This window comes from Mycobacterium sp. 1164966.3, from assembly GCF_001665395.1.
GTDB lineage: Bacteria > Actinomycetota > Actinomycetes > Mycobacteriales > Mycobacteriaceae > Mycobacterium.
In genome coordinates this window covers 1-57,671 of sequence record NZ_LZSG01000001.1, presented here as the reverse complement: position 1 = coordinate 57,671, position 57,671 = coordinate 1, and the positions used below count along the sequence as shown (strand labels likewise).

Here is a 57,671-nt window from a genome sequence, read left to right as displayed (position 1 = left end):
ACCTGAGCGGAGTTGCGGGGTGGGCCGGCGATCGGCCCGTACAACAACTGTTTGAGCAGATCGGAGTTGATCAGCAGCTGTGGGTTTCCGTACACCACGGGGTTGGCACCGATATCGGTAATCAGTTGCGGCGGATGCGTGTTGAACGGCAATCTCGGCAGCCCCAGGCATCGCGGGCCGCCCGTCGCGGCGACCTTGGGCAGGTTCGTCGGATACCGATAACGCTCGCCGCCCCACGTGAGACTCGCCGATATGTTGATGCTGGGCTCCGACAACGGCGGACCATGCGCGATCTCTACGAGACCGGCGAAACCGCAGGTGAAGACCTCATGGTAAACGTTGGTCAGATCGGTGGTCGGCACCAGCAAATGCAGCACATTCGTAAGCGCTTGACGGTTCGTCGACAAGACGTCGTTGCCGATGTCCGCCAAGCCAATTGCGCTGATCAGCAACGCATCCAGGTTGTGTTGCTCATCGACAATCGTCTGGCTGACCCGGGTCGCGTTGGCCGCTGTCCGCACCAGGTCCGGCGCCGCGTCGGCATAGGCGTTGGAGACCGCCGGTAAGACCGCGAGGTCATGCTTCAATGCGGGAAGGCTTGGCTCCAGCTCGGCCAGAAAGGAATCCAGGTCGCTCAGCGATTGGCCAAGTTGTGCGCCCCGGCCACTGAACGCCTTCGCCAGTGCGCCCAGTGTCTCGTTCAGCTTCGGCGGGTCGATCTGGGCCAGCACCGAAACCAGTTGCTGGAAAACCGTATTGATCTCGACCATGACGTGCTGGCCCTCTAGCGTCTGGCCCGCGTGCAGGCGCTGAGCTGAGGGTTCCGCAGGTGGCACCAGCTCAACGAACTTGGCACCGAACACCGTCGACGACGTGATCTCCGCAAGCACGTTGGCGGGAATGAATTTCAACTGTGACGGGTCCATCGCCAGGTGCAGAGCGGCCTGGCCGTTCGGCAGCGATTCAATCGAGTCGACCTTGCCCACTTGCACGCCGCGCATCTTCACCTTGGCGTCCGGGTTCATGACCAGACCGGCGCGCGGCGACATCAGGGTCACCGGCACGGAGGGGGTGAAGCTGCCTTGGAACAGACCTATCGAAAACGCGAAGATCGCGACGACCACCGCCACGGTCGCCAGGCCCGCCAGCGGGCGGACATACGATCGCGCGCCGAAGTGACGCCCCGGCGAGGCCGCGATCGGCCCTGCCGTGCTGGTGGTTTCGGACCGGTGAATGGGACCCGGCCCGAGATTTCCCGTCACTCTTCCGTTCCCATCTCTCCTATCCCGACAGATTGAAGTTGCCGTTGCTGCCGTAAATCGACAGCGAAACCAGCAGCGTTACGGACACCACGACGATGAGCGAAGTGCGCACGGCGTTTCCGGTCGCGTTGCCGACACCAGATGGCCCACCGGTAGCGAAATAGCCGTAGTAGGTGTGGATCAGCAAGATGGTGAGCGCCATGAGGACGGCTTGCAGGAACGACCACAACAAGTCGATCGGGTTCAGGAATGTATTGAAGTAATGGTCGTACAAACCGCTCGATTGGCCGAACAAGACCGTCGTGGTGAATTGGCTGGCGACGAACGACAGGATCACGGCGATGCTGTACAACGGCGTGATCGCGAGCATTCCGGCCAAGATCCTGGTGCTTACCAGATACGAGATCGGGCGAATCGCCATGCTTTCCAGTGCGTCGATCTCTTCGTTGATCCGCATGGCACCCAGCTGAGCGGTCACCCCGGCGCCGAAGGTTGCCGCCAGACCGATCCCGGCGACGACCGGTGCCGCGATACGCACGTTGATGAACGCGGCCAGAAAGCCGGTCAGCGCCTCGATGCCGATATTGCCCAGCGAGCTGTAGCCCTGAACGGCGAGCGTGCCGCCCGCCGCCAGCGTCAGGAAGCCGACAATCACGACGGTGCCGCCGATCATCGCCAAAGTGCCTGCGCCCATGCTGATCTCAGCGACCAACCGAATGACTTCGCGCCGGTAGTGCACCGCCGAGAACGGGATGCCGGCAAGCGACTTTCCGTAGAAAATCGTGTGATCGCCGATGCGACCGAAGACGCCGGCCGGCCGGTCGAGCTGGCGGAAAAGCCTGGGATACGCGGCTCGTAGCGTCATTGCGTCTTCCCCGTCACTTGGCCGTCATCTTGATGCCGACCGCGGTGACGACCACGTTGACGACAAATAGCGACATGAAGGCGTAGACCACGGTTTCGTTCACGGCGTTGCCGACGGCCTTCGCTCCCCCGCCGCTGATGATCAGGCCGCGATAGCAGGCGACCAATCCGGCGATGAGGCCGAAAAGCAGTGCCTTGACGCAGGAAATGATCACCTCGGGCACTCCGGTGAGCAAGGTGATACCCGCGGCGAACGCTCCGGGATTGACGTCTTGGACAAATACCGAGAAGCTGTAGCCGCCCAGGATGCCGATGATGACGACGAGGCTGTTGAGCAACAGGGCCACCAACCCGGAGGCCAGCATGCGGGGCGTGACCAAGCGCTGCACCGGATTGATGCCCAGGACCTCCATCGCGTCGATTTCCTCGCGGATGGTTCGCGACCCGAGGTCCGCGCACATCGCCGTCGCACCTGCGCCCGCCACGATCAGAACCGTCACTAGCGGACCGACTTGGGTGACCGCGCCGAACGCAGCGCCCGCACCGGACAGGTCCGCCGCGCCCAGTTCGCGCAGCAGGATGTTGAGCGTGAAGCTGACCAGGACGGTAAACGGGATGGCTACCAACAATGTGGGGGCAAGCGAGACTCGCGCGACAAACCATGATTGTTCCAAGAACTCGCGCATTTGGAACGGCCGCCGGAACGCGAACTTCACCGCGTCCGCTGACATCGCGAACAATCCCCCGACCGCCTGCATGGGACCCGAGAAGTCCCATTTCAATTTCAGCGACGGCAGTCCCGCCGACCAGCGATCGGCTCCCTTAGTCGCCACCGGCTCGAGATCCTTCCGGGATCTGGGCGGGCGAGGGTCCGTAATTCAACGCGCGCACACCAACTCCGTTGTGCGCCAAACCGGCTCCCATCCTCACGCCGGTCCTCCGTTCTCTTGCGTGAGTCGGCGCTCCGAGGCGATGCAGGCCGGCCACGCCCCCACGTCTTGCAGCGTGCGGCGATTATTACTCATGGCGAGTGCAGCCCGTGCCGAAACCGCATAACCGTTATCGCCACGGTGCACAGCCCTCCCACCCGGGTCCTGCCCCACAGAACGGACATTCGACTTGCGCATCTCAACCAGCTCCGGTCCTAGGTGACGGCGCCTGCCGTCTTGAGTTCGATAATGCGATCCCAGTCGAGCCCGAGTTCCATGAGTATGTCGTCGGTTTGCTCCGCGAATCCGGGTGCCGGACCGGTCTGCGGAGCCGCGACATCGAACTGGACCGGATTGGCGACCAACTCGAGTTCGCCTGCGCGCACCAAATATTCATTCGCCCGAATCTGCGTGTCGTCTGCCACTTGCAGGGTGTCCTGCACTGGCGCCCAGGGACCCGCGAGCGTCGCAAAGCGTTCGCTCCACTCGGCAAGCGTGCGGGTAGCAATGACTTTGGTCAAGATCTCCACGGCATCTGCGGTATTGGCGGCGATCTTGTCGACGGTTGCGAAACGGGGATCGTCGGCCAGGTCCGGCCGGTCGATGTGCCGGCACACGTCGGCCCAGAACTTGGTGGGCTGCATCATGACCAGGGAGATGTAGCGGCCATCGGACGTCGCGTACACGCCCACCAACGGATTAATAGGTGACCCATGGATACCGGGCGGCGGTGCCTCCAGTCGCTGACCCAAATGCTGCGTCAGCGCCACCGTGTGGCCCAGCGACCAGAGGCCGCTGCCCAGTAGCGACACATCGACAACAGACGGTTCGCCGGTGCGCTCCCGCTTGAGCAAAGCCGCCGCGATGCCACCCGCGAGATTGGTGCCGGAAATGGTGTCGCCATATGCGGGTCCCGGCGGCGCGATCATGCCCGGCATGCCGGCCGGCGTGATGGTGGCCGCGGTCCCGGCCCGGCACCAGAAAGCGGTCATGTCATAGCCGCCCTTGACGGATTCTGCGCCCCGGGGACCAAGCGCGCTGCCGCGCGCGTAGATAATCGTCGGGTTGATCGCCCGAATGTCGTCGACGTCGATGCCGAACTTTTCCCGGGCGTCGGGCAGGAAACTGGTCAGAAACACATCCGAGCGGCGAGCCAGCTCGTAGAGAACCTCCTTGCCCTGGGGCACCGACATGTCCAGTCCGATGCTGCGCTTGCCGCGGTTCGCGTGCTCGATGTTGGGATTGGGATCGCCTTCGACGCGCAGCATGCCGGTCTGGCGAAGCCCGCGCTGCGGATCGCCGGTCACCGCGTGCTCGACCTTCACCACGTCGGCGCCCCATTCGGCCAGCACGGCGCCCGCCGACGGGACGAACCCGTACATGGCGACTTCCAGTACCCGGATGCCCTCGAGCGGGTTCATGAGCGACCACCGGAAGCCGGCCCAGTCGGAACCGCAAATGTCTTGCGCTCCAGGAATTCTTCGAGGCCGGCTACCCCCATCTCGCGGCCGACGCCGGACTGCTTGAACCCGCCGAACGGGCTGTCCGCCCCGAAGTAATTGCCGCCGTTGATGGAAAACGAGCCCGTCCGGATCCGGCGTGCAACCGCGAGCGCCCGGTCCTGGTCACGGCTGAAGACCGCGCCCGCCAGCCCGTAGATCGAGTCGTTGGCGATGCGCACGGCGTCGGCGTCGTCTTCGAACGCGATGACCACGAGCACCGGTCCGAACACTTCGTCCTGCGCGATCTCACTGTCGGGATCGACGCCGGTGAGCAGGGTGGGCGCATAAAAGTAGCCGGGGTCCAGCCGCTTGCCACCGGTGACCAGGGTTGCCCCCGCGGCGACGGCCCGCTGGACCATGCCGTCCACCTTGTCCCGCTGGCGCTCGTTGATCAGCGGTCCCATGAACGTCTTCGGATCGCCCGGGTCGCCATGGCGCACCTTGGCGAAGTTCCGCGCAATCAGCTCGACGATTTCGTCGTGGTGCTGCCTGGGCACCAGCAGGCGCGAGGTGAGTGCGCATCCCTGGCCGGCGTGGGTGACCATGCTGAAGGCCGCGAACATGCTCGCCGCCGCGAAGTCGGCGTCGTCGAGCATGATCACCGCCGACTTGCCGCCCAGCTCCAGAAAGACCCGCTTGACGGTGTGGCTGGCGTCGGCCATGATCCGGCGCCCGACGGCCGTCGAGCCGGTGAACGTGATGACGTCGACGTCCGGGCTCGTGGTCAGGGCGGCTCCGACGGCCGGATCCGACGAACTCAAGACGTTGACGACGCCGTCCGGGATGTCGGTGTGGTTGGCGATCAGCTCGCCCAGCGCCAGCGTGACGAGCGGCGTGTCCGGGGCCCCCTTGAGCACCACGGTGCATCCGGCGGCCAGCGCCGGTGCCAGCTTGGCCAGCGCGAGCTGGTTCGGATAGTTGTAGGCGATGATGGCCCCCACCACCCCGGCGGCTTCCTTCTCCACCCAGCGGCGATGCCGCATACCGCGCGATTCCGTCTCGCCCAGGTCCTCGGAGAATTGATAGCGGCCCAACAGATCGGCGTAGAACCGCACAATGCCGATCGGCTCGTCGAGCTGCGCGCCGTGGGTCAGCGTGCGAGTGGCACCGACTTCGGCGATGGTCAGCTCACGCAACTCGTCGGCGTGAGCGAGCAGTGCCCGATGCAACTGATCGAGACAGCGGATGCGCAACCCGACATCGGTTGACCAGCTGGTCGTATCGAAAGCGTGCCGGGCCGCCGCAATCGCCTGTGCGGCCTCCTGCATGCCGGCGTCCGGCGCGTATCCCAAGACCTCGCCGGTAGCGGGATTGGTCGACGGGAACGTGCTGTCGGTGGCGACGAGCCGGCCGTCGATCAACAGCCGGCGGGCGGGCGAGCCGTCGGAGGAAGAAGCGGCCGCATCTGCTGCCGGCGGGTCCACAATGGTCGGACCCGCGTCCTGCGATGCCATTCAACCCCCCGCCGCGGTCACGATAATTTCATTCTCCTCATCGGCGAATCTTACATTCGACTCTCGAGAATTCAAGAAACTCTCAGGAAGGCGATAGGTCCCTTGACCTGCGCCGCAATCTGACAGCTGTCGAGTTAAAGGCACTTTCGCTGCAGGCTGCAGGCGGTTTCACGGTCGCCTTGCGAGGCCGTTCGGCGTGAGAGTAAGGTTCTCATAATTGTAAGGGCGGTTCTTTCCAGCGGAGACGCCGCCGGTCGCCGTAGGGGTTTGGGTGTTGCAGACGTGAAGACCAGCATGAAACCAGCATGAAGACCGCACTAGTCACCGGAGGCGGATCCGGCATCGGTCAGGCCGTGGCGCGGCGGCTGCGCGCCGACGGTCTCGACGTGGCCACCGTCGATCTCAGACCTTCCGACGACGACCTGGCTTTCACCGCCGACGTCACCGAACGCGCCCAGGTAGACGCCGCACTGTCGGCCATTCACGACCGGTTGGGGCCGGTCACGGTGCTGGTCAACGCCGCCGGCCTGGATGGGTTCAAGCGCTTCAACCACATCACCTTCGAGGACTGGCGACGGGTAATCGACGTCAACCTCAACGGCGTCTTCCACATGATCCAGGCGGTGCTGCCCGACATGGTGGAGGCCGGCTGGGGACGCATCGTCAATATCTCGTCGTCGAGTACGCATTCCGGTGTGCCATACATGGCCCACTACGTGGCGGCCAAGTCCGCGGTCAACGGCCTCACCAAATCGCTGGCACTCGAGTACGGGCCCAGCGGTATCACCGTCAACGCCGTGCCACCGGGATTCATCGACACCCCGATGCTGCGCAACGCGGAGTCACAAGGGTTTCTCGGCGACGTCGAGCAGAACATCGCCCGGACGCCCGTCCGCAGGATGGGCAAGCCGGAAGACATCGCCGCGGCCTGTGCATTTCTGGTGTCCGAGGAAGCCGGCTACATCACCGGTCAGATCTTGGGTGTTAACGGCGGGCGCAATACATAAGGCGATCTAGAAACGTAGACCGTTCTAGAACGGCGAGACCATCTTTCGCAGGAGACACCATGAAGGTCTGGGTTGATCCAGAACGTTGCCAGGGCCACACCTTGTGCTCGATGATCGCTCCGGATTCCTTCCAGCTCAGCGACATTGACGGCAGTTCGTCGGCCGTCGACGAAGAAGTGCCGCCAGAGCAACAGGACCAGGTTCGGGAAGCCGCGCACTCCTGCCCCGAGCAGGCCATCCTCATCACTGACGAAACATAAAGGGAGACAACACGTTGAGTGTCGACGATATCGTCAGCGACAGCGATCGGAAGAAGCATCGCTACCACTTCGACAGGCACACCGCGGAATACCGATCGCAGTTCAAGGCGATCACCGAGGAAATGCATGCCAAGTGCCCGATGGCCTGGACCGACACCTACGGCGGGCACTGGGTCGCGGCCGGCAGCCATGAGGTATTCGAGCTGGCCCGGTGTCCGGCAGTGTCCAACGACCATGACATCCACGGCGAACGTCGTGGCTACAAAGGCATTTCGATCCCAACGGCCAGCCGTGTCAACGTCGTCCGGGGCGGCATCCTGGAAATGGATGATCCAGAACACCGCACCTACCGCACGGTGCTGAACCCGTATTTGTCCCCCGCCGCGGTCAAGCGCTGGGAGCCGTTCATCGACGACATCACGCGTGCCTGCCTCGACGAGAAGATCGAGGACGGCCGCATCGACTTCGTCGACGATCTGGCCAACATCGTTCCCGCTGTGCTGACTCTGGCGATGCTCGGCATCCCGCTGAAGAAGTGGAATATGTACAGCGAGCCGGTCCATGCCGCGGTGTACACACCCGAGCACTCTCCGGACATCGAGCGCGTCACCGAGATGCACCGGCAGATGGGGCTCGACATGGTCAACAACATGATCGAGATCCGTCAGAACCCGCGACCCGGCGTGGTGAATGCTCTGCTGCAGATGCGGATCGACGGCGAGCCCGCTCCCGATCTGGAAATTCTGGGGAATCTCGGGCTGGTCATCGGCGGTGGCTTCGACACCACAACCGCGCTGACAGCCCACTCGCTGGAATGGCTTTCGGAAAACCCCGATGAGCGCGAGCGCCTGCGGCGAAACCGCGACTCCCTGCTCGACCCCGCGACCGAGGAGTTCCTGCGTTACTTCACGCCGGCGCCCGGGGACGGCAGAACCTTCTCCGACGACGTGGAACTTGACGGCGTTCAGTTCAAAGAGGGTGAGCGGCTGTGGATCTCATGGGCCATGGCCAACCGCGATCCGATGGTCTTCCCGGATCCCGACAGGGTCGTCCTCGACCGTAAGGGCAACCGGCACTTCAGCTTCGGTATCGGCGTGCATCGCTGTATCGGATCCAACGTGGCGCGCACGGTATTCAAGTCCATGCTGAACGCGGTACTCGACCGCATGCCGGATTACCATTGCGACCCCGCCGGCGTAGTGCACTACGAGACCATCGGCGTCATCCAGGGCATGCGCAAGCTGCCGGCCACGTTCCCGCCCGGCCCGCGGGTAGGCGCCGGTCTCGACGAGACACTCGACAAGCTGCAGCGCATCTGCGACGAGCAGGAACTCGCCCGGCCCGTCACCGAACGTAAAGAGGCCGCGGTCATCGACTAGGTAAAGCGTGAGCCCGCTGACGGCCCGGATTTTTTTGAGTAGGCCTGGTCAACGCCACCGCCCCCTATATTTGGAACAGTGCGGAGATGGGAGATGCGTCGGTGAAGACATTCGCATTCAGCGTGGCGTTGGCCATGACCGCGTTGACCCTTACGCCCACAGCCAACGCGGAAATGCAGGTGGGCGACTACAGGGTGGACACCAACCGCGATCCCGGGCACAGCTGGCTTTTTTTGATTCGAGCGTGCGTTTCTCACACACCGGACTGCGTACGCGTCCAAGCGATACCCCAACCCAATGGGCAGGCGGCGTGGTGGGCCGAAGATGCTCATCTGTCCAACGGCACCTACACCCTGACCGTCGACGTGCCTGATGGTGTGCGCTGCGTGGTCCAGTTCTTTCCCTCGCACGATGTCTACACGTGGGACGCGGTCTCACTGGCCGGTCAGGTGGTCTCCACATACGACACTGGGTGCGGCGGCGGACCGGGGGGCAGCGACACCTACCCCTTCTCGCTCGTGCGATGGTAGCCGCGAAACGAGCTGAGTGGACGACGAAGTTGACGGGCGGTAAGCGCGATGGCTGAGGCGGAAAAGCCGCCGGAAGATTCGGTCAGGTCCAAAGCCGAGGCGATGGCGTTGCTCGAAGAAGCCGAGGCCGAAGCAGCCGAGGCCGAAGCACTCGCCGCCGCGGCGCGGGCCCGCGCCCGGGCAGCCAAGCTACGGCGCGAAGTGCTGGCCGAGTCCGAGACCGAGGCAAACGCGGAGACCGCCGAGACTGAAGCCGCCGAGACCGCTGAGGCCGAAGCTGAGACCGCAGAGGCCGCGGAGGCCACCCAGGCTGTTGACACGGTTGAGGCTGCCGAGGTTACCCAGGCCAGCGATGAGGACGCCGATGAGGAAGCCGAGGAGGAGAGCGCCGGCGAGACCGTCGAAGCCGTCGAACCGGAATCCAAGCCGGCCGGATGGCGGCGCCGGATGCCGGCAATCTTGAAAGTAGCGGCCATCGTCCTCATCTGCGCCTTTACCGGTCTCAGCGGATACCTGGCGTGGCAAGACCATGAGGCCACCGAGCGCGAGCAGCGCGCAGCGAATTTCGTTGCGGGCGCCAGGCAGGGCATCGTCAACATGACCTCGTTGGATTTCAAGCGAGCCAAGGAAGACGTTCAGCGCCTGCTCGACAGCTCTACCGGTCAGTTCAGAGACGACTTCCAGCAGCGGGCAAAGGATTTCACGTCGGTAGTCGAGCAGTCCAAAGTGGTCGCCCAGGGAACGGTCACCGCGGCGGCCTTGGAGTCCATGGGCGAGAATTCCGCATCCGTCCTGGTCTTGACGACATCGCGGATCTCCAATGCCGCGGGCGCCCAGGACGAACCACGCGTATGGCGGTTCCGGGTAACCGTGACCGAAGAAGGCGGGCAGTACAAGATGTCGAAGGTGGACTTCGTACCGTGACCGATGACACCCGCGACGTCGAAACCACGGAGATCGAGGAAGCGGACGAGGACGTTACCGGCGTCGCCGAAACCCAGGACGACGCCTCGGAGACCGAGACGCTCGCCGAAGTCGATAGCTCTCCCGAGCTAAGGCGTGGTCACCGCGACTGGTCACGTCGGCTGCACACGGTGAAAATCGTTCCCGTGCTTCTTGTTCTGCTGTTGCTGCTATCCGGCGGCGCGGCGGCGTGGCTGTACTTCGAGCAGTATCGGCCGAAGCAACAGACCGATCCCGGCGTCGCGCGGGAGGTGGCCAAGGCGGCTTCCGACGGAACGGTTGCGTTGCTGTCCTACTCCCCCGAGTCGCTCGACAAAGACTTCGCCAACGCCAAGTCGTATCTTTCCGGGGATTTCCTGTCCGAGTACACCAAGCGCATCGAGCAGACGGTGGCTCCGGCGGCCAAACAGAAGTCGTTGACAACGACCGCCCACGTAGTGGGGGCCGCCGTGTCGGAGTTGCATCGGAATTCGGCCGTGGTTCTCGTGTTCGTCGACCAGAGCACCACAAGCAAAGACAGGCCCGATCCCTCCATGTGGGCCAGCAGCGTGCTGGTGAGCATGACTCGGATCAACGGCAAGTGGCTGATCACCAAGTTCGACCCGGTCTAGCCTGCTGGCGAGCAGACGGTGGAACTCAGCCGCGCGGCAAGCCAAGCACGCGCTGGGCGATGATGTTGCGCTGGATCTCGGAAGTCCCGCCGGCGATGGTGCCGGAAAAGCTGCGCGCGTAGCGCTCGAACCAGCTGGCGAAATAGTGGTCGAGGTTCATTGGCGCGTACGGGCCACTCAACGCGGGGTGGAGGAGCCCGTCGGGTCCGGCAGCCGCCAGAGCATGTTCGTATGCGGTGCGCTCGGCTTCAGAGCCGAGCAGCTTGAGCACCGACAATTGGGCGACATCGTCTTCGCCGCGGGCGGTGCGCGCCAGCGCCACCGAACCCAACAGCCGCAAAGCATGTTTGTCCATAATCGCGGTCGCATAGTGGTCGCGGTCGAGCGCAGTGGCCGGCCGGAAGTCGGCGATCATATTGTCCAGCCGATCGGCGAAGCCCAGCCACATCATCGTGCGCTCGTGTCCCAGGGATCCGTTGGCCACCGCCCATCCCTGGTTGAGCCCACCGACCAGGTTCTCGGCCGGAACCCTCACATCGGTGAAGAACACCTCGTTGAAATCCAGGTCATCGGCCGAGCAGATGGACGGGAACGGACGGCACACCAGCCCGGGGCTGTCGGTCGGGATCACTAATGCGCTGATGCCCTTGTGTTTTGGCGCATCGGGGTCGGTGCGCACGAACGTCAGCAAGACGTCGGCATCGTGAGCGCCGGAGGTCCACACCTTCTGCCCGTTGACCACGAAGTAGTCGCCGTCAAGCACCGCACTGGTACGCAACGACGCCAGATCGGATCCGGCGCTGGGCTCACTCATGCCCAGTGAAGCGGTGATCTCGGCCCGCAGGATCGGCACCGCCCAGCGACGCTTCTGCTCATCGCTTCCGAACGACAACAATGACGCCGCAACGATATTCACGCCCTGCGGATTGAGGCTGTGGTAGATCCGCCGGCGGCACAGCTCCTCCAGATAGACGAACTGCTGTAGCACCGTGGCGTTTCGCCCACCGAATTCGGGTGGCTGACTTGGCAGCAGCCAGCCGTTGTCGAACAGCAGCCGTTGCCATCTGCGCGCCCAGGCCGGCATATGCGACACGGACCGGGGCCGCTCCTGGGTTTCGCTTGCGGGCGGAAGGTTTTCGTCGAGGAATGCCGAGAACTCCGCCCGAAACGCTTCGACGTCGGGATCAAAAGTCAGCTGCACGGTATTCCTCCGCGATCCGCGCCCGGTGCTCCGCCGCGCCGCCGAGCATCAATTCCCCGGCCTTCGCGCGCTTCAGGGCGAACTGCAAATCGTTCTCCCACGTGAATCCCATCGCACCGTGCAGCTGGAGGCCGTGCCGAAACACCAGCGACTGGCACTCACCTGCGGCCGCCTTGGCCATTGCGGCAGCCAGCCGGCGCCGTGGATCGTCGGCGGCAATCGTCAGCGCGGCGAAGTAGGCCAATGCCCGGGCGCGTTCCACCGCGACGTGCATATCGGCGGCCTTGTGCTGCACCGCCTGGAACGATCCGATCGGCACGCCGAATTGGTGACGGCTGCGGACGTGTTCGAGGACCAGATCGAGGATGCGTTGGCAGGCACCGACCATGGTGATCGCCATGCCCGTCAGCGCAACGTGATTCGCGCGCTCACGATCGACGGCCACCCGGGCACTGTCGGGCACCCGAACTTCGTCAAAGGACAGGTCGCCGACGTGCAACACCGGGTCGAAGACCGCTGAGCGACGAGCCGAAACCTGGTCGGCGCCGATGACGAACACACCCGCGTCGGTCACCACCGCCAACCGGTCGGCGCGGTCGCCGTCCAGGACATGGCGCGCGGTACCGTGCAACACCCAGCCGTCGGGGTCCCGGTGCGCCGACACCCCGCTGTAGACGGCGGTCCCCGATTCGTGGGGGTCGAACCGATCCGCCGCCAGCGGCGCGAACTGGCTCATGGTCGCCAGAAACGGGGTGGGATCGGTTGCGTGCCCGAGCTCTTCGAACACGATCGCCAACTCCACCGCGCTGACCGGATCGTTGAGCTCGGTCCAGCCGAGGTCGAGGTAAACCTTCCACAGCGGGCCGGGGTCGACACCGTCCTCGGCAACGCTGCGCACCAGCGGGGGCGGGCATTGCTTGGCGAGGACGTCGCGCACAGTCTGTTGCCAAAGTCGCTGGTCAGCGTCGAACTCCAACAGCATGCCGGCCGCCTCCTGTCCTCACCGCTCACGCGAGAATAGCATTCTCGGTTGCGGAAGTAATAATCTCGGAAAGCGGCTACGGGATAGGCGGCAAGGCGGCCAGCAAGTCGTCGGCCGGCTCGTCCCAGTGGTCGAGGTTCAGCGCCTCGGCGAGTGGGCGCCGACGAACGCGCCCGTGTCGGCCTTTCGGCCACCCGACCACGACGTGGCCGGCAACTATCCACTCCGCGGGAACGCCGACGGCGTCCCGCAGCAACTGCTCACCGCCGTAGGATGCCCAGCTGGTAAGACACGCACCGAGACCTTGGGCGCGGGCGGCCAGCAGGAAGTTCTGCATCGCCGGAAAAATCGATCCGCCCAACAGCAGTTCGGACGCCGTCGGAAAGTGCTTCTGCGCGAACAAGACCGACGTGAACTCGCCGGCGCGATCGTGTAATTCGTAGGTCGCGCGGTAGGTGCGAGCGCGACGGCTGTTATCGTCATCGGCGGGCCGAGTCATTCCATAGACCGGCTCGATCACCGTCAATGCCCGCGACGCAGCCTCGGCCACGATGGCTCGCTGCTCGGGTGAGCGCAGCACCACGAAGCGCCAGCTCTGCGCGTTGGCACCGGAAGGCGCCCAGGTCGCCGCTTGCAGGCACCGCGTTAGGGTGGCGTCGTCGACGGGCTCGTCGGTGAAGCGCCGGATGGTGCGGGCGCTGGACATCACCTCCCAGACGTCGCTGCTGGCACCCGCCATGACCCGCCCCTTTCTGGTCTGCTCGCCCCAAGTCGTCCAACGGAACCTATCGTGCGATATCGACAATCAATGCCCAAGACGAGATGAACTGTGTGTACTCCGATTTCGGTTCACGATGCGTTCCCGTGCAATGCTTCATCGCAAACAACACCGCGAAGCGCCAGCATTCAAGCCAAGGAGCTAGCTGTAAAGGAGCAGACCTGTGGACCGTGAGACGTACGACAAGGGACTCGAAATCCGGTCCGCCGTACTGGGCGAGGCATACGTCAACAAGGCGCTGACCGATGCCGACGACTTCACCAAACCCCTGCAGGAGCTGATCACCGAATACTGCTGGGGAGCGGTGTGGGGCCGCCAGGAGCTGCCTCTGAAGACGCGCAGCATGCTCAACCTGGCCATGATTCCGATCCTCAACCGGCCCAACGAATTACGGACCCACATCAAGGCCGCGTTGACCAACGGTGTCACCCGCGACGAGATCCGTGAGATCTTTTTGCAGGTGGCCATTTACGCCGGCGTGCCCGCCGCGGTCGCCAGCTTTCGCATCGCGCAAGAGACCTTCGCCGAGCTGGACGAGGGCTAGCGCCGCCATGGACATCGGCTTCATCGGCTTGGGAAACATGGGCTTTCCCATCGCGCGACGGCTCATCGAAATGAACCACGACGTCGTCGCCTTCGACACGCGTGACAAGGCGTTGCAACGCATCGTCGCCCTTGGGGCATGCCCCGCGTCGTCGCCGCGAGAGGTGGCGGACCGCGTCGAGACCGTCATGGCGAGTCTGCCGTCGCCGACGGCTTCGCTAGAGGTGGCAACCGGCGCAACAGGAGTGATCAAGGGCTCGCGCGTCAAGCGTTACGTCGACCTATCGACCGTCGGCAGCCGAACGGCGGCACGGATCCACGAGCTGCTGGCGGTACGGAACATCGTCACCATCGACTGCCCGGTCAGCGGCGGAGTCGGCGGGGCCGAAAGGGGCGTGTTGGCCATCATGGTGTCCGGCCCGCGGGACCAATTCGACGTCATACGAACCGTACTCGAGGCGATCGGCAGGCCGTTCTACATCGGAGACAAGCCCGGCTCGGCGCAGACGATGAAACTCGCCAACAACATGCTGGCGGCCAATGTCTTGGTCGCAACGGCGGAGGCCGTCGTCATGGGCGTCAAGGCGGGACTGGAGCCCGGAGTCATGATCGAGGTGCTTAATGCCGGCTCGGGCGCGACGAGCGCAAGCCGCGACAAGTTTCCCCGCGCGATCCTGCCCCGCACTTTCGACTACGGCTTCGCCACCGGGTTGATGGTCAAGGACGTTCGGCTCTATCTCGACGAAGCCAAGGCGCTTGGCGTGCCGGTCGAGATCGCCGAAGCGATCTCCCGGCTATGGGAGTCCGCGGCGCGCGACCAAGGCCCCGATTCGGACTTCACGGAAGTGATCAAGCCGTTGGAGAAGGCCGCCGGCGTCACGGTTGGATACCCAACCGACGAATCTGAGAATGGTATTATACCCATCGAAGAATGACACTTACCACCAGCCCTGCAAAATGCGCGTCTACCAGCACAGATGATTAACCGAAATGCTTACCGGAAGTCCATTGATCGACGGCACAGAAGAATGTTAGATTGGCTATCATCTGCCCGTGAAGGGCTTGCTTTGGCCAGCGAAGCCGGAGGACTGCCTCGGTGATCGAACACGCTGACGGAACACGCACGCCGGTGATCGACGCCAGCGTGCATATCTTCTTTCCGTCCAACAAGGATCTGCGCTCCTTCTTGCGCGAGCCGTTCAAAAGCCGCGGCTTCCCCGACTACGAGATGGACTGGTACGGAGCGCCCGGCAGCGAGTACGCGCCGAACACCGAGGGTCCCAACCGCCGTTATCCCGGATCGGATCCGGAACTCGTTGCGAATGAACTGTTTTCGAACCGCGGCGTCGACGTGGCTGTCCTGCATCCGATGGGTCGCGGCATCATGCCGGACCGTCATCTGGGCAGCGCGCTACACGCCGCTCACAACGAGATGATGGTGTCGCGCTGGCTGGAGCACGACGAGTTGGGCGAGAAGTTTCGCGGCACCATCCGAGTGAACCCCGACGACGTCGCCGGCGCGGTGCGCGAGATCGAGAAATGGCGTGCGCACCCGCGCGTCGTCCAGATCGGCGTCCCACTGCAGTCCCGCGAGCTTTATGGCAAGCCGCAATTCTGGCCGCTCTGGGAAGCCGCAGCCGATGCGAACCTTCCGGTGGCGGTGCACATCGAGTCTGGCGAAGGCATCGGCTTTCCGCCCACCCCGTCCGGCCACACCCGAACCTACGAGCAATACGTCAGCTTCATGGCGCTGAACTACATCTACCACCTGATGAACATGATCGCCGAGGGCGTGTTCGAGCGCTTCCCCAAGCTGAAGTTCGTCTGGGCTGACGGTGCCGCCGACTTCTTGACGCCGTTCATCTGGCGGATGGACACCTTCGGCCGGCCACACCTCGAACAGACGCCATGGGCCCCCCGGATCCCCAGCGACTACCTGCCCGGCCACGTCTATTTCGTGCAGGGCAGCCTCGACGGTCCCGGCGACACCGAGTTCGCCGGTGAGTGGTTCGGCTTCACCGGCAAGGACGACATGGTGATGTTCGGGTCCAGCTATCCGCACTGGCAATGCGGCGATATCCGCAAGCTGCCTAAAGCGCTGTCCGTCGAACAGCGCGAGAAAGTTTGCTGGCGCAACGCGGCAAACCTGTACGGGATCGACATTTCGGTCGACCTGGCAACCGGGTAGTCGCAGAATGGACAGAAAGCAAGGGAGATCACGATGACCCTGACTCAAACCCAGGAGCGGATACCTGCCGCGGAGCGTATTGCCGTTAGGTGTGTCGATTCCGACGTCCACCCGGTGCCCAAACGCGGAGAGATCACGCAGTACATCCCGGAGCCGTGGCGCAGCAAGTTCTTCTTGGACCACAAGGTCGGCGAGCTCATCTACTACGACGCTCCGGATTACGCGCACAGCTTTGCGATGCGAGTCGACACCTTTCCGCCTGACGGCGAGTTTCCCGGCAGTGACCCGGATATGGCGTTTCGCCAGTTGATCATGGAGGCCGGCTCCGACATCGCGATCCTGGAGCCCGGCGGCCGCACACCGCGCCTGCCCGAAGCCCACCAGGCCTACTCGACCGCACTCAACCACTGGCAGGCCAACCATTGGCTCGACAGCCACAACAACTGGCACCAGCGTTGGCGCGGGTCTATCTGCGCGGCCGTCGAAGATCCCGAAGGCGCCGCCCGCGAGATCGAGGAATGGGCCGGGCACCCCTACATGGCGCAGATCCTGATCAAAGCCGAGCCGCGGCCGTCATGGGGTCACCCCATGTACAACCCGATCTGGGCGGCGGCTACCAAACACGACATCACCGTGAGTTGTCACCTATCGCGCAGCAACTACGAGATGCTGCCGACACCGCCGGTCGGCTATCCCAGCTACAACCACGACTTCATGGTCACCTACTCGTTGCTGGCCGCCAATCAGGTGATGAGCCTGATATTCGACGGTGTCTTCGACCGCTTCCCGACGCTGCGAATCGTGTTCGTGGAGCACGCTTTTACGTGGATCCTGCCGCTGATGTGGCGCATGGACGCGATCTACGAAGCGCGCAAGTCACGGCTGGAAATCAAGCGCAAGCCGTCGGAGTACGTCAAGGACCACATCAAGTTCACCACCCAGCCGCTGGACTACCCGGAAGACAAGACCGAGCTGACCCGTGCGCTGGAATGGATGGAGTGCGACAAGATCCTGCTGTACTCATCGGACTACCCGCACTGGACTTTTGACGATCCGCGCTGGTTGGTGAAACACCTCCCGAAGGGCGCCCGGGACGCGATCATGTACAAGAACGGCATCGCGACCTATCACCTGCCGGAGACCGTTCCGGTCCTCGAGGGCCAGACCCGGGTGCTCTGAGTTGAGCGAAGAAGCGACCAGGCGGCCCCAGCCCCGCCTCGCTCAGGGCCGCGAACACGTAGTGGCGACGGTGGACGAGATCCCGCCTGGCACTCACAAACTCGTCCCGATCGGACGGCACGGAGTGGGCGTCTACAACGTCAACGGCAGCTTCTACGCGATCGCGAACTACTGCCCACACCAGGGCGGCCCGCTGTGCTCGGGACGGGCCCGCGGCCGCACCATCGTGGACGAGACCGCCGCCGGGGATGCCGTCATGGTGCGCGACCTGGAGTACATCTACTGCCCTTGGCACCAATGGGGTTTCGAGCTGGCAACCGGCACGACAGCGGTCAAACCGGAGTGGAGTATCCGGACATATCCGGTACGAGTTGTCGGCAACGACGTCTTGGTGATGGCCTGACAGGAGTATTGGGTGTCTTCTCTCGAGGTGAACGGCGGCAACGTCGTCTACGAAATCCTCGGTGACTCAGGCGAACTCATTGCTCTGACGCCAGGTGGCCGGTTCAGCAAGGAAATTCCCGGTTTGCGCCCGCTGGCTGAGGCGCTGGTCGGCGGCGGCTATCGTGTGCTGCTGTGGGACCGGCCCAACTGCGGCGCCTCCGACGTCCAGTTCTACGGGCAGAGCGAATCGCACATGCGCGCCGAAACTCTGCACAAGCTGGTGACAGGCTTGGGTTTCGAGCGGTGCATCCTGGCCGGGGGTTCCGGCGGCGCACGGGATTCCATGCTGACCACCATGCTCTACCCCGACATGGTCACCAAGCTGGTGGTGTGGAACATTGTCGGCGGCATCTACGGCACGTTCGTACTGGGCTCTTTTTACATCGTGCCAAGCATTCTCGCGGCCCGCGGCACCGGGATGGACGGTGTGGTGAAGGTGTCGGAGTGGCGCGAGCGCATCGAGGAGAATCCCGCCAACAAGCAGCGGTTCCTCGACTTCGACAAGAATGAATTCCTCAAGGTGATGCTGCGCTGGCTCAACGCGTTCGTGTCCAAGCCGGGACAGACCATCCCCGGTGTCGACGACGAGATGTTCGACCGCATCAAGGTGCCCACGCTGATCATCCGGGGCGGCGAGAACGACTGGGACCATCCCAAACGCACGTCGCTGGAAGTCAGCTGCCTGATCAAAGGATCGAAGCTGATCGACCCGCCGTGGCCGGAGGATGCCTGGGAGCGCGCCTCAGAAGACCGTGCGGCCGGCAGGGTGAAGCACTTCAACATGTTTGACACGTGGGTGCTGGCGGCGCCCCCGATCCTGGAGTTTCTGGACTCGTGATGCGGTCACCGGGTGCGAATGTGGACCTCGCAGTTCAACGTTGCCTCCAGCGCCGTGTGGATCCGGCTCTCCGGGATGCGTTCGAGGTCCTCTTCCTGCAAAGTGACATAGATGATGTCGAAGCCTTCATCCCCCGGGTGGCGGACGATCTCACCGGTGAGGCCGAAAGCCGACAGCACTCCGCGGGCGTCGTCGTCGGTTCCCCTGCTGACGAAGGTGACCGCGCCGGCCGTCGGGTCAGTTCCAAATGCCCTAACGCACAACCCGATTGCGGCCTCCTTGGTCGCGTCGACGTCGTCGCTTTCGATCAGCAGCTCGACCTCGCGGCGGCTGTCCGCCATCGCCGCGAGATCGTTTTCCACCACATCAGCGCCCAACTCGGCCGCAAGCCCGAGGAGCACTGCCATGCCTTTGCGTAACTGCTCCGGCGTGAGCACACTGCCCGGATCGACGTTGACCCGTACCACCGCCGTCCGCATGCGGGCTAGCCTAACCGGAGTGACGGCGGGCTGAATCATGAAGACACAAGCAACCACTCGAGCACCGGTCGTGACAGCTTCCTGGCCCGGTTGTCCGCCCCGGCTGCTGGTGTCCGGTGTCGAACCCTACGCGACATATCAAGAACAGGGTGGCTACCAGCCGCTGACTGATGCAGACGCATTACTCGCCGAAGTAGAAGCCGGCGGCCTGCTCGGCCGCGGGGGCGCCGCCTTTCCGCTTGCGGTCAAACTGCGTTCGGTACGTGAGAACGGACGCCTGGCGGGCAACACAGTCGTCGTCGCGAACGGCGAAGAGGGAGAACCGGCTTCGATCAAGGATCGATGGTTGTTGCGCAACCGGCCACATCTGGTTCTCGACGGGCTCCGGCTGGCCGCGGCGGTCGTGGCCGCCGACCGCGCCTACGTCTACGTGTCCGACCAGGAATCTGCGCTCAGCGTCGAAACCGCGCTGAGCGAAATCGACACGGACATCCTCGGCGCCGTCACGGTAGATCTCTGGACGGTGACGCCCGGGTACGTCGCCGGAGAGGAAACCGCGGCGGTACGCGCCATCAACGGCGGCCCGGCCAAGCCGACGGACAAGCCGCCGCGCCCCTACGAAGAGGGTGTCGGGGACCGGCCCACTCTGGTGAGCAATGTCGAGACCCTGGCCAATCTGCCGTTCCTGCAACGCCACGGCTCGGCGGCGTTCCGCTCGCAGGGCACGTCTGGCTCGCCGGGCACGTTTCTGGCGACCATCACCGGAGCCGCGCGCCCGCCGGTTCTCTACGAACTCCCGCACGGCTTGCCATTCGCAGAATTGGTTGCGTTGCATGGAGTTTCGGCAGACCAGGTGCGGGGTGCGCTGATGGGCGGTTATTTCGCCGGCCTGCTCAATCGCATGTTGCTGGACACCACTATGGACCATGAGACGATGCGCGGCATCGGCAGCGGTCTGGGTTGCGGTGCCATCTCACTCATCACCGACGACTGCCCCGTTGCCGTCGCAGCCTCGGTCCTGGCCTACTTCGACCGCGAAAACGCCGGTCAGTGCGGATCATGTTTCAACGGGACGGCTGCAATGGCCGCTGTCGGCGGCGCACTGCGCGACGGCGTCGCCACCACTGAGGATGTCGACCGATTGCGCCGCTGGTCGGTGGTGTTGCGCGGCCGCGGCGCCTGCGCCACGCTCGACGCGGCTTGTAACGTGGCGGCGAGCTTGCTGGACCAGTTCCCCCGAGAGGTGGCTCACCATCTCGACGGCGATTGTCCGGATTGCCGCAACACGCCGTTCCGCGCCGACCGTCCCTACCAGGCGGAGGCTTGGAGGCAACCATGAAAATCCGTTTGGACCGCACCATTTGCGACGGCTTCGGGCTGTGCGCCAAGCATGCGCCCGATTACTTCTCGCTGGACGACTGGGGATACGCGTCGCTGATCGGAGACGGTGCCGTGCCCGACGAAGACCACGACGCTGTGATGCGGGCGCTGCTGGACTGCCCGGTACACGCCATCACCGAGCTCGGTGAGCGCAGGCCCAGCGTCCCGCACCCGGAACTGCATGACGAGGACGATCCCGCGGCCCACGTGCATACCGAGGCGAACGAAGCCCAGTGGGGATTCACCCGCTGACTCGTGTCCTCGTCGCTCAAGCGCAACTGCTCGATTGACGATCATCACCGCGAACGACCAGTTTTCTGCCTACGATGTCGCGGTCATCGCCGCTTGAATAGTGGCGGCCGCGACGTATTGGACTGCCCGATCAGGAAGCGAGCCCATGAGCACCGTCGACGCCAACGTGGGCGGCTATGTTCCGCGGCGGCGGATCGCCGTCGCCTCGATGGTGGGCACCACGGTCGAGTTCTTCGACTTCTACATCTATGCCACGGCCGCGGTTTCTGTCTTTCCGCACCTCTTCTACCCCAAAGGCAATCACACCACCGCGCTGCTGGCCTCCCTCGCGACGTTCGGTCTGGCATTCGTGGCGCGTCCGGTGGGTTCAGTGCTGTTCGGGTACTTCGGCGATCGGGCGGGCCGAAAAGCCACCCTTGTCGGCTCGCTATTGACCATGGGGATCGCCACTTTCGTCATCGGACTGCTGCCGACCTATCAGCAGATTGGCGTCGCCGCGCCGGTGCTGCTGGCGCTGATGCGGTTCAGCCAGGGCCTCGCGTTGGGCGGGGAGTGGAGCGGAGCGGCGCTGCTGGTCACCGAAAACGCCGAACCCGACAAGCGAGCGCGCGCGGCGATGTGGCCACAGTTGGGCGCGCCGTTCGGTTTCCTGCTGGCGAACGGGCTGTTCCTCGTGCTGATCAGCTGGCTGGGCCACAGCAACCTCGAACCCGACGCGGCGGGCCCGTTCCTGACTTGGGGATGGCGGATCCCGTTCCTCTTGAGTGTGGTCTTGGTGGCCGTCGGGCTTTATGTACGGCTGCGACTGACCGAGACGCCCGTATTCGCAAGGGCACTCGCGCGCGGCGAGCGAGTCCGGAACCCGCTGACCGTCGTGTTTCACACCAGTTGGCAAGAACTGATCATCGGCACATTCGTCATGCTCGCGACTTACACCCTCTTCTACACCGTCACCACGTGGGCACTGAGCTACGGCACCTCCAGGCGCCCGCCGCGTGGGCGGGGCCTGGGCTTCGGTTATGTGGACTTCTTGCACATTCAGCTGATCGCAGTGTTGTTCTTCGCGGCGACGGTGCCGATAGCCGGCGCGCTCGCCGACCGCTTTGGCCGACGCCGCACGTTGCTGGTCGTTACGGTGGCGATCATCGGGTACGGTGCGTCATTCGGTCTCATGCTGACGCCCGGCAGCGCGACGAAGGCTTCCGCGGCGCTGTTCCTGATCATCGGAATGACGTTGATGGGCTTGTCTTTTGGCCCGATGAGCGCGGTGCTGCCTGAACTGTTCCCGACCAATGTGCGTTATACCGGCTCTGGGATCTCCTACAACATGTCGGGCATTCTGGGCGCCGCGATTGCGCCGTTCGTCGCTACGTGGCTGGCCACCAGACACGGCGTGGTCTGGGTCGGCGTGTACCTGATCGTGGTGGCGATTCTGACCATCCTCGCGTTGTTGCTCATGCGGGAAACCAAGAACATTTCGCTGGAGAAGCCGGTCGGCGACGATGTCGACGACATAGCCCTGGCGGGTTGACGCTTATCAATCGTGGCGGGCGGCTTCCTGCACGAGTTGGACGCGCGACGACAAGCCGAGCTTGGTGTAGACGTGAGTGAGGTGCGATTGCACAGTCCGGTGCGAGATGAAAAGCCGGTGGGCGATGTCTTTGTTGCCCAACCCTTCACAGGCCAGTCTCACCACATCACGCTCGGTCGGCGTGAGCGATTCCCAGCCACTGGTGGGTCGTTTGCGCTCACCGCGACCTCGTAGCGCATACGCGATCGCTTCTTCGGTCGACAAGTTGGCTCCTTCGGCCCAGGCGGCGTCAAAATCGCCCTCCGCCAAGGCATTACGCAATTCAACAAGGCAGGACTCGTAGCCAGGCTCATGGATCTTGAATCGGACGATGCCGTTGCGCCGCCGCATGGCGTAGGCGGCACCGAGTAGGCGGGCGGCTTCGCGGTGACTATCGGCTTGGGTGGCCAATATCCCCAAGGACTCCAGCAAGTCCGGCGTCAGGAGGTGTGCGTGCATATCGACGGCCATTGCCAACGCGTCAAAGGCGTGACGCTCAGCCTGCAGTGGCTCGCCCTCTGCCATCGCCACGCGGACGCGTTCCGCGAGGGAATTAATCAAGTGCCAGTAACGCGTCTTCGACACCGCGGCGTCGGACCAACGGCGCGCCTCGGCGAGGTCACTGCATGCCGCCGCGGCCTCGGCAAGTGGCGCGACGCTGATGACAAGGGGTTCTCGCTGTGGCACCGGCATTCTGTTCTGCCAGGCCTTTTCACTGGCGTCTCGGGCGGCCGATACGTCGCCCGCGGCAAGTCCGGCCACTCCCAGCACTGCATATGCGAGGTCCAAATAGAACCCCCCGAGCATCTCTCCAACTTCGACACCCTGCTCCGCAGTGGCTCGCGCCGCGCCAAGCTCACCTTTATACGCGAGTCCGTAGGCGTAGCAGATTGAGCACAGCGCCACGATCACCGACTCGTGAGCTGCCTCGGCCTCGGCGAGGACTCCACGCATCTCCGTGCAGCCGTCGACCACCTGCCCCAGGCATACCTGTGCCAAGCCGCGCCACATCCGGAAAATCCGCCCGTGGAAGTGATCGCCGATCGCTTTTGCGTGCAGGCAGCCTTCCTCGGCCGCCATGAGCGGGCGTTGCAGTTCGCCGGACGCGTTCCCACCGAAGGCACGCCAGCCGAGCAGCTGACTCAACCTCCACCCGTCGCCCAGTTCCCGCGCCAGGGCAATGCCTTCATCTAGATACTGATTGGCAATTTCAGTTAAAAAGATCGCCGTGCCTCCGCATGCGGTCAAAGCCCGAACAGTCAGCGTGGGGTCGCCAATGTCCCGGGCGATCGCCAATGCCTGTTCGGCTAGCTCAAGGCTGTCCGGTCTCTCCAACCCGGCATAGGTGTCGAGTGCCGCCCGGTCCGCGATTGCGCGTGCCCATATCGCTGGTGTCAGTTCGTGATTTGTGTCGGAGAGGGCTTCGTCGAACCAGCTCATCCCCTCCTGGATGCGGCCGCTGACGATCCACAGCGGGTGCAGAGCCGAGCACAGCGCCAGTGCCGCCTCGGCATCCGAGGATTCGCGGCTCCACGTGAACGCGCCTCGCAGATTGTCGATCTCCGTTTCGGCCCACGCAACACGTCGGTCCAGCTCGGTCGCGGCCGCGTCGACCAGCGCCGCCAGTGCTGTGTAGTGGTCACGATGACGGCTGCGGACTTCAAGGGCCTCGCCGGATTCGCCGAGCTTTTCCAGAGCGTATTGGCGCACTGTCTCGAGCAGACGGTATCGCGTTGGGCCAGTGGCGGATTCGGCGACAACAAGAGACTTGTCGACAAGCAGCGTCAATAGGTCCAGCACCTGGTGGCGTTCTAACTCGCCTCCACTTGCGACGGCTTCGGCAGCGCCGAGGTCAAACCCGCCCATGAATACGGCCAGGCGGCGAAAGAGCAGGCGTTCGGGCTCGGTGAGCAACGCATGCGACCAGTCCACCGACGCGCGCAGTGTCTGCTGACGCCGAACAGCGGCGCGTGCGCCGCCGGCCAATAAGCGGAATCGGTCGTGCAGACCATCCAGGATCTCGTCCAGTGACAATGAACGGACGCGGGCGGCAGCCAGCTCGATCGCCAAAGGCACACCGTCGAGGCGATGACAGATTTCGGCAACCACGCTCGCCTTCTCGTCATCGACTTGCAGGTCCGGCCGCACCCGGCGAGCACGCTCGACGAAGAGTTCGACGGCCTCATCGCCCAGCGACAACGATGGGACTCGCCAGCTCACTTCGCCGGCCATTGCGATCGGTTCTCGGCTCGTGGCCAACACGGCCAACCGCGGACAGACCGCCAAGAGCGCGGTGATCAACTCGGCGCTGGCGTCCAAGACATGCTCGCAGTTGTCCAGCACCATGAGCAGATGCCGGTCACTGATGAACCGGGTCAGCGTATCGACGGTGGCTTGACCCGGCTCGTCGCGCAAGCCCATCGCGCGAGCCGCCGCTACTGGCACTAAAGCGGGATCCGCGACGGGTGCCAGATCGACGAACCACGCGCCATCGTCGAATTGAGATGCCGTCTGCTTGGCAAGGTGCATTGCAAGGCGCGTCTTGCCGACGCCGCCGGCACCGGTCAATGTGACCAGCCGGTTGTCAGTGAGCGTTGCAGTCAGCTGATCCATTTCTTCCCTGCGCCCGACGAAGGCCGTCAGCTGCGGCGGAAAGTTGTGAACCGCAGCGGCTTTCGCGGTGCGTAGGGGTGGGAAGTCGTTCGGTAAGTCGGGATGGCACAACTGAACCACCCGTTCCGGCCGGGGTAGGTCACGTAACTGGTGAATGCCTAGATCGGTCAGCCATGACCCGTCGGGAAGCCGTTCGATTACCAAGTCACTCGTCGTGCTGGAGAGCACCGTTTGTCCGCCGTGTGCGAGTTCTCGCAATCGCGCTGTGCGGTTGATTGCCGGACCGATGTAGTTGGCGTCATCGCGTAGCTGCACCTCGCCGGTGTGCACCCCGATGCGCAGCCGGATCGGCGCGAGCGGTGCACGCTGCAGGTCGAGGGCACAGGCGATGGCGTCGCTGGCCCGCCCGAACGCGATGACGAAGCTGTCGCCCTCACCTTGCTCCAACGGCCGGACGCCGCCATGTGCGGCCACAACCTCGGCCAGCGCGCGGTCCAGCCGTGCGACGGCACCGGTCATGTCCTCAGGTTGCGATTCCCACAGCCGCGTGGACCCTTCGACGTCGGCAAGCAGCAACGTCACCGTTCCGGTCGGCAGCAACTCGCTCACGCCCAGATCGCTCCAGTTCAACGGCGGCATCTCCGCGTGTTGGCTCATAGTAGCCAGGGTGAGCCGTCGTCACGCCGCGAACATCAGCGCAAACGCGGAGATCCGCGCGTCAGCACGCGGAGATGCGACCGGGTCAGGCCTTCAGCCGCGCCTCGGCCTCGGCCATATAGTCGCGCGTGATCGGCAATGCGCGGCGGTCGCGGACGTATTGGGCCTGGTAGTTAACCATCGCGCGGTTAAAGAAACCGACCATCGCGCCCGCGAGGTAGAACTCCCACATGCGATAGAAGCGGTCGTCATACATGTCGACGATCTCGGCCTTGTGCGCCTGCGTCCGTCGCAGCCAATGTTCGAGCGTGTAGCCATAATGGAGCCGCCACGTCTCTACGTCGCTCGTGCACATCCAGGCAGACTCGGCAGCCTCGGACATTTCCGACAGAGTGGGGATATAGCCGCCGGGAAAGATATATTTCGTGGTCCACCTGTCGGTCGCACGTCGGGTGCCGATGCGGCCGATCGTGTGAAGCAACATCACCCCGTCCTCGGCCAGCAGTGAGCGGCATTTCCCCATAAAGGTACGGAAATAAGCCGGGCCGACATGCTCGAACATGCCGACCGACACGATCCGATCGTATTTGCCGGTGACCTTGCGGTAATCGATCAGCTCGAATTTCACCTTGTCGGCGACGCCGGCTTCCTCGGCCCGCTCGCGCGCGATCTTGAGCTGCTCTTCCGAGAGCGTGATGCCGAGCACCTCGACCCCCGTCTTCTCGTGGAGATACAGCGCCATCCCGCCCCAGCCGCAGCCGATATCGAGCACCTTCAGACCGGACTTGAGGTAAAGCTTGGCGGCGATGTGCGCCTTCTTGTCGAGCTGCGCCTGCTCGAGCGGATTGTCGCGATCGGTGAAGTAGGCGCAGCTATATTGCCGGTCGGAGTCGAGAAAGAGATCGTAGAGCCGCGCCGACAGGTCATAGTGGTGCGCGACGTTGCGCTTCGAGCGCCGCACCTGGTTGTAGGTGCGCAGCCAGCCGAGCGGATCGCCGGGGAGGCGAGACCTGGCTTCGACATTGCGCAAATCGCTGCGCTTTTCCCACCGGTTGTTCCAGGTGACGAGATCCAGCAACGCGTGGATGTCGCCCTGCTCCATCACTAGACGGCCATCCATATAGGCCTCGCCCGCGCCCAATGACGGCGCCATCACGATCTTGCGCGAGGTGGATGTGGTGGTGAAGCGGACCACGACCGGATCGCGGCCGGGATAGGGCACACCGTAGCGATAGGCTTTGCCGTCCGCGTCGTAAACGACCAGCTCGCCCTGCTTGATGAGCTTCTTAAAAGCCCGGTCAAACAGCAGCATAAGGCCAAGTCTACGGCCGGTTACAAAGCTGACGTTTGGAAAGTCATCATCCAAAGTTGCTGGGCACTGCTCTGCCGAAAGTTTGCCAGCCAGTGGCGCGCGCCGCCTTTACTGGATCTTGACCAGGCATTGAATTGCCGCGCCCACGATAGTCAATGTGAGTACGCTTTCATGGGTGGAACTGGGGGTTTTGGGACCTCTCCAGGTCCGGCAGGACGGTGCGCCCGTCGCTATCCCGGGCGCCAAACCGCGTGCCCTTCTCACGATGCTCGGGTTGCACAGCGGTTCGGTGGTATCGGCCGACCACCTCGTCGAGCTGCTCTGGGGCGACGATCCGCCGCGCACCGCCGCCAAAGCGCTGCAGACCCACATCTCCTCGCTTCGCCGAACCCTGGGCGACGGCTTTGTCCTGACGGCGGGCGCGGGTTGGGCCCTCGCCGAGAGTGAGGTTGACGCCTCGCGTTACAGAACGGCCGCACGACTCGGACGCGCTGCCGCTGCGGCTGGCGACCCGGGCCAAGCGGTGACCCGCTTCGAGGAGGCGCTCGCCCTGTGGCGCGGAATCCCCGAACTGCCCGACAGCCGACGCGGAACCTCCGAAAAGACGCAATGGATCGAGGGTCATGCCGCGCTGGTGGAGGATCGGGCCGACGCGCTGCTTTCGACCGGTCGCGCCGCGGAAATTATCGGCGAGCTGGAGGCCGCGGTTGCCGACGCGCCCCTGCGCGAAAGGCGTTGGGGCCAGCTGATGCTCGCCCTCTACCGCGCCGGCAGACAGGGCGAAGCCCTTGGCGCTTACCAACGGGCTCGGACGCTACTCGCCGAAGAGCTGGGCGTCGACCCGGGACCGTACCTTCGCCGACTCGAGGCCGCGATCGTCGCGCAGGATGCTGCGCTGGAAATCCCTGCTGCACAACAGCCTTCGACGGTGACTCGGGCCGTGACCTTCCTGCTGACCGATATCGAGGGGTCAACGGCCGCTTGGGAGGCAGACGCCGACGCCATGGCCACGGCGCTCGCACGACATGACGAGCTCGTCGAACAGGTCGTCACGTCGCGTGGAGGACGGCTGATAAAGACGCGTGGCGAAGGCGATGCCACGTTCTCCGTCTTCGACCGGCCGTCGACGGCTGCCGCCGCGGCGATAGAGCTGCAAGAAGCAATCGTCCACGAGCCGTGGGCGCTGCGCGAGCCCATGCGTATCCGCGTGGCGCTGCACACCGGGGAGGTCGAGCTTCGCGATGGCGACTACTTCGGACGGGCGGTCAACCGCGCCGCGCGCCTGCGCTCACTGGCTGAGGGTGGCCAAATCCTGTGCTCGGGTGCGACCGCCGAGCTGGTCATCGACTCACTTCCCGATGATGTCGAGCTCGCCGACCTCGGGATGCGCCAGCTGAAGAATCTCGCGCGGCCCGAGCATGTTTTCGAACTCCGACTGGCTACAGCCGAAGTCGCTCCGCCGGCCCCGACAAACGATGCGCCCATCGACCGTCCAGCGCTGCCCGCGGTGCTAGGCGGCCCTGGGCCGTTCGTTGGGCGCGGGCCTGAGCTCGAGGGACTGTTTTCCGCGTGGCAGCGTGCGCTTGCCGGTGGCACGAATGCGGTGCTGATCGCCGGCGAACCGGGTGTCGGCAAGACGCGCCTCGCCGGCGAATGGTCACGGCAGGCCTACGACCAAGGCGCCCTTGTGATTTACGGCCGTTGCGACGAGGACCTCGGTGCGCCATACCAGCCGTTCGCCGAAGCCCTGCGTTCGCTGGTGCCGTGCCTCGGTGCCAACCGCCTTCGAGGCCTGCGCGGCGTGGAAGCACTTCTTGCGCTGGTACCCGGGCTGACCGATGTGCTACCTGATCTGGCCGCGCCTACCCGCGCAGACCCCGACACCGAACGCTACGCACTTTTCGACGCGGTCGTCGCGCTGTTGGGAATCGCCTCCGCCAGGGCGCCCGTTGTGCTGATTCTTGATGACCTGCACTGGGCGGCCAAACCCACGCTGCTGCTGCTGCGGCACTTACTGCGCTTTGGCGAGCGTGACCGCGTGCAGATCGTCGGCACGTATCGCAGCACTGACCTGGACCGCTCGCACCCCCTCGCGGCGATGCTCGCCGACCTGCATCGCGACGGCACCGCCAAGCGCATTGCACTCGGTGGGCTGGACGAGGATGACGTGACCGCGTATGTCGCCGAGGCAGGCTTCGACGACGAAGAGCTGGCCCGAGCGCTGGCGTCGGTCACCGGCGGCAACCCGTTCTTCCTCATCGAGGCACTGCGCCACGTCGATGAAAGTGGCGGACATTGGGATCCGAGCACCCTGCCGCAAGGGGTTCGTGAGGCCGTGAGCCGCCGACTCACCCGGCTTCCGGCGGAGACGAACAAGGCTCTCGCGGCAGCCGCGGTCGTCGGCAGCCGGTTCGGATTGGAACTGGTCGAGCGCGTAGTCGGGGACGACCTCGTCGACGCGTTCGACGAGGCGTGCAAGGCCGGCATCGTCATCGAAGAATCCAGCGGTCACTATCGGTTCAACCACGCCCTCGTCCGACAGTCGCTGCTTGCCGAACTGCCGTCTGTGCGCCGCCTGCGTCTGCACCAGCGCATCGCCACGACGCTGGAGACCGAGCCCGGCGCCGATGACGAGCTGCTGGGCGAACTGGCTTACCACTACTTCGAATGCGCGTGGGCCGGCAACGCCGCCAAGGCCGTCGAGTACTGCCGGCGCGCGGCGGATCAGGCGATGGCACGACTGGCCTACGAAGGTGCCGCCGACCTGTACGACCGAGCGCTGCACGCGCTTGAGGAGATCGACGACGAGCTGCCCGACCGTGACGACCAGGTTGCCGCGTTGATGATCGCCCGCTGCGAGGCACTGTTAGCGGCCGGTGACGTCACTTCAGCGGCAGGCGCGGTGGCGCAACTACAAGATGCGACGCGCGACTCGGCCCGGCTCGCGGCATGGGCCACCTGCTTCGACGGCCAACTCTCGATGTTGATCCATCCTGAGCGCCTCGACGAAGTGGAAGCCGCGGTTGGCGCGGCCGCCGGCAAGCTGGCCGAACTGGACGACGCGGCCGGAGAAGCCATGGCGCACACCGTCCGTGCCGGATGCCTGGCCCGCCTCGGTCGAATCGGCGACTGCGAAATTGCTTTGGACGACGCCCTCACCGCTGCGCGGCGCGCGCGCGAGCACCGCCGGGTGAATGCGGTCTTGGCGGGCGCGCCACTTGCGGCGCTGTGGGGACCAAACCCGGTTCCGCGTGCGGGCGGGCGGTGTCTGGATGTGGTGCGGCTGCTGCGAATTACGACCGACTCGCCCGCGGTCGAGGCGACGTCCACGCGGTGTCAGGCTGTCTTGGAGGCTTTCCGCGGACGCGCTGAGGCGGCCCGACGGATGATCGAGTCGGCCCGGCGAACGGTCACCGAGCTCGGTCTGCGCCATGCCTTTCTCGAGGTCCAGCAATTCGCCGGCATTGTCGAGCTGGTCGTCGGAGACCCGGCCGCGGCCGAGCCGCATCTTCGTCAGGCCTACAACGGTTTTCGGCGGATGGGCCTGGACGCCGACACGGCGGAAACCGCCGCGCTGCTGGGACGTACTTGTCTGGCGCTCGATCATGCAGACGAAGCTGACGAATTATGCAGGGAGAGTGAGCGTCTCGCCGGACACGCACTGAAGCCATCGATCGAATGGCGGAGTCTTCGGGCGCATCTGCTGTCGCGTGGCAATGATCACGACGGGGCCCGGCGGGCGGCCGAGGCTGCCGTCGCCCTTGCTGAGCGAACCGACTTGTTGGTTGACCATGGCGACGCATGTGCCTCGCTGGCAACGGTTTTGGGCGCTGCCGGTGACGCCAGGGGGGCGCGAGCCGCCGCGGAGCGCGCGGTGGGTCTGTACGAACAAAAGGGTGCCGCCGCGCTTGCCGAGATGGCGCGAAACATCCTCGGTGCCGCCAAGCCGGCCGCCCCGGCGCCGCCCGAACCGGAGCCGCAGGTCGAGCCGGACACTGCGTGCGTACGAGCGATCGGGCGCCTCGACGCTGCCTTCGAACGTGGGGCTTGGGATGCGGAACTCGAGCTCCTCGCCCCCGTCATCACCCACGAGAGTCGCCGGAAGATTGTCGGTTATCCCCGCGTCGACCTTCCGGCGAGCGAATGGGTACGCATGGGCCAACGCGCTCGCGAGGTCGGTCCGATGCGGCACCACCACGTGGTGATCGCCGTGCGCGGCGAGCGCCTCGCTCTCTGCCAGTTGGACATAGGTACTGCCGATGTCAGCCGCGCGGCGCCCCAAGACGAGATGCTCGAGATAATCGGTCTCGACAAGGACGGCCGTATCGCGCTGCAAGTGTTTTTCGACCTCGAAGACTCTGACGCCGCTGTCGCCGAGCTCGATGCCGCGCACTCTCGCCGGATTGCGCAAGCGCCACAAGAAGATCCGAGCGTCGAGCTGGACAATGCATGCGTGCGAGTAATCCGCGAGTCTGAGTCGGCCGCCAACCGCGATGCCTGGGACGAGATGGAGACGATATACGCGTCCGACGTCTTCTTCGAAAGTCGCCGCAAGATAATCGGCTTCACACGGGACGATCTTCCGCCCGGCGCTTGGGTAGATCACGCGAGGCGTCTTCGCGATAGCGGCGGGTTGCGCGCCCGCATTGGGATTATCGCCATCCGGGGCGAGCGCTTGGCTCTCACTCGATTGGAGCTCTTCACTGAAGACGACAGCCTTGGTGCGCCGCACGACGAGGCGCTCCAGCTATACGGCATCGACAACGAGGGCCGAATCTCGCTGCAGGTCGTTTTCGACATCGAGGACGTGGACGCCGCATTAGCCGAACTTGACGCCGCGCACGCCCGATTCGAGGAGACACCCTCAAACGCGCCTCGGCTCGAGAACGCGGCGAGTAGAGCCGATGGTCGGTTCAATGTGCTGTTTGCCGAGCGGCGTTGGGACGAAATCGGCGCGATGCTCATCGACCACATCCAGGTCGAGGACCGGCGTCGCGGACTCCGCCGAGAAGGCAACGATCGCGCCACGGAACTCGCGGAGCTACGGGCGATCGCTGAGGTCGGAACTAAGACCATGAGCTCGGTCGTCCTCGCGATCCGCGGGGAGCGCCTCGCCCTCGTCCGTACCCTCTACTCGGGCCAAGACAAACGGCCAGGGGCATTTTGCACCGAGTTACTCCGCGTCGCGGAAATCGACACCGACGAGCGGATCGTGGCGTACGTTGCGTTCGATCTTGACGACGTCGACGCCGCTTATGAGGAGCTGGAAGCGCGGTACCTAGCCGGCGAGGCAGCGCCCTATGCGGATGTCTGGCAGATCGGAATGGAAACGCTCGGCGAACTCAACCGTCACGAACCTGGACCAATGATTGCCCGGCTTGTTTATACCGATCACCGACATATCGGGTTCGCGTCGGGGGACTTCGGTCGCGCGGTCGAGGAATTGTGGGCGCTGGTGCCCGACGCCCGCTACCGGACGACTGCGGTGCACGCGCTCGACGCCCACGGCACCGTCGTCAAATTCGTTATCGAAGGCACCGATATCCACGGCAACGAATTGCAGTGGCCCCGTGTGCTTCTGATGTATGTCGGCCGGGGAGAGACGCGGCTGGAAGTCTACGAAGAGGATGACGTCGATGCCGCCCTTGCCCGATTCAAGGAGTTGCGCCCGCAAGCGCCTCGGCTGGAAAACGCTGCAAGCCAAGCAGTTGAGCGCTACCAGGTCTACTTCGCCTCACGCGACTGGGATGCATTCGCGGCGATACTGGCCGACAACGTCTGTATCGACGATCGCCGGCGGCTGGTAAACGCAGGGGTCCGACACGGTCGCAAGGCCGAGTCCGCAAACATGCGGGCGGCCGCAGACGCCGGCTTCACGTATATTACGTCGGTCTTCATTGCAGCCCGTGGAAATCGCCTCACCCTCACGCGTGGCTCGGGCGGCGAAGGCGGGTCCGGGGAGTTCCTCAACGAGATGCTGAGCGTCGTCGAAGTCAACTCACACAATCAGATCGCGGCGATCGTCTTGTTCGACCTCGACGATTTCGATGCCGCCGTCGCCGAACTCGATGCCCGCTACATCGCGGGTGAAGCGGCGGCCCACCCGAACACGTGGTCGGTCATCGCGGGAAGCTACGCAGCGATCAACCGAAACGAGCAGCCAGCGATTTCGCCGGACTGGGTCACCGTCGATCACCGGCGGGAGACCGCGATGGGACCCGGCGACCTGATCGAATACATCGAAGTGGCCCCGGACCCGAACCAAGACAACCGATCTTATGTTGAGGCCGTGCAGCGACTGGACGACCTGGGCGCAGTCATCACTTACGCAGCGCACGAGACTTCGCAAGAGGGCCTGACGGCCGAGTGGCGCGGGATCGCCGTGTTCACCGTCGAAGGCGAAATGATCAACCGGACTGAGGTTTTCGACGAACAGGACGCTGACACCGCGATCGCACGGTTCGATGAGCTCAGCCGACCAGCGCCGCAACTGCAAAATAGGGCAAGCCAAATTAGTGACCGATTCCTAGCGTACTTCGCGGCGCGCGACTGGGATGCGATGGCCGCGATGACGGCTGACGACTTTTCGAGTGACGATCGTCGTTGCGTGGTGGGTGCGGGAATCCAACTGGGTCGAGATGCCGATGTCGACAATATGCGGGCGTGGGCTGATGTCGGAGTTAGAAAGATGACGTTCGCCGTCATCGCAGTCCGGGGCGAGCATCTGTTCCTGGGGCGGACGCGCTTCTTGGGCGCCGAGCAAGGGTCCGATGCGTTCCACAGCGAGGTTCTCGGCATCGTCGAAGTCGATGCCAAAAACCGTATTGTTGCGCGGGTCGTGTTCGACCCCGACGACTTCGAGGCTGCCATCGCCGAGCTCGACGCCCGATACATCGCCGGCGAAGCGGCTCCGTACGCGAGCGTTTGGAAGCGCACTTTAGACATCATCTGCGAGCTCAATCGCCACGAGCTCGGACCAACGATCGAGCAACTTGCATACGTCGATCACCGACGAGTCCCCTTCGCAGACGGAGACTTCCGACGGGCGATTGAGGAATTGTTGCGTCTTGTACCCGATGCCCGCTATCGGACGACTAAGGTGCACGCGCTCGATGCCCACGGCACCGTCGTCAAATTCGTCATTGAAGGCACCGATATCCGCGGCAACGAATTACAGTGGCCTCGTACACTTCTCTTGTACGTGGGCCGGGGCGAGACGCGGTTGGAAGTCTACGAAGAGGAGGACGTAGACGCCGCCCTTGCTCGCTTCGAGGAGCTGCGCCCGCCGGTGCGGCGGTTGGAAAACGCGGCAAGCCAAGCGTACGAGCACATCCTGGCGTGCATCGCGCCGCGCGACTGGGACGCCATGACCGAAACGGTGGCGGAAGACTTCTACACCGAAGATCGCCGCCGGGTGGTGAATGCCGGGATCCGGCATGGTCGAAATGCCGCAATCGAAGAAGTCCGAGCGGCCGTCGATGTCGGACTCACAATAACGATGGTGGGCGTCATGGCGACCCGCGGCGAGCGCCTCGCCCTTGTGCGTGTTCGCGCAACGGGCCCCGACCCCGGTGCGAGTCAAAGCGACGCGCCTACTCTGGTCGAGCTCCGCTCCGATGGGCGAATCGCGGCAACCGTCATATTCGATCTTGACGACTTCGACTCCGCCCTAGAGGAACTCGACGCCCGATACCTCGCCGCTGAAGCGGCGGCCCACGCGCACCCGTGGTCGGTTATCGCGCGGATGTACTCAGGAGTCAATCGCGGCGAACTTCCTGCGACGACTCAGGACTGGGTAAACCTCGACCATCGGCACGTCGTCACACTGGCGCCCGGCGACATCATTCCAAACCTCCGCGCTTTCTGGGACCTCATGCCGGATCGGAGCATCTACATCGAAGCTGTGCATCGGCTAAGCGACCTAGGAGCGGTCTTGACCTTTACGGCAAAGGCAACCTCGCAGGAAGGTTTCGAGGGCGAGTGGCGGGCGAATCACGTCGTGACAATTGACGGCGACCTGGTTAGCCGCAGCGAGATGTTCGACGAGGCCGACATCGACGCCGCCTTGGCGAAATTCGATCAGCTCAGCCGGCCGGCACCGCGGTTGGAGAACAGGGCAAGCCGAATAACCGAGCGCCTACAGGCGTGTATCGTCACGCGCGACTGGGCCGCGGCGGCCGAGATGCTGGCTGATGACGTTTTGAGTGAAGACCGGCGCCGAGTCGTGAACGCGGGGATCAGACGCAGTCGGGACGCCGCAATCGAAGATGCTCGCGCGATCGCAAATCTAGGCGTTACGGATATAGCGCCGACCATCCTTGCGACGCGCGGCGAGCGCCTCGTCCTTCGTCGCGCCCGATGCTGGGTCGGGACGTTCTATACGGATATCCTCGACGTCTACGAAATCGGCTGCGACGACCGGGTCGTGGGGTTGGTGGTGTTCGACCCCGACGACTTCGAGGCCGCCCTGGCAGAGCTCGACGCCCGCTACCTCGCCGGCGAAAGCGCCGCCCACGCACACACGTGGTCACTCGTCACCGGCGCCTTCGCCGCAATCAACAGACACGAACTCCCCGAGCTGACGCCGGACTGGGCGAATGTCGACCACCGACGCGGTGCAGCGTTCGCGCCCGGCGACATGACCGCATTCGTCCGCGACATATTTGAAGACTCGCCGGACATCGAGGTCTATATCGAGGCTGTCCATCGCCTGGCCAACCTGGGAGTGGTTGTCACCCAAAGGGCGCACGGCATTTCGCAAAACGGTTTTGAAGCCGAATGGCGGGAGATTGGGATTTTCACGTTCGACGGTGAACTGCTCAGCCGTTGCGAACTGTTCGACGAAATGGATCTCGACGCCGCGATCGCACGGTTCGATCAGCTAAGTCAGCCTGCGTCGCGGCTGGAAAACGCGGCGAGCCAAGCAATAGAGCGGTTCCACATCTGCTTTGAGGCCCGCGACTGGGACGCCATGGCCGAACTGATGGCCGAGGAGATATTGGACGACGATCGTCGGCGGGTGGTCAACGCCGGTGTGCGACGCGGTCGGGATGCCGAAATCGCGAACATGCAAGCCATCGCCGATATCGGGGCCCAGAAGCTTTCGTCGACCGTCATTGCCACCCGCGGCGAGCGCCTCGTCCTGAGGCGGGAAAACGTGGGCAACGACGAGCTACCGGAGGCATTCCAGTTCACTTCGGTGCTGCAGATAGTGGAGATCGACGCCGACGAGCGGTTAGCAGCCGTCGTGACATTTGACCTCGACCAGATCGACGCCGCCTTCGAAGAACTCGATGGCCGCTACCTGGCAGAGGAAGCAGCCGAGCACGCGCATACGTGGTCGGTCATCACGCGGTGGTATGCCGCGCTCAACCGCCACGAGATACCGCCGACGACACCGGACTGGGTCAATACGGACCACCGGCGAGGGCGATCGTTCGAGGCCGGTGATCTGCCCGCATTCCTCCATGCCACATGGGAACTCATGCCACAAGCCCGGATCTATATCGAGGCCGTGCACCGCCTGAGTAACTTCGGAGCGCTAGTCACGCAGGCGTCACAGGGGACGTCGCCAGACGGCTTCGACGCAGAGTGGCGCGAAATCAGCATGAAGGTTCTGGACGGCGACCTGATTAGCCGGTCCGAGCTCTTCGACGAGACAGATATCGAACTCGCGATCACACGGTTCGATGAACTGCAACCGTCGGCACCGCAGCTGGAAAACGTGGCAACACAAGTCGCCCAAAGATTCTGGAGCTCTTTCGCAGCCCGCGACTGGCACGGCATGGCGGAAATACTCGCCGACGACCTTGCCACTGAGGATCGTCGTCGTGTGGTGGGCGCAGGCAGCCATCGTGGTCGAGACTTCGACATCGCGAATATGCGGGCCGTCGCAGACATTGGGGTGACGAACGCAACACTGACCGTCATTGCGACACGTGGCGTGCGCCTGGCGCTCAGCCGCATTCGGCTGTCGGGCCGCGACCAACGGCCCGACGCGTTCCACACCGAAGCGCTCGGCATCGCCGAGATCGATACCGAGGGGCGACTCGTCACCCACGTCGCGTTCGACCCCGAGGATTTCGACGGCGCCTTCGCCGAACTCGACGCCCGCTACCTCGCCGGCGAAGCGGCTCCTCACTCGCACATCTGGTCTGCCTTGACCCGGGTCTACCGCACGATCAATCGGCACGAACTGACCTTGACGACACCGGATTGGGTGAACATCGATCATCGGCGGGGCCGAGGGTTCGCGCCGGGCGACATGACCGCCAATATCCTTGCCGCGTGGCAACTTACGCCGGACATCGGTTTCTATTTTGAGGCCGTACATCGGTTGAGCAACCTCGGAGCAGTCGTCACCAGCGCAACGCACGGGACCTCAGATCAGGGGTTCGACGCCGAATGGCATCAGATCGACATTCTAATGTTCGAGGGCGGTCGAATCTGCCGCTGCGAAATCTTTGACGAAGCAGACCTCGACGCCGCGCTCGCCCGCTTCGAAGAGCTGCATCCGCAGTCGCCGCGCCTGAAAAACGCTGTGGTAGAGCGCTTCCTGGCGCACTTCGCGGCCCGTGACTGGGATGCCATGGCGCAGGATTTCGCCGACACTTATTACCTCGACGATCATCGTCGGGTCGTCAACGCCGGGGTCCGAAACGGCCGAGATGCCGCCATCGAAGACATGCGGGCGGCCGCCGACGTCGGGTTGTGGGCGAACATCACGGCGGATGTCATCGCGACCCGGGGCTCACGCCTCTTTCTCTCGCGCTTTCGCTCCTCGGGCCGCGACCACGATGCCGTTCAACTAGATGTCCTGCAGGTCGCCGAGATCGACGCAGATGAGCGGTTCGCAGCGTGCATCGTGTTTGACCTCGACGACATCGACGCAGCCTTGGAGGAACTCGACGCCCGCTACCTCGCCGGAGAAGCGGCCCCCTGCGCACGGACATGGTCCCTCGTCAGGGATGGCTACGCCGCGCTTAATCGCCGCGAACTTCCGCCGGCGACGTCGGACTTAGCCAACATCGACCATCGACGGCTCGTGGCGATTGAAGCGCGCGACTTCGTGGCTTCCCTTCGCGCAGCATGGGATCTGACATCGCAACTCCGGTTTTTCATCGAACGCGTCCATCGCCTCACGAACCTCGGCGCGGTAGTAACCCAAGCGGTTTCTGCCACCTCGCAAGAGGGTTTCGACGGCGAATGGCGGGAAATCGCCTTGCTGGCGTTCGATGGCGACCTGATCAAGCGCTGCGAAATCTTCGACGAGACAGACCTCGACGCCGCACTCGCCCGCTTTGACGAGCTCCATCCGCAGGCGCCACGACTGGAAAACACCGCAACCCAAATCATCGAGCGGTATCAAGCGTGCTTCACGACTCGCGGTTGGGCCGCCATGGCGGAGCTACTGGCCAACGACATTGTCACCGACGATCGTCGCCGGGTCGTGAATGCAGGGGTTCGACGTGGCCGAGAAGTGCACATCGCGGACATGCGAGCCACCGTCGATGTCAGCGACCCGACCTTTTCTACCAGCATCATCGCGTCCCGGGGGGAGCGCCTTGCCCTCGCTCGGGTCCGTATCTTCAACCGCGGCATGACCGACGAGGTCGGCGCCGAGGCTCTCGGCATCTGCGAGATCGATGCTGACGAACGCATCGTCGCGATGGTTTCATTCGACCCCGACGACATCGACGCAGCCTTCAAGGAACTCGACGCCCGCTACCTCGCCGGCGAAGCGGCCCAACACGCGCACACGTGGTCAGCGATTACCGGGCTCTACGCCGCGATCAACCGGCACGAAATCCCCGCGATGACGCCGAATTCCGTTTATATCGATCATCGACCTCTCATTTCTATTGAGGCGCTCGACATGGCCGCATTCTTTCGCGCCGTGTGGGAACTCACACCCCAACTGAGCATGTACGTCGAGGCTGTCCAACGGCTGAATAACCTGGGGGCAGTCGTCAGCGTTGTGGCACGTGGGACCTCAGAAGAGGGCTCCGACGTAGAGTGGCGGCCGATCGGCATATTGATGTTCGAGGGCAACCAGTTGGGCCGCTGCGAAACCTTCGCTGAGGTTGACATCGACTTGGCACTTGCCCGCTTCGATGAATTGCGCCCGCAGGCACCGCGATTGGAGAACGCGGCAAGCCGAGTGGCCGCGCGCGTCTGGTCAGGCTTTGCAGCCCGCGACTGGGACGCCCTGACGGAGCTGTTCATCGATAACATTTCCACCGACGATCGCCGTCGGGTCGTGAACGCGGGGGTCCGACAAGGTAGAGAAGTCGTGATCGATGACATGCGACGCCTCACCGAGTTTGCAGTGAATATAACGTCGACCGTCATTGCGACCCGCGGGGAACGCCTGGCACTCAACCGCATCGGTACCTCGACCTCCGATAACTTCGATGTAGAGCTGCTCAGCATCATCGAAATCGGCAGCGACAACCGGGTGGTGGCCGGTGTGCAGCTCGACATCGAAGACGTCGATGCCGCCTTCGCCGAGCTTGATGCACGATACATTACCGGCGAAGCGGCCCCGCACGCGCAGACCTGGACGGCGATTGCCCGGACGTTCGCCACGATTAACCGGCACGAACTTCCCACGATGACCCCGAATTCGGTTTTCATCGATCGTCGACCGCTCATCTCGACCGAGGCGATTGATGGGGCCACATTGCTCCGCGCCGCATTGGAACTCACACCCCAAGTCCGCATGTATGTCGAGGCTGTGCACCGACTGGATAACCTCGGGGCAGTCGTCAGCGTCGTAGCTCGTGGGACCTCAGAGGAGGGCTTCGACGTAGAGTGGCGGCCGATCGACATATTGATGTTCGAGGGCGACCGGCTGAGCCGCTGCGAAGTATTCGACGAGGCAGACATTGGCGCCGCTCTTGCCCGCTTTGATGAATTGCACCCGCAGGAACCACGATTGGGAAATGCGGCAAGCCGAGCAGAGCAACGCTTCTTTGCGTGCTGGGCGGCCCGTAACTGGGCGGCGATGGCCGAGACGCTCACCGAAGATACTTTCATCGACGACACTCACCGCAACGTGGCGAACGTCGGGTTATGGGACGGTCGCGATGTCGTGATCGCAAATATGCAAACCCTGGTCGACGATGCGGCTCCAGAAATCACAACGTTGACTGTCGTCGCGACGCGCGGGGAGCGCCTTGTCCTTACTCATAGGCGATCTCCGAACCGCGACCCGCACAACGGGGAATTCGTCTCCGAAGGGCTCATCATCGCCGAGACTGACAACGACGGTCGGATCACGGCGCACATCCAGTTCGACGTCGACGACATCGACGCGGCTTTCGCGGAGCTCGACGCGCGATACCTCGTCGGCGAAGCTGCCGCGTACTCGCACACGTGGTCGCTCATGGCGCAGACCCACTCCGCGCTCAACCGCCACGAGATCCCCCCAACTGCACCCGGTTTCGTCAACATTGACCACCGCCGCGGCATAGCTTTCGCGCCTGGCGACATCGTCCCGTTTGTGCGCGCCACGTTTGACGACACGCCCGACGCAACTCATTACATCGTGGCGGTGCATAGGCTGAGTGACCTCGGAGCAGTCATCACCCAAGCGCTGCGCGGGACCTCGCGTCAGGGCCTCGACGCCGAGTGGCAAAACATCGGCCTTTTCACGTTCGAAGGTGACTTGGCCACCCGTGTCGAGGTCTTCGACGAAGAGGACCTCGACGCCGCTATCACCCGCTTCAAGGAACTGCACCAGAGGAGGCGGCTGGAAAACACTGCATCCCGGGTGAACGAGCGCATGTATGCGTACTTCGCCGCCGACGACTGGGCGGCGATCGCGGAGATCTTCGCCAATGACATCGTCTACGACGATCGCCGTCGCGTGGTGAACGGCGGCTGTTGGCACGGCCGCAATCTCGTGGTTGAAAACATGCGCGCGGTTACCGACTTTACCGTCGAGAATTTAGGGCTCGTCGCCACCCGGGGTGATCGCCTCGCCCTCAGTCGCTGGCGATGGTCGAACAGCGACCCGGCGTCGGAGACGTTCCATACGGAAGTGCTCTGCCTGGTCGAGGTCGACACCGATGCGTTGATCGCGGGGTTGATCGTGTTCGATCCCGAGAGCTTTGACCCGGCCATAGCGGAGCTAGACGCCCGTTACCTCGCCGGCGAAGCTGCCGGCCACGCGCACACGTGGTCGGTTATCGCACGGGGAGTCGCCGCAATAAACCGGCGCGAGCTACCTGCGGTCACGGCGGACTGCATCAGCATCGACCACCGCAGAGGGACGGCGTTCGAAACCGGCGACCTCACCGCAGCGATCTACGCGTCCTTCGACGTCACGCCTCGCCTAAGGATCCACACAGACGCGGTGCACCGGCTGAACGATCTCGGAGCGGTCGTCACAAACACGGCGTATGGGACCTCGCAAGAAGGCTTTGACGCCGAGTGGCGAATGATTCAACTTCTTACCATCGATGGCGAATCGATCAACCGCCACGAGGTATTCGACGAGGCAGACCTCGACGCGGCCCTCGCCCGGTTTGAGGAACTGCAGCCGCCACCGCCACGACTGGAAAGCGCGGCAAGCCGAATAACCGAGTATTGCTGCGCGTGCTTCTCGGCGCAGGATTGGGCCACGCTGGCGACGCTGCTGGCCGACGACATGGTTCTGGACGATCGCCGCCGTGTCGTGAACGCGGGGGTTCGACGTGGCCGAGATTCGTATATCGCAGACAATCGAGCCGCCGTCGAGGCCGGCGCAGAGACCATATCTTCGAGCGTCATTGCGACCCGCGGGGAGCGCCTCGCCCTCGCTCATGTCCGCGCCTTCAACCGCGGCTTTTCGCCTGGCGAGGTCGGCGCCGAGTGGCTCGTCGTCGCCGAGATCGACGCCGGCGAGCGGATCGCCGCGATTGTCGCATTCGATCTTGACGACATCGACACCGCCTTCGAGGAACTCGACGCCCGCTACTTCACCGGCGAAGCGGCCGCACACTCACGCACGTGGTCGGTCATCGCGCGTGCCCAGGCCGCCTTCAACCGGCACGAACTCCCAACGGCGGACTGGGTAACCATCGACCATCGACCGGTCGCCCCGATCGATGCGAGCGATCTGCAAGCAGCCATACGTGCCATTGGGGACCTCACACCAGATCTCACCGCCCGCATCGAGGCGGTACATCGGCTCAGCAGTTTCGGAGCAGTCGTCACCTATACGGCGCATGGGATCTCGACAGAGGGCTTCGCCGCCGAGTGGCGGATGATCGAAATTCTGACTGTCGACGGCGACCGGCTCAACCGCAGCGAATTCTTCGACGAGGCAGACCTCGACGCGGCCCTCGCCCGGTTTGAGGAACTGCAGCCGCAGGCGCCACTTCCGGAAAACGCGGCAGGCCGAATATTCCAGCGTTACTACGCGTGCTTCTCGATCCAGGACTGGGCCGCCATGTCGGAGCTGCTGGCCGACGACATCGTTGTGGACGATCGTCGCCGTGTCGTGAACGCAGGGGTTCGACATGGCCGAGATGTGCACATCGCGGACAATCGAGCCGCCGCCGAGGTCGGCGGAGAGTCCATATCTTCGAGCATCATCGCTACACGCGGCGAGCGACTTGCCCTCGCTTATGGCCGTGTCTTCAACAGCGTCTCTTCGCCCGGTGAGGTCGCCGCCGAGTGGCTCGCCGTCGCCGAGATCTACGACGACGAGCGGATCGTCGCGATGGTCGGATTCGACCTCGACGACATCGACGCCGCCTATGAAGAACTTGATGCGCGGTACCTCGCGGGCGAAGCGGCGGCCCATTTGCAGACGTGGTCGGTTATCGCAAGGGAATGCGCCGCATTCAACCGGCACGAGCACACCATTGCCGACTTCATCACCATCGACCACAGGCCGCTCGCCATAATCGACGCGGCTGACCCGCAATCAGCCATGCGAACTTTTGATGTCACGCCAGACTTCAGCATCCGCATCGAGGCGGTGCATCGGCTCAGTGGTTTCGGAGCGGTCGCCACCTATACGGCGCATGGGACCTCGCCAGACGGCTTCGCCGGCGAGTGGCGAATGATCTTCCTTCTCACTGTTGAAGGCGAACGGATCAACCGCTGCGACGTTTTCGACGAGGCAGACCTCGACGCCGCGCTTGCCCTCTTTGAAGAACTGCAGCCACCGACACGGCGACTGGAAAACGCGGCAACCCAAGTGGCCGAACGTCTTCGGGCGAACTTCACGGCCCGCGACTGGACCGCATATGCGGAGCTACTGGCCGAAGACTGCTTCACCGACGATCGCCGCCGGGTTGTGAACGCCGGAAACCAACATGGCCGAGATGCCGACATCGCAAACATGCGGGCCATCGCCGCCGTCGGGGTCGCAAACATTGCCTTGACAACTATTGCCATCCGCGGAGAGCGCCTCGCCCTGGGTCGTGCCCGCATGTCGGGCCGAGACCAGCGGCCTGAGGCTTTCTACACCGAGACGCTCACCATCGTCGAGATCGACACGAACAACCGGGTCGTCGCGCAGGTCGTGTTCGACCCCGACGACATCGACGCCGCCTTCGAGCAGCTCGACGCACGCTACCTCGCCGGCGAAGCAGCCGCCCACGCGCACGTTTGGTCGGTCATTGCCGGGATCTACGCCGGGTTCAACCGGCGCGAACCTCCTGCGACGACGCCGGATTGGGTCTACGTGGACCATCGGCCGCTGGTAAGGATTGATGCGGTTGATCTGCCTTCGTCCATCGATGCCGTCTGGGAGCAAACACCGGACATCCGGCTCTATATCGAAGCAGTGCACCGAGTGAGCGACCTCGGAGCGGTTGTCACCCACACCGCGCGTGGCATTTCGCAAGAGAACTTCGACGCCGAATGGCGGATGGTCGACGTCCTCGCGGTCGAAGGCGACCTGATGCGCCGCTCCGAAATGTACGACGAGGCAGACCTTGACGCCGCACTCGCGCGCTTTGAGGAACTGCAACCACGGGCTCCGCGACTGGAAAACGCGGCAAGCCAAGTGGACCAACGCTTCTGGAAAACCTTCACGGCGCGCGACTGGGACGGTATGGCAGAATTGCTGGCCGACGACGTTTCCACGGACGATCGCCGTCGGGTCGTAAACGCCGGCGTCCGTCAGGGTCGAGATCACTACATGGCGACGATGCGAGCCGCTGCCGACGTGGGTTTCGAGAAGACTGCGTCTACCGTCCTGGCGACTCGCGGAGTGAACCTCGCCCTCACGCGTGTCCGCGCCTGGGCTGACGGGATGCGGCCGGAAGAGGCCGGCATCGACGTGCTCAACATTGCCGAGATCGATGCCGACAACCGGATCGTCGCGCATATCGGGTTCGACCTCGATGACATCGATGCCGCCTTTGCCGAGCTCGACGTGCGCTACCTCAGCGGAGAGGCCGCACCCCATGCGCAGACGTGGTCTGTGATTGCCGAGTCCGCGGCCGCATTCAACCGACGTGAATTCCCGCCGATAACACAGGATTCCGTTTACATCGATCATCGCCCGTTGCTAAATAACGCGGCAAGTGATCTGGCCGCGAACAGCCGTGCCACCTGGGACCTCATGCCCGATATCCGCGTCCGCATCGAGGCCGTGCATCGGGTAAGCGAACTCGGAGCCGTCATCACCCAATGCCTGAAAGGGGCCTCGCAAGAGGGTCTCGACGCTGAATGGCGCATGATCGCGATCTTCACCGTCGACGGTGACCTGATCGACCGCGCCGAAATGTTCGACGAGGCAGACCTCGACACCGCCCTCGCCCGCTTCGACGAGTTGCAACCGCAGGCACCGCGATTGGTAAACGCGGCAAGCCAAGTAGACCAACGCTTTTGGGACTACTTCACCGCGCGCAACTGGGACGCCATGGCGGAATTGATGGCCGAAGACATTTCCACAGACGACCATCGTCGGGTCGTGAACTCCGGCATTCGGCACGGTCGCGTCGAACATAAAGCGGGACTGCGAGCCGCCGCCGAAGTGGGAACCGAAAAGATGGCGTCAATAGGCGTAATTGCGACGCGCGGGGCACGGCTTGCCCTCACTCGTATCCGCTCCTGGAACCGCGGCCTGCGGCCGGAGGAGGTCGGCTTCGAGGCGCTCACCATCGTCGAGATCGACTCCGAAGGTCGGATCGTGGCGCGCGTCGGGTTCGACGTCGACGACATCGATGCCGCCTTTGCCGACCTCGAAGCTCGGTACATCGCCGGCGAAGGCGCCGCCCATTCGCGAACGTGGTCTGTCATCGCGGGAACCTACGCCGCATACAACCATCACGAACTGCCCCTGACAACAACGGATTCGGTTTACATCGATCATCGACCGCTCGTAACCATCGAGGCGAGTGATCTGGCCACATCTATTCGCGTCGTGTGGGACCTCCTTCCAGACATCAGCTACTGTGTCGAGACGGTGCATCGACTGAGCGAGCTCGGAGCCGTCGTCACCCAAACCCTGAAAGGGACCTCCAAAGAGGGCGTCGACGTCGAGTGGCGGATGATCGACCTCTTTACGATCGAGGGTGACCTAATCAGCTGCTGCGAAATCTTCGACGAGACAGACCTGGACGCCGCGCTCGCACGGTTCGACGAGCTCAGTCGTCAGCTGCCGCGACTTGAGAACGCCGCCACTCGGGCGTGGTCGCAGCTAGCTGACGCGTTCAACCGCCGCGACTTGGACGGTGTACTGGCCGCCGGCGGTGCTGACGCGGGCTATGAGGACCGGCGGAAAGGCTTGGGGGACAAGGTCGACGGTTCAGGACGGCGCAAGGCTGTGCTGGCCGTGTTCGAGATGGCACAGAGCAACTGGCGGATGGAGGTTGAGCCCATCGCCATCCGAGGGACTCGCCTCGCGGTGATCCGCGGGTGCTACCGCGACGTCGAGGATGCCGATCGACCGATCGCCGTCGAGTTCTTGAACGTTATGGAACTCGGCGACGACGGGCGAATGGAAGCCAGCGTGAGCTTCGATCCCGACGACATTGACGCTGCGTTTGCGGAACTCGACGCCCGGTACCTCGCTGGAGAAGCGGGTCCCCACGCGCACATCTGGTCGGTAATCGCGCGGAATACCGCCGCGCTCAACCGGCACGAGTTGCCCTCTGCGGACTGGGTCGTCACAGACCACCGGCGAGGTACGCCGTTCGCGCCGAGGCGCGGCGGCGACACCAACTGGACTGCGTCCACCCGCGGAATTTGGGACATCACGCCGCACCTCAACATCCACATCGAGGCCGTGCATCGGCTGAGTAACCTCGGCGCTGTTGTCACCTGGGTGGGCCGCGGAATCTCGCAAGATGGCTTCGAAGCCGAGTGGCGAATGATCCAGGCTCTGACTGTCGAAGGCGATCTGGTCAACCGCTGCGAGCTGTTCGACGAGGCAGACCTGGATGCCGCGCTTGCCCGGTTCGAGGAATTGCAACCGCAAGCGCGGCAGCTTGAAAACGCGGCCGGCCGAGTGAGTAGGCACCTCTTGGCGCACTTCGCGGCAGGCGACTGGCACGCCATGGCAGAGATGCTCGCCGACGACTTTTTCAGAGACGATCGCCGTCGGGTGGTGGGCGCCGGAGTCGGACATGGTCGAGACGGCTGGATCTCGGACATGCGGGCGACCGCGGACCTGTGGACGGCCAACGTTACATCTACCGTCATAGCGACCCGCGGCGAGCGGCTTGTCCTGATACGTGGCCGCTTCTCGCACCGCGATCAAGCGCCCGAGGGATTTGTCACGGAGTACCTCAGCATCGTCGAGATCAACGCCGACGAGCAGATCGCGGCGATCGTCATGATCGACCTCAATGACATCGACGCCGCCTTCGAAGAACTCGACGCCCGGTACCTCGCCGGCGAGGCGGCCCCCCACGCGCGCATATGGTCGGCCATCACCGACGTCTACGCCAAGCTCAACCGACATGAGCTTCTTCCCACGACACACGATTGGGTGAATATTGATCACCACCGGCTTGTGCGGGCCGAGTCGGGCCAGCTCACCGCGTATGCCGTTGAGGCATGGAACATTTCGCCCGACATGACCGGGTACATCGAGGCTGTGCATAGGATGAGTAATTTCGGAACGGTCGTCACGCTGGTGGTGCATGGCACGTCGCAAGAAGGCTTCGACGCCGAGTGGCGGGAGATCGAACTTTTGATGTTCGACGGCGATCGCATCAACCGCCTAGAAATCTTCGACGAGGAAGACGTCGACGCAGCGCTCGCCCGCTTCGACGAGTTGCAACCGCAAGCGCGACGGCTGGAAAACGCGGCAAGTCAAGCGTACGAACGTTTCTGGAGCTACTACACAGCCCACGACTGGGACGCCATGGGTGGGATGCTTGTCGAAGACCTCTTCAAAAGCGATCGTCGTCGCGTCGTAAATGCTGGCATCCAACATGGTCGAGAGATCCAAATAGCCGACATGCGAAGCCTCGCCGACATTGAGGCGAACAACACGGTAGCCGTCGTCGCGACCCGCGGGAAACGACTCGTCCTTACTCGTGTCTGTTCCTCGAACAGCGATCTGCGGCATGGGGAGTTCGGCGTCGAGATGCTCGCCATCGTTGAGATCGCTGCCGACGAACGGATCGCGGCATTCATCACATTCGACCTCGACGACATCGACGCCGCCTTCGAAGAACTCGACTCCCGGTACCTCGCCGGCGAAGCGGCCGCACACGCGGACACATGGTCGGTGATCGCGGAGGCGTACGCCGGGTTCAATCGCCACGAATTGCCCCCGATGGCAACGGATTCGGTGAGCGTCGACCGCCGCCGGCTGGTAACAAACGAAGCGGTTGATCTGGCTGTAGGTGCTCGTAGCGTGTGGGCCGTCGCTCCGGACGTCCGGGTCCACATCGAGGCTGTCCACCGGTTGAGCCAATTCGGAGCCGTTGTCACGCACGTAGGTAATGGCGCCTCGCCAGACGGCTTGGACGCCGACTGGCGGATGGTCAACGTTTTCACGGTAGACGGTGATCTGCTCAGCCGCTGCGAGATCTTCGACGAGGTCGACCTGGACGCGGCGCTGGCCCGATTCGACGAACTGCACCCTCGTGCACCGCGTCCAACGAACGCGGCAAGCCAAGTGGAGCAACACTTCTTGGCCTACTTCGGAGCCCGTGACTGGAACGCCCTTGCGGAGTTGATCGCCAACGACATATCCGTAGATGATCGGCGTCGGGTCGTGAACGCCGGCGTCCTGCACGGCCGCAATTCGGAGATCGCAAGCCTGCGGGCGCTTGCCTCCGTCGGAGTCACCAGCGGAACGTCAACGGTGGTAGCAATCCGCGGGGAGCGCCTCGTCCTCGGACGTAACGACGTCACCGACCGTTGGTCCACGGATGGCGGGTCGAAGTCAGAGGCGCTATGCGTTGTTGAAATCAACTCCGAAAACCAGATCGTGGCACGCGTCGTGTTCGACTCCGATGATCTCGACGCCGCCTTCGAAGAGCTCGACGCCCGATACGTCGCCGGCGAAGCGGCCACCAACTCTGATACATGGTCGGTCATCACGAAGGTCTTCGCCTCGATGAGCCGACGCGAGCTTCCCCCGACGACACCAGATTGGGTGAACGTCGATCACCGGCGACTCGCAATAACGGAGGCGGGCGGTCTCGAGGCGGCCCTCCGCTCATTGTGGGAGCTCATGCCCGAGCTCAACTTCCGCATCGAGGCAGTACATCGGTTGAGCGACTTGGGTGCGGTCTTTACTCGGGTGGCCACTGGTACCTCGCAAGACGGCTTGGATGCCGAGTGGCGATGCACCGAGCTTATGAGCGTCGGAGGCAACCTGCTCAGCCGCGCCGAGGTCTTCGACGAGGATGACCTCGACGCCGCACTGGCCCGGTTCGATGAACTGCACCTACAGACACCCCGGCCGGAAAACGCGGCAAGCCAAGTGGAGCAACACTTCTGGGACCACTTCGCAGCGCACGACTGGGATGCCATGGCGGAATTACTGTCAGACGAAATTTTGATGGATGATCGTCGTCGCGTCGTGCGCGCCGGGCTCTGGTACGGTCGCGAGGCCGTAATCACAAATATGCGAGCCGTTTCCGAGGCCGGGTTGAGGATCACGGTGACCGTCGTTGCTACTCGCGGCGAGCGCCTCGCGCTGTATCGAGCCGTAAATCGCGACGTGCGGCACGATGAGTTTTACACCGAGATGTTCAGCATCGTCGAGATCGACGCCGACAACAAGATAAAGGCACACATTGCGTTCGATGTTGACAACATCGACGCCGCCGTCGAAGAACTCGACGCCCGGTACCTCGCCGGCGAAGCGGCCGCCTTTGCGCAGACATGGACGGCCATGACCCAGGTTCAGAGCACGTACAACCGACACGAACTTTCCAGGCCGGTGGCGGAGGATTGCGTGAGCATCGATCATCGGCGAGGCAGAGCATTCGCGCCAGGCGACTTGATCCCATTCCTCAGCGCCACATGGGAAGTCGCTCCGGACGTCAAGGGCCACATCGAGGCTGTGCACCGGTTGAGCACCCTCGGAGTGGTCATCACAGAGGTCATGACGGGGACATCAGAGGAGGGCTTCGACGCCGAGTGGCGCGAGATCGGCCTGTTCTTATTCGAAGGCGAGCTGGTCTCGCGGTTTGAGCTGTTCGACGAGGAAGACCTCGACGCCGCGCTCGCGCGGTTCGATGAGCTCAACGGCCAAGTGCCGCCACTTGAAAACGCCGCAGCGCAAACCTGAGCGCATCCGACCCATTCATCAGATGAAAACGGAGACTGTATTCACCAAGGTTGTATGGCACTACCGGTGGTACCATACATAGCGATGGAAAAGACGACAATCTACTTGCCGGGTGACCTCAAGGAAGCTGTGAAGATCGCAGCCCGCCAGCGTGGCGTGTCCGAAGCTGAAGTCATCCGCGAATCCATCCGTGCGGGTGTGGGTAGTGCGAAGCCACCCCCAAGGGGTGGCCTGTATTCGGGATCGGAGCCCATTGCTCGGCGCGTCGACGAGCTGCTGCAGGGCTTCGGCGAGCGGTGATCATCGACACCAGCGCTCTACTCGCATATTTCGACGCTCACGAGCCAGACCACGCAGCGGTGTCACGCGTCATCGAAAGAAGCAAGGAACCGTTGGTGGTATCGCCGTTCGTCGTGGCGGAACTCGACTATCTTGTCGCCATTCGCATCGGAATCGATGCCGAGCTTGCAGGACTGCGAGAACTCTGTAGCGGCGCGTGGGAGCTGGCCACATTTGGTGTGGCCGAATTGGAGCAGGCGGCCTCAATCATCGAAAAGTACCGTGACCAGCGCGTCGGGATCACGGACGTATCCAATGTCGTGCTAGCGGATCGCTACCGAACGCGGACAATTGCGACGCTCGACCGTCGACATTTCGAAGTCCTGCGGCCACTTCGAGGCGGGCGCTTCGTCGTCACGCCTTGACTGCCACCGGTGTACACGTGTGCCCGTTCCAGAGATGCAATGACCGAGCCGAGGTGGTCAGCGCAGATCGCGTTCGGACCAACACAACGCAGCGCGCATGCTCAACTCTGCTATTGATCCGGCGTCGCGAGAATTCTGAAGAGCATGTTATTCACGTCGGTAAGGGCCTGAACCCCGATCCGACGGTGATATGCGCTCAGTCGGGCCTTGCGAAGGCTAGTGACCAGTCCCGGTGCAGCCCAGTCATTCTCACTCAGATCCACGCCAAATCCTGTATCAGGCTCGGTGTCGAATACCGGCACGACGATGACCGTCGGTTCACTGGGAATCTCGTTGTAAACGGTGAAGGAGATGATGAGCACGGTGACGCCGGCGTCGGTTGCCCATATGTCGCCACGACGTGGGGGTTGGCTCAACGTTTCGCTAGCTCGTCGAGATTGCGATCCGCCCACGCCTCGCTGAACGCGGTTGCATCTGGGTGCGCTTGCATCCACTTGTCGTGTGCCGCGCAGCGGCGCCTCATGTCCTCGACGTCGAGAAGTTTCTCGATCCAGGAATTCATCGACTGCTGGTCTGCGTCGGCGTAGCGCTTCACAGCCTCGTAGGCGCTGTCTGAAAGCCGCAAAGTGATTATCCGGGCCATCGCTTGATGCTAGTAAGTCATGCTGGTGCTGATAGCCAGCAACGCAGTGCGTGTGGGGGGCGCAGCACGACGGGACCTAGATCGCCCCTGCTCGGAAGTGATAACGTAATTCTCCAATTCGTACAATGCGCCTACCACCGGAGGTGACGTGTCAGCAGCACCGGGACGCCCGCTGCCCCTACTCACCGACGCAAACGAGTTCTTCTGGAAGGCGGGCGCCGACGGCACGCTCCGCCTACAGGAATGCCAGGCCTGCCAGGCGCTGATCCATCCGCCCGCGCCGGTATGCCGCTACTGCCGCTCGCGAGAGATCGGCGTGCGAGACCTCTCCGGCAGGGCGACCCTGGCTGGCTTCACCGTGAATCACCGGTTCAGCGTGCCCGGAATGCCGGCCCCCTACGTCATCGCGCAGGTGGCTATCGCCGAGGATCCCCGGGTCCGGCTGACCACCAACATCGTCGAGTGCGATCCCGAACAACTCGAGCTCGGTCAACAGGTCGAGGTCACCTTCGAGCAGATCGAAGAGGTGTGGCTGCCGCTGTTCAAGCCCGCCGCAAACACTGAACCGGCTCCCCTGCCCGACGACGAGATCGCGCCGGAGCGCTTCGGCGAATACGTCCGGCCCATGCTGACCACGGGAAAATTCGAGGACAAGGTCGCCCTGACGGGGATCGGCATGTCGAAAATCGGCCGCCGGCTGATGGTTCCGCCACTGTCGCTGACTGTCGACGCCTGCGAGGCAGCCGTCGCCGACGCCGGGCTGACGATCGCCGACATCGACGGCCTGTCGACCTATCCCGGAGGCGGCAATCTCGGCGGGTTCGGCGAGGGCGGAGTGACCGCGCTGGAGGCCACGTTGGGCATCCGGCCTACCTGGCATAACGGCGGTATCGAGACGTTCGGCCCGGGCGGGTCGGTGATCGCCGCGATGCTCGCTATCGCGGGCGGTCTGGCCCGTCACGTGCTGTGCTTCCGCACGCTGTGGGAAGCCACCTTCAACGAACGGATGAAGCAGGGCAAGATCGTCCCATCCATGGGCCGCACCGACAGCTGGCAGTGGCCGTTCGGCGCCACGTCGGCGGCACACACGCTGGCCCTCAACGCGCAGCGGCACTTCCACCGTTACGGCACCACCAAGGAGACGCTGGGCTGGATCGCGCTGAACCAGCGCGCCAACGCCGAACTCAACCCGACCGCCGTCTACCGCGACCCGATGACGATGGACGACTACCTGAATGCCCGTCCCATCACCACGCCCTTCGGTCTCTACGACTGCGATGTGCCGTGCGACGGGGCGATCGCCGTCGTCGTATCCGCCGTCGACGCCGCCCGTGACCTTGCCAAGCCACCCGTCCTGGTGGAGGCGGTAGGGACACAGATCATCGAGCGGATCGATTGGGACCAAAGCACTTTGACCCATGAGCCGCAGGTACTGGGCCAGGCCGCGCATGTCTGGACGCGGACCTCGCTACGGCCGGCCGATGTCGACGTCGCCCAGCTCTACGACGGGTTCACCATGAACTGCCTGTCCTGGATCGAGGCCCTGGGATTCTGCGGCATCGGCGAGGCGCGCGAATTCCTGGATGGCGGCAAGAACATCGCGCGAGACGGCTTGCTGCCGTTGAACACTCATGGCGGCCAGCTGTCGCATGGCCGCACCCACGGCATGGGCCTGCTGCACGAGGCAGTCACCCAATTGCGGGGCGAGGCGGGCGATCGTCAGGTCGCCGACGCCCGGGTTGGCGTGGTCAGCAGCGGCGGGCTCACCCCCAGCGGGGTGCTTCTGCTTCGGGCGGACGCATGAGCGTGCGCCCGAGGATCGTGATCGTCGACGGCGTGCCGATGTCGGCGATGGTCGCCGAGGCCCCTGACCCCACGGCCGTGATCGTTGCCATCCACGGCGGCGGTACTACCGCAATTTATTTCGATTGCCCTGGCCATCCATCGCTTTCGTTGCTACGGACCGGCGCGGCCGCCGGCTTCACGGTGGTGGCCCTCGACCGGCCCGGTTATGGCAGCTCCGCCCCCTATCCGGAGGCGATGGCCGCTCCCGAGCAGCGGGTCAACTTGGCTTATGGCGCGGTGGATCGCATTCTCGGGCAGCGTCCACGCGGCGCCGGGTTGTTCGTCATGGGCCATTCGGGTGGATGCGAACTGACGATGCGGATGGCCGCGGACGAGCGGGGCGGCAATCTGCTCGGCATTGAACTAGCCGGCACCGGCCGGCACTATCATCCGGCGGCCCGCGAAATCTTGAAGACCGCGACGAGAGAACGCAAGCCGGCGGGCCTGTACGACCTGCTCTGGCAGCCCGAACGGCTGTATCCACCCGAGGTGCTCAACGGGGCCACCATTTCGCCGAGCGCCCCGGCCTACGAGGACCAGATGGTGTCCGACTGGGCCCGCCAAACTTTTCCTGCGCTTGCCCCTGCCGTGCGCGTCCCGGTGCAATTCAGCATTGCCGAGCACGAAAAGGTCTGGCAGACGGACGATTCCGCATTAACCGAAATCACCGCCCTGTTCTCCGGCTCGCCGCGGTTCACCGTCAATAGGCAGCCCGAGGCGGGACACAACATCAGCCTCGGTAACAGCGCCGCCGATTATCACCGCCGCGTGTTTGCGTTCGTCGACGAATGCGTCGCCGCAGCGCCCTCGGTGAACGAAGAGGCGGGATGATATGCGGGTCGGTTTCATCGGGTTGGGCAGCCAGGGCGGCCCGATGGCGCGCCGGATCGTTCAGGCCGGCTACCCGACGACGCTGTGGGCGCGCAGGCCCGCAACGCTCGAGCCGTTCGCCGACACTGCCGCACAGATCGCCACGTCACCCGCCGAGCTCGCCGCTGCCAGCGACCTGGTCTGTCTCTGTGTGGTCGGCGACGCCGACGTCGACGAGGTCACCGGTGGTGAACACGGCGTGCTTGCAGGCCTGGGACGCGGCGGTGTGATCGCCGTGCATAGCACTGTCCATCCCGAGACATGCCGCCGGCTCGCCAAGAAAGCTGCTGCCCAGGGAGTTTCGGTGGTCGACGCGCCGGTGAGCGGGGGTGGACCAGCCGCCGCGCGGGGTCGTCTGCTGGCGATGGTCGGTGGTGAGGCCGACGTGGTCGAGCGCTGCCGTCCGGTCATGCAAACCTATGCCGATCCGGTCGTGCGGCTAGGCGGCGTTGGTTCGGGGCAGACCGCCAAGTTGCTGAACAACTTGCTGTTCACCGCCAACCTGGGAACTGCAGCCACAGCCCTTTCGCTGGCGAAGACCTTCGGTCTGTCCGCCGACCGCTTCATCGAAGTCGTCGGCCTTAGCAGCGGGAAGAGCTTTGCGCTCAATGCTATTGGCGGAACCGGCAGCCTGGACCGGCTTGCCGGCCTCGCCGGGACGCTGCTGCAGAAGGACGTCCGCCTGGTCGCCGACCTCGCCGACCAGGCAGCAGCCTGCGGCGGTGCCGTGCTCGACGCGGCCGACGCGGCGCTGGACCTGATGGAGTGCCCGCGATGACAGCTGAGTTCACCGGGACAAGCGGGTCGGCTCGGCGTGTCTGCCGCTTTGCGTTCCGCAACGAAAGCACTACCGTTAGCGTTACAGTCAGGCATTCCGCTGTAATGGCCGGCAACTCGTCCGCAAGGAGTGTGCAATGACCAAATCGAAGGTCGTCTTCGATCCGTTCTCCGAGGAGTTCTTCAACGGCGCCTGGGATACCTACCGGCGGATGCAAGAAGAAGCGCCGGTCTACTACAGCGAGGAGTACGACTTCTACGCCCTGACCCGGCACGAGGATGTGGCTGCGGGCCTCAAGGACTTCGAGACGTACTCGTCGTCCTACGGCATCGACCTGTCGATGGTGCGGTCCGGCGAAAAGCCGCCGCAGTCGATCATCTTCATGGACCCGCCCGACCACCGCCACATGCGCAGCTTGCTGAACAAGGTCTTCACGCCGCGCGCGATCCAATCGCAGCGCCAGATGGTCATCGAGAAGATCGACAAATATCTCAGCGCGGCCGATCCCGACGCCTTCGACGTGGTGCGCGACCTCTCCGGTCCGTTCCCCGTCGAAGTGATCACCACGATGCTCGGGGTGCCGGAAGAGCATGCGCAGCAGATACGTCACTGGATCGACGTGTCACTGACCCGCGCGCCCGGGCAGGTCGAAGTCGACGAAGTGGGCATGCAGGCCAACATCAATACCGCGATGCTGTACTACGACCTGGTGAAGCAGCGCCGCGAGGACCCGCGTGACGACCTGTTCACCAAGCTGATCGAGGCCGAGATCGAGCGCGAGGACGGGCAGAAGACCAAGCTCGACGATCTCGAAATAACCGGGTTCGCAACGCTATTGGGCGGCGCCGGTGCCGAGACCGTCACCAAGCTGGTCGGTAATGCGCCGGTGGTGTTCGCTCGGTTCCCCGAAGAGTGGCAGAAGCTGCTCGACGACCGCACCAAGATTTCAGCCGCGGTCGAAGAGCTGTTGCGCTACGAGGCGCCGTCGCAATATCAGGTCCGGCGGTCGATGAAAGACGTGCACCTGCACGGCGTCACGATCCCGGCCGGCAAGCCGGTGTTCCTGATCAACGGCGCGGCCAACCGTGACCCTGCGGCGTGGACCGATCCGGACAAGTTCGACATCGATCGCGACCGGTCCGAAGCGCAGAACATGGGATTCGGCTACGGGATTCACAGCTGCCTCGGTGCGGCGCTGGCCCGGATGGAAGCCGCGATCGCGCTGGAAAAGCTGCTCGACTTCATGCCTCGCTACGAAGTGGATTGGGACGGCTGCAAACGTGTGCACATGCAGAATGTCGCCGGGTGGCAGAACGTACCGGTGAAAGTGCTGCGATGAGAGTCGAAGTTGATTGGGGTCTGTGCGAAAGCAATGGGGTGTGCATGGGCATCATCCCGGAGGTCTTCCACCTAGACGACGAGGACATGCTGCACATCCTGCAGCCAGAGGTCACCCCGGAGAACGAATCGCTGATCCGCGATGCGGTGCGTCAGTGCCCGCGGCAGGCCATCTCGATCAGGGAGTAGCAGACGGCTGGCTTTCATTGTGAATCAACGGCTTTGAATGTGAACCAGCGGTGGCGATTCGACGATTTCTCCGCCCTGGCTTCACAACCAACGCCGACGCGTCACAATCAACGCCGACGCGTCACAACCAACGCCGAGGCTTCACGCCTAATGTCGCCAGGGGTACCTTTGCCTGCGGGGACTGCTCAGCACTGAGGAGGAATCCGATGAAAGCGGTCAGCTGTCTGCACGGTGAGTTGTCGGTCGTCGACCTGCCCTCGCCGCAACCGGCCTCCGGCCAGCTGGTACTCGACGTGCTTCGGTGCGGTATCTGCGGCTCAGACCTGCACGCCAAGGATCACGGCGATGAGTTGGCTGACGCGATGAACGCCGTGGGTTACGAACACTCCCTCACCAGCGAAACGCCGGTCGTGTTCGGCCACGAGTTCTGCGGTCAGATTGCCGAGCGGGGACGCGGCGTGGCCAAGCACTTCAAAGCGGGCGCCACGGTGGTGTCCTTCCCACTGCTGCGCGCCCATCAAGGGGTCCACCTCACGGGGCTCTCTCCGCTGGCCCCCGGGGCCTACGCCGAACAGGTGCTCGCCGAGGCCGCCATGAGCTTCGTCGTGCCCAACGGTCTGGATCCCAACATCGCCGCCTTGACCGAGCCGATGGCGGTGGCATTACACGCCGTGCAGCGCAGCGATATCGCCAGGCGTGACGTGGCCGTAGTGGTCGGGTGTGGTCCGGTCGGCCTTGCCGTCGTTTGTCACCTCAAGGCCAAAGGCGTGGAAACGATTGTCGCCAGCGACTTCTCGCCGGGGCGACGTGCGCTGGCCCAACGTTGCGGCGCCCACGTCGTGGTCGACCCAGCCGAGGGCTCACCGTACGAATCCGTCGGCAAGCGGAAGGGCGTGGTCACCTCGGTGACCGACCTGTCCGAACTGGGTATCAGCGCGATGGAGAAGCTACGCAAACTGCCCGGCTGGAACCACGTCTACCGCGTCGCGGACAAGCTTGGCGCGGCAGCACCGAAACGACCGGTGATCTTCGAATGCGTGGGCACACCGGGAATGATCGATTCGATTCTCGTTGCAGCGCCGTTTAATTCGCGTGTCGTGGTGGCCGGCGTATGCATGGGCACCGACCACTTTAGGCCCACCGTGGCGATCGGCAAGGAAATCGACCTGCGCTTCGTGTTCGGTTACACGCCGCTGGAGTTCCGCGACACCCTGTACCAACTCGCCGAGGGCAAGCTCGACGCCTCCGCCCTGGTGACCGGAAGCGTGGGGCTCGCAGGGGTTGATGCGGCGTTCGGAGCGCTGGGAAATCCCGAAACTCACGCCAAGATCCTCATCGACCCGCAGAGTACGACCGACCAAGTTTCGTAGCGCGAGCAGACGCAAAAGCACCCGACACGCCGGCGTGCGGGTGCTTTTGCGT

The 57,671-nt window shown here is 63.9% G+C and carries 37 protein-coding genes (1 of these 37 running past the window's edge); 24 read left to right on the top strand and 13 right to left on the bottom strand.

Annotated features, from left to right (window positions below; all coding sequences use genetic code 11):
• From A9W99_RS00185 to A9W99_RS00165, 5 genes are all read right to left on the bottom strand, one after another.
• A protein-coding gene (locus tag A9W99_RS00185) for an MCE family protein (protein WP_172828777.1) crosses the window boundary here: on the bottom strand, positions 1 to 1,262 show its 5' portion. It extends 16 nt beyond the left edge of the window; 1,262 of the gene's 1,278 nt are visible here — the first part of the coding sequence; its start codon is at positions 1,260 to 1,262; the stop codon falls past the left edge of the window.
• A 19-nt stretch (positions 1,263 to 1,281) separates the two neighbouring features.
• Positions 1,282 to 2,127, bottom strand: coding sequence for an ABC transporter permease (locus A9W99_RS00180; RefSeq protein WP_067371625.1), 846 nt, complete (start codon positions 2,125 to 2,127; stop codon positions 1,282 to 1,284).
• Positions 2,128 to 2,140: 13 nt separating this feature from the next.
• Positions 2,141 to 2,959 (bottom strand): ABC transporter permease, encoded by an 819-nt coding sequence (locus tag A9W99_RS00175; protein ID WP_067371622.1) that lies wholly within the window; start codon positions 2,957 to 2,959, stop codon positions 2,141 to 2,143.
• Positions 2,960 to 3,270: 311 nt separating this feature from the next.
• Positions 3,271 to 4,476: a CaiB/BaiF CoA-transferase family protein gene (locus A9W99_RS00170; RefSeq protein WP_067371619.1), complete on the bottom strand. Its 1,206-nt coding sequence runs from the start codon at positions 4,474 to 4,476 to the stop codon at positions 3,271 to 3,273.
• A complete protein-coding gene (locus tag A9W99_RS00165) occupies positions 4,473 to 6,011 on the bottom strand; it encodes an aldehyde dehydrogenase family protein (RefSeq protein ID WP_067371616.1) in 1,539 nt (512 codons plus the stop codon). The genes A9W99_RS00170 and A9W99_RS00165 overlap by 4 nt, the downstream gene beginning before the upstream one ends.
• A gap of 305 nt (positions 6,012 to 6,316) precedes the next feature.
• Between A9W99_RS00165 and A9W99_RS00160 the strand changes: the two genes are divergently transcribed.
• The 6 genes from A9W99_RS00160 (at position 6,317) to A9W99_RS00135 (ending at position 10,761) form a co-directional block, all read left to right on the top strand.
• Entirely contained in the window at positions 6,317 to 7,018 is a 702-nt protein-coding gene (locus A9W99_RS00160) for an SDR family NAD(P)-dependent oxidoreductase (protein ID WP_067371612.1), read from the top strand.
• 59 nt (positions 7,019 to 7,077) lie between these two features.
• Complete coding sequence (locus tag A9W99_RS00155) at positions 7,078 to 7,278, top strand: ferredoxin (protein WP_067371610.1); 201 nt, start codon at positions 7,078 to 7,080, stop codon at positions 7,276 to 7,278.
• 14 nt (positions 7,279 to 7,292) lie between these two features.
• Entirely contained in the window at positions 7,293 to 8,657 is a 1,365-nt protein-coding gene (locus A9W99_RS00150; RefSeq protein ID WP_067371607.1) for a cytochrome P450, read from the top strand.
• 86 nt (positions 8,658 to 8,743) lie between these two features.
• Positions 8,744 to 9,187 carry a hypothetical protein gene (locus A9W99_RS00145; RefSeq protein ID WP_082929739.1) on the top strand — a complete coding sequence of 148 codons (444 nt, stop codon included), beginning with the start codon at positions 8,744 to 8,746 and terminating at the stop codon, positions 9,185 to 9,187.
• A gap of 48 nt (positions 9,188 to 9,235) precedes the next feature.
• On the top strand, positions 9,236 to 10,111 hold the full coding sequence (locus tag A9W99_RS00140; RefSeq protein ID WP_067371604.1) for a hypothetical protein: 876 nt from the start codon (positions 9,236 to 9,238) through the stop codon (positions 10,109 to 10,111).
• On the top strand, positions 10,108 to 10,761 hold the full coding sequence (locus A9W99_RS00135; protein WP_067371601.1) for a hypothetical protein: 654 nt from the start codon (positions 10,108 to 10,110) through the stop codon (positions 10,759 to 10,761). The genes A9W99_RS00140 and A9W99_RS00135 overlap by 4 nt, the downstream gene beginning before the upstream one ends.
• A 25-nt stretch (positions 10,762 to 10,786) precedes the next feature.
• On the opposite strand, the gene A9W99_RS00130 is transcribed toward A9W99_RS00135, so the two are convergent.
• From A9W99_RS00130 to A9W99_RS00120, 3 genes are all read right to left on the bottom strand, one after another.
• Positions 10,787 to 11,962 carry an acyl-CoA dehydrogenase family protein gene (locus tag A9W99_RS00130; protein ID WP_067371599.1) on the bottom strand — a complete coding sequence of 392 codons (1,176 nt, stop codon included), beginning with the start codon at positions 11,960 to 11,962 and terminating at the stop codon, positions 10,787 to 10,789.
• The gene (locus A9W99_RS00125) at positions 11,946 to 12,944 is read right to left on the bottom strand and encodes an acyl-CoA dehydrogenase family protein (RefSeq protein WP_067372323.1); all 999 of its coding nucleotides are present in this window, start codon (positions 12,942 to 12,944) and stop codon (positions 11,946 to 11,948) included. Before A9W99_RS00125 ends, A9W99_RS00130 begins: the two co-directional genes overlap by 17 nt.
• Before the next feature lie 76 nt (positions 12,945 to 13,020).
• Positions 13,021 to 13,683, bottom strand: a complete 663-nt coding sequence (locus A9W99_RS00120; RefSeq protein WP_067371596.1) for a nitroreductase family protein — start codon at positions 13,681 to 13,683, stop codon at positions 13,021 to 13,023.
• A 202-nt stretch (positions 13,684 to 13,885) separates the two neighbouring features.
• On the opposite strand from A9W99_RS00120, the gene A9W99_RS00115 reads away from it, so the two are divergent.
• From A9W99_RS00115 to A9W99_RS00090, 6 genes are all read left to right on the top strand, one after another.
• Positions 13,886 to 14,266, top strand: a complete 381-nt coding sequence (locus A9W99_RS00115) for a carboxymuconolactone decarboxylase family protein (protein ID WP_067371593.1) — start codon at positions 13,886 to 13,888, stop codon at positions 14,264 to 14,266.
• A 7-nt stretch (positions 14,267 to 14,273) separates the two neighbouring features.
• Entirely contained in the window at positions 14,274 to 15,200 is a 927-nt protein-coding gene (locus A9W99_RS00110; RefSeq protein ID WP_067371590.1) for an NAD(P)-dependent oxidoreductase, read from the top strand.
• 161 nt (positions 15,201 to 15,361) lie between these two features.
• Positions 15,362 to 16,453: an amidohydrolase family protein gene (locus A9W99_RS00105; protein ID WP_067371587.1), complete on the top strand. Its 1,092-nt coding sequence runs from the start codon at positions 15,362 to 15,364 to the stop codon at positions 16,451 to 16,453.
• Between the two features lie 33 nt (positions 16,454 to 16,486).
• The gene (locus A9W99_RS00100; RefSeq protein WP_067371585.1) at positions 16,487 to 17,632 is read left to right on the top strand and encodes an amidohydrolase family protein; all 1,146 of its coding nucleotides are present in this window, start codon (positions 16,487 to 16,489) and stop codon (positions 17,630 to 17,632) included.
• A gap of 1 nt (position 17,633) precedes the next feature.
• Positions 17,634 to 18,035, top strand: a complete 402-nt coding sequence (locus A9W99_RS00095; protein ID WP_067371582.1) for a Rieske 2Fe-2S domain-containing protein — start codon at positions 17,634 to 17,636, stop codon at positions 18,033 to 18,035.
• A 12-nt stretch (positions 18,036 to 18,047) separates the two neighbouring features.
• Entirely contained in the window at positions 18,048 to 18,914 is an 867-nt protein-coding gene (locus A9W99_RS00090; RefSeq protein ID WP_067371579.1) for an alpha/beta fold hydrolase, read from the top strand.
• 5 nt (positions 18,915 to 18,919) lie between these two features.
• Here the strand turns inward: A9W99_RS00090 and A9W99_RS00085 are convergent, their stop codons facing one another.
• Positions 18,920 to 19,393, bottom strand: coding sequence for a hypothetical protein (locus A9W99_RS00085; RefSeq protein WP_067371576.1), 474 nt, complete (start codon positions 19,391 to 19,393; stop codon positions 18,920 to 18,922).
• 37 nt (positions 19,394 to 19,430) lie between these two features.
• On the opposite strand from A9W99_RS00085, the gene A9W99_RS00080 reads away from it, so the two are divergent.
• The 3 genes from A9W99_RS00080 to A9W99_RS00070 all read left to right on the top strand — a co-directional run bounded on the left by A9W99_RS00080 (position 19,431) and on the right by A9W99_RS00070 (position 22,556).
• Entirely contained in the window at positions 19,431 to 20,732 is a 1,302-nt protein-coding gene (locus tag A9W99_RS00080; RefSeq protein ID WP_067371573.1) for an NADH-ubiquinone oxidoreductase-F iron-sulfur binding region domain-containing protein, read from the top strand.
• Positions 20,729 to 21,025 (top strand): ferredoxin, encoded by a 297-nt coding sequence (locus A9W99_RS00075; RefSeq protein WP_067371570.1) that lies wholly within the window; start codon positions 20,729 to 20,731, stop codon positions 21,023 to 21,025. Before A9W99_RS00080 ends, A9W99_RS00075 begins: the two co-directional genes overlap by 4 nt.
• 145 nt (positions 21,026 to 21,170) lie before the next feature.
• Complete coding sequence (locus tag A9W99_RS00070) at positions 21,171 to 22,556, top strand: MFS transporter (protein ID WP_067371567.1); 1,386 nt, start codon at positions 21,171 to 21,173, stop codon at positions 22,554 to 22,556.
• Between the two features lie 6 nt (positions 22,557 to 22,562).
• Here A9W99_RS00070 and A9W99_RS00065 read toward each other — a convergent pair whose 3' ends face one another.
• Both A9W99_RS00065 and A9W99_RS00060 read right to left on the bottom strand, forming a co-directional pair.
• Complete coding sequence (locus A9W99_RS00065) at positions 22,563 to 25,865, bottom strand: LuxR C-terminal-related transcriptional regulator (RefSeq protein WP_067371564.1); 3,303 nt, start codon at positions 25,863 to 25,865, stop codon at positions 22,563 to 22,565.
• Positions 25,866 to 25,950: 85 nt separating this feature from the next.
• Positions 25,951 to 27,177, bottom strand: coding sequence for a cyclopropane-fatty-acyl-phospholipid synthase family protein (locus A9W99_RS00060; protein WP_067371561.1), 1,227 nt, complete (start codon positions 27,175 to 27,177; stop codon positions 25,951 to 25,953).
• Positions 27,178 to 27,334: 157 nt separating this feature from the next.
• On the opposite strand from A9W99_RS00060, the gene A9W99_RS00055 reads away from it, so the two are divergent.
• The 3 genes from A9W99_RS00055 (at position 27,335) to A9W99_RS00045 (ending at position 50,586) form a co-directional block, all read left to right on the top strand.
• Positions 27,335 to 49,882: a BTAD domain-containing putative transcriptional regulator gene (locus A9W99_RS00055; protein WP_156622869.1), complete on the top strand. Its 22,548-nt coding sequence runs from the start codon at positions 27,335 to 27,337 to the stop codon at positions 49,880 to 49,882.
• An 84-nt stretch (positions 49,883 to 49,966) separates the two neighbouring features.
• Entirely contained in the window at positions 49,967 to 50,182 is a 216-nt protein-coding gene (locus A9W99_RS00050) for a CopG family transcriptional regulator (protein WP_067371555.1), read from the top strand.
• Positions 50,179 to 50,586: a PIN domain-containing protein gene (locus A9W99_RS00045; RefSeq protein WP_067371552.1), complete on the top strand. Its 408-nt coding sequence runs from the start codon at positions 50,179 to 50,181 to the stop codon at positions 50,584 to 50,586. The genes A9W99_RS00050 and A9W99_RS00045 overlap by 4 nt, the downstream gene beginning before the upstream one ends.
• A gap of 110 nt (positions 50,587 to 50,696) precedes the next feature.
• Here the strand turns inward: A9W99_RS00045 and A9W99_RS00040 are convergent, their stop codons facing one another.
• Positions 50,697 to 50,948 carry a MazF family transcriptional regulator gene (locus A9W99_RS00040; RefSeq protein WP_253869489.1) on the bottom strand — a complete coding sequence of 84 codons (252 nt, stop codon included), beginning with the start codon at positions 50,946 to 50,948 and terminating at the stop codon, positions 50,697 to 50,699.
• A gap of 50 nt (positions 50,949 to 50,998) precedes the next feature.
• Positions 50,999 to 51,229 (bottom strand): hypothetical protein, encoded by a 231-nt coding sequence (locus A9W99_RS00035; protein ID WP_067371546.1) that lies wholly within the window; start codon positions 51,227 to 51,229, stop codon positions 50,999 to 51,001.
• Between the two features lie 148 nt (positions 51,230 to 51,377).
• On the opposite strand from A9W99_RS00035, the gene A9W99_RS00030 reads away from it, so the two are divergent.
• The 6 genes from A9W99_RS00030 (at position 51,378) to A9W99_RS00005 (ending at position 57,619) form a co-directional block, all read left to right on the top strand.
• Positions 51,378 to 53,033, top strand: coding sequence for an OB-fold domain-containing protein (locus A9W99_RS00030; RefSeq protein WP_067371543.1), 1,656 nt, complete (start codon positions 51,378 to 51,380; stop codon positions 53,031 to 53,033).
• Complete coding sequence (locus A9W99_RS00025; protein WP_067371540.1) at positions 53,030 to 53,905, top strand: alpha/beta hydrolase; 876 nt, start codon at positions 53,030 to 53,032, stop codon at positions 53,903 to 53,905. Before A9W99_RS00030 ends, A9W99_RS00025 begins: the two co-directional genes overlap by 4 nt.
• Position 53,906: 1 nt before the next feature.
• Positions 53,907 to 54,722, top strand: coding sequence for an NAD(P)-dependent oxidoreductase (locus tag A9W99_RS00020; protein WP_067371539.1), 816 nt, complete (start codon positions 53,907 to 53,909; stop codon positions 54,720 to 54,722).
• Positions 54,723 to 54,858: 136 nt separating this feature from the next.
• Complete coding sequence (locus A9W99_RS00015; RefSeq protein ID WP_067371537.1) at positions 54,859 to 56,061, top strand: cytochrome P450; 1,203 nt, start codon at positions 54,859 to 54,861, stop codon at positions 56,059 to 56,061.
• Entirely contained in the window at positions 56,058 to 56,249 is a 192-nt protein-coding gene (locus A9W99_RS00010; RefSeq protein ID WP_067371534.1) for a ferredoxin, read from the top strand. Before A9W99_RS00015 ends, A9W99_RS00010 begins: the two co-directional genes overlap by 4 nt.
• 206 nt (positions 56,250 to 56,455) lie before the next feature.
• Positions 56,456 to 57,619, top strand: a complete 1,164-nt coding sequence (locus A9W99_RS00005) for a zinc-binding dehydrogenase (RefSeq protein ID WP_067371531.1) — start codon at positions 56,456 to 56,458, stop codon at positions 57,617 to 57,619.
• Positions 57,620 to 57,671 lie beyond the last annotated feature (52 nt).

Coding starts and splice junctions, on each gene's coding strand:
- A9W99_RS00180 (WP_067371625.1), bottom strand. CDS start 2,127: ATGACGCTACGAGCCGCGTATCCCAGGCTTTTCCGCCAGCTCGACCGG.
- A9W99_RS00170 (WP_067371619.1), bottom strand. CDS start 4,476: ATGAACCCGCTCGAGGGCATCCGGGTACTGGAAGTCGCCATGTACGGG.
- A9W99_RS00165 (WP_067371616.1), bottom strand. CDS start 6,011: ATGGCATCGCAGGACGCGGGTCCGACCATTGTGGACCCGCCGGCAGCA.
- A9W99_RS00160 (WP_067371612.1), top strand. CDS start 6,317: ATGAAGACCGCACTAGTCACCGGAGGCGGATCCGGCATCGGTCAGGCC.
- A9W99_RS00155 (WP_067371610.1), top strand. CDS start 7,078: ATGAAGGTCTGGGTTGATCCAGAACGTTGCCAGGGCCACACCTTGTGC.
- A9W99_RS00145 (WP_082929739.1), top strand. CDS start 8,744: ATGGGAGATGCGTCGGTGAAGACATTCGCATTCAGCGTGGCGTTGGCC.
- A9W99_RS00140 (WP_067371604.1), top strand. CDS start 9,236: ATGGCTGAGGCGGAAAAGCCGCCGGAAGATTCGGTCAGGTCCAAAGCC.
- A9W99_RS00125 (WP_067372323.1), bottom strand. CDS start 12,944: ATGCTGTTGGAGTTCGACGCTGACCAGCGACTTTGGCAACAGACTGTG.
- A9W99_RS00120 (WP_067371596.1), bottom strand. CDS start 13,683: ATGGCGGGTGCCAGCAGCGACGTCTGGGAGGTGATGTCCAGCGCCCGC.
- A9W99_RS00110 (WP_067371590.1), top strand. CDS start 14,274: ATGGACATCGGCTTCATCGGCTTGGGAAACATGGGCTTTCCCATCGCG.
- A9W99_RS00100 (WP_067371585.1), top strand. CDS start 16,487: ATGACCCTGACTCAAACCCAGGAGCGGATACCTGCCGCGGAGCGTATT.
- A9W99_RS00085 (WP_067371576.1), bottom strand. CDS start 19,393: ATGCGGACGGCGGTGGTACGGGTCAACGTCGATCCGGGCAGTGTGCTC.
- A9W99_RS00080 (WP_067371573.1), top strand. CDS start 19,431: ATGAAGACACAAGCAACCACTCGAGCACCGGTCGTGACAGCTTCCTGG.
- A9W99_RS00075 (WP_067371570.1), top strand. CDS start 20,729: ATGAAAATCCGTTTGGACCGCACCATTTGCGACGGCTTCGGGCTGTGC.
- A9W99_RS00070 (WP_067371567.1), top strand. CDS start 21,171: ATGAGCACCGTCGACGCCAACGTGGGCGGCTATGTTCCGCGGCGGCGG.
- A9W99_RS00065 (WP_067371564.1), bottom strand. CDS start 25,865: ATGAGCCAACACGCGGAGATGCCGCCGTTGAACTGGAGCGATCTGGGC.
- A9W99_RS00060 (WP_067371561.1), bottom strand. CDS start 27,177: ATGCTGCTGTTTGACCGGGCTTTTAAGAAGCTCATCAAGCAGGGCGAG.
- A9W99_RS00050 (WP_067371555.1), top strand. CDS start 49,967: ATGGAAAAGACGACAATCTACTTGCCGGGTGACCTCAAGGAAGCTGTG.
- A9W99_RS00035 (WP_067371546.1), bottom strand. CDS start 51,229: ATGGCCCGGATAATCACTTTGCGGCTTTCAGACAGCGCCTACGAGGCT.
- A9W99_RS00025 (WP_067371540.1), top strand. CDS start 53,030: ATGAGCGTGCGCCCGAGGATCGTGATCGTCGACGGCGTGCCGATGTCG.
- A9W99_RS00020 (WP_067371539.1), top strand. CDS start 53,907: ATGCGGGTCGGTTTCATCGGGTTGGGCAGCCAGGGCGGCCCGATGGCG.
- A9W99_RS00015 (WP_067371537.1), top strand. CDS start 54,859: ATGACCAAATCGAAGGTCGTCTTCGATCCGTTCTCCGAGGAGTTCTTC.
- A9W99_RS00010 (WP_067371534.1), top strand. CDS start 56,058: ATGAGAGTCGAAGTTGATTGGGGTCTGTGCGAAAGCAATGGGGTGTGC.
- A9W99_RS00005 (WP_067371531.1), top strand. CDS start 56,456: ATGAAAGCGGTCAGCTGTCTGCACGGTGAGTTGTCGGTCGTCGACCTG.